Genomic DNA, 56,557 nt, shown 5'->3' on the forward strand with positions numbered 1-56,557 from the left:
GCGGCCACCGGGCCTCGGGCGCGTCGGCGCCGCAAGGCGGCCGGGGCGATACCGGCAATCCGGCCGACGCCGCCGAACGCGCGCCGACCGCCGGCGCCCGCAACGACGCCGCGCAGTCCGGCGGCGAGCGCCCGGCCTGGCTCGACCGCCTGCCGCCGGAGGTCCAGGACAAGGTCATGAAGATGAGCCCCGCCGAGCGCGAGGCCTGGATCGCCGAACGCCGCGCCGAGCGCGCCAAGCGCCAGGCCGCGTCCGCCGGCGGCAACTGAACCCGCGAAGGTCCAGGCCATGGCCATGAACCCGTCCCGTCCCTTCATCGAGCGGCCGGTCGCGACCTCGCTGCTGATGCTGGCCATCCTGCTGGCCGGCCTGCTGGCCTACCGGCTGCTGCCGCTGTCGGCGCTGCCCGAGGTCGACTACCCCACCATCCAGGTCACCACGCTCTACCCGGGCGCGAGCCCCGACGTCATCTCCACCACCGTCACCGCGCCGCTGGAGCGCCAGTTCGGCCAGATGCCCGGGCTGAACCAGATGACCTCGTCGAGCTCGGGCGGCGCGTCGGTGATCACGCTGCGCTTCTCGCTGGGGCTGTCGCTGGACGTGGCCGAGCAGGAGGTCCAGGCGGCGATCAACGCCGGCGGCAACCTGCTGCCCAGCGACCTGCCGATGCCGCCGGTCTACAGCAAGGTCAACCCGGCCGACGCGCCGGTGCTGACGATCGCGGTGACCTCGCCGTCGCTGCCGGTGATCAAGGTCCACGACCTGGTCGAGAACCGCCTGGCGCCCAAGCTGTCGCAGGTCGACGGCGTCGGCCTGGTGAGCATCGCCGGCGGCCGCCGCCCGGCCGTGCGCATCCAGGCCAATCCGCGCGCGCTGGCGGCGCTGGGCCTGTCGCTGGACGACGTGCGCAGCGCCATCGCCGCGGCCAACGTCAACCAGGCCAAGGGCAGCTTCGACGGCTCGCAGCGCGCCTCCACGATCGACGCCAACGACCAGCTGCGCTCCGCCGCCGAGTACCAGAACCTGATCGTCGCCTGGAAGAACGGCAACCCGCTGCGGCTCAGCGACGTGGCGCAGATCGTCGACGACGCCGAGAACCTGCGCCTGGCGGCCTGGGCCGACACGACGCCCGGCGTGATCCTGAACGTGCAGCGCCAGCCCGGCGCCAACGTGATCCAGACGGTCGACCGCGTGAAGGCGCTGCTGCCCAAGCTGCAGGGCACGCTGCCGGCCTCGGTCGACGTGCAGGTGCTGGCCGACCGCACCACCACCATCCGCGCCTCGGTCGACGACACCGAGATCGAGCTGCTGCTCGCGATCGCGCTGGTGGTCGCGGTGATCTTCCTGTTCCTGCGCAGCGGCAGCGCCACGCTGATCCCCAGCGTCGCGGTGCCGCTGTCGCTGGTGGGCACCTTCGGCGTGATGTACCTGGCCGGCTTCTCGATCAACAACCTGACGCTGATGGCGCTGACGATCTCGACCGGCTTCGTCGTCGACGACGCGATCGTGATGATCGAGAACATCGCGCGCTACGTCGAGGAAGGCGACTCGCCGATGGAGGCGGCCTTCAAGGGCTCGCGCCAGATCGGCTTCACCATCATCTCGCTGACGGTGTCGCTGATCGCGGTGCTGATCCCGCTGCTGTTCATGGGCGACGTCGTCGGCCGGCTGTTCCACGAGTTCGCGATCACGCTGGCGGTGGCGATCCTGATCTCGGCCTTCGTCTCGCTGACGCTGACGCCGATGATGAGCGCGCGGCTGCTCAAGCCGGAGACCGAGCAGAAGCACTCGCGCCTGGGCACGTGGTTCGGGGAGAAGTTCGAGGCCATGATCCAGGCCTACGGCCGCGGCCTGGACTGGGTGCTGGACCGGCCGGTGCTGACGCTGCTGGGCTTCGCCGCGACGCTGGCGCTGACGGCGCTGCTCTACCTGGTGGTACCCAAGGGCTTCTTCCCGGTGCAGGACACCGGGCTGCTGCAGGTCATCACCGAGGCGACGCAGAGCACCTCGTTCGACGCGATGAGCACGCGGCAGCAGAAGCTGGCCGAGGTCTTCCTGAAGGACCCGGACGTCGACCACATCGCGTCCTTCATCGGCGTGGACGGCGCGAACGCGTCGCTGAACACCGGCCGCATGCAGATCACGCTCAAGCCGTTCTCGACGCGTCACGCGTCGGCGACGGAGATCATCGCGCGGCTGGCCGACGCGAACCGCCAGGTCCCGGGCATCGTCGCCTACATGCAGCCGGTGCAGGACCTGACGATCGAGGACCGCGTGTCCAAGACGCAGTATCAGTTCCTGCTGAGCTCGCCGGACTCGGGCGACCTGCAGAAGGCCAACGACCAGTTGCTGGAGCGGCTCAAGCAGCTGCCGCAGCTGGCCGACGTCGCCAGCGACCTGCAGAACCAGGGCCTGCAGGCCTGGGTGCAGATCGACCGCGAGGCGGCCGGCCGGCTGGGCGTGACGATCGCGGCGATCGACACCGCGCTGTACAACGCCTTCGGCCAGCGGCTGATCTCGACGATCTACACGCAGTCCAGCCAGTACCGCGTCGTGCTGGAGGCCGCGCCCGAGTTCCGCAGCGGCCCGCGCGCGCTCGAGGGCCTCTACGTGCCCGGCACCACGACGGCGACCAACGCCGCCGGCACGCCGCAGACGAGCACGGCACAGGTGCCGCTGAGCTCGGTCGCGCAGATCGTGGAGCGGCCGGCGGCGCTCGCGATCAACCACGTGGCGCAGTTCCCGGCGGCGACGATCTCGTTCAACCTGCCGCCCGGCGTCGCGCTGGGCGACGCGGTGAAGGCGATCAAGGCCGAGCAGGCCAACCTGGACCTGCCCATCAGCGTCGAGACCAGCTTCCAGGGCGCGGCCGAGGCCTTCAGCAATTCGCTGTCGAGCACGCTGTTCCTGATCCTGGCCGCCGTCGTCACGATGTACATCGTGCTGGGCGTGCTCTACGAGAGCTACATCCACCCGGTGACCATCCTGTCGACGCTGCCGTCCGCGGGCGTCGGCGCGCTGCTGGCGCTGCTGCTGGGCGGGCTGGACCTGGGGATCATCGCGATCATCGGCATCGTGCTGCTGATCGGCATCGTCAAGAAGAACGCGATCATGATGATCGACTTCGCGCTCGAGGCCGAACGCGAGCAGGGGCTCGATCCGCGCGCGGCGATCCACCAGGCCTCGCTGCTGCGCTTCCGGCCGATCCTGATGACGACGATGGCGGCGCTGCTGGGCGCGCTGCCGCTGATGCTGGGCACCGGCGTCGGCCATGAACTGCGGCATCCGCTGGGCGTGACGATGGTCGGCGGCCTGATCGTGAGCCAGCTGCTGACGCTGTTCACGACGCCGGTGATCTACCTGGGCTTCGCGCGCATGGCGCAGCGCTGGCGCGAACGCCGCGGCGTCAAACGCGAGACGCGCGCCGCCGACGAGCGTCGCGGTCCCGACGCACCGCAGATCGCCGATCCGGCAGGCCCCATCGCGCCGGTCGGACCGGTCGGCCCCGCGGGTCCTGGCGGAGACCTGCGATGAATATTTCAGCGCCGTTCATCGCCAGGCCGGTCGCGACGACGCTGATCACGATCGGCATCGCGCTGGCGGGGATGCTGGGGTATCACTTCCTGCCGATCGCGCCGCTGCCGCAGGTGGACTTCCCGACGATCTCGGTGTCGGCGTCGCTGCCGGGCGCGAGCCCGGACACGATGGCCGCGACCGTGGCCACGCCGCTGGAGCGCGCGCTGGGCAGCATCGCCGGCGTGACGGAGATCACCTCGCGCTCGTCGCTGGGCTCGAGCAACGTGACGCTGCAGTTCGACCTGAGCCGCGACATCGACGGCGCCGCGCGCGACGTGCAGGCCGCGATCAACGCGGCGCGCACGCTGCTGCCCACCGGCATGCCGAGCAATCCGACCTACCGCAAGGTCAACCCGGCCGACGCGCCGATCATGATCCTGGCGCTGACCTCGCAGACGCTGACGCGCGGGCAGATGTACGACACGGCGTCGACGGTGCTGGCGCAGCGGCTGGCGCAGGTCGCCGGCGTCGGCCAGGTCAACGTCGGCGGCGGCGCGCTGCCGGCGGTGCGGGTCGAGCTCAATCCGGACAAGCTCGCGGCCAACGGCATCTCGCTGGACCAGGTCCGGCAGGCGATCTCCAACACCAACGCCAACCGGCCCAAGGGCGCGGTCGAGGAAGCCGGGCGCTACTGGCAGATCGGCGCGAACGACCAGGCCCGCACCGCGTCCGAGTACGCGCCGGTGGTGCTGTCCTACCGCGACGGCGCGGCGCTGCGGCTGCGCGACGTGGCCGACGTCGTCGACTCGGTGCAGGACGTGCGCAACTACGGCGCCTCCAACGGCCAGCCGGCGATCCTGCTGTTCATCCAGAAGGAGCCCGGCGCCAACATCATCGAGACGGTGGCGCGGGTGCGCGAGCTGCTGCCGCGGCTGCAGGCGTCGATCCCGCCGGCCATCGAGCTCAAGGTCATCAGCGACCGCACGCCGACGATCCGCGCCTCGCTGGACGAGGTGCAGCGCGCGATGGCGATCGCGGTGGGCCTGGTGATCCTGGTGGTGCTGCTGTTCCTGCGCAGCTGGCGCGCGACGCTGCTGCCGGCGGTGGCGGTGCCGGTGTCGCTGGCGGGCACCTTCGGCGTGATGTACCTGTGCGGCTACAGCCTGGACAACCTGTCGGCGATGGCGCTGACGGTGGCCACCGGCTTCGTCGTCGACGACGCGATCGTGGTGCTCGAGAACATCACCCGCTACATCGAGCAGGGCATGAAGCCGGTCGAGGCCGCGCTGCGCGGCGCGCGCGAGATCGGCTTCACGGTGATCTCGATCAGCCTGTCGCTGATCGCGGTGTTCATCCCGATCCTGCTGATGGGCGGCGTCGTCGGGCGGCTGTTCCGCGAGTTCGCGGTCGTGCTCTCGTCGGCGATCCTGGTGTCGATGATCGTGTCGCTGACGACGACGCCGATGATGGCCTCGCGCGTGCTGAAGCCGCGCAAGGAACACATGCCCGGGACGGCCGCGAAGCGCAAGGGCGCCTTCGCGCGGCTGGCGGGGCGTTTCAACCGGGCGCTGGCGCGCGGCTACCGGCGCTCGCTGATGTGGACGCTGCGGCACCAGCCGGTGGCGCTGCTGTCGCTGGTGGCGGTGATCGCGCTGAACGTGCACCTGTACGGCGCGATCCCCAAGACCTTCTTCCCGCAGCAGGACACCGGCGTGCTGATCGGCGGCGTGCAGGCGGACCAGGGCAGCTCCTTCGAGATGATGCGCAAGCGGGTCGACCGCTTCATGGAGATCCTGCTGTCGGACCCGGCGGTGCAGAACGTCAACGGCAACACCGGCGGGGGCTCGCGCAACTCGGCCAACTTCTACATCACGCTCAAGCCGCTGAAGGAGCGCGGCGTGTCGGCCGACCAGGTGGTGGCGCGGCTGCGCGACAAGATGTCGCACGAGCCCGGCGCCAACCTGTTCATGGTGCCGGTGCAGGACATCCGCATCGGCGGCCGGCAGGCCAACGCGCAGTACCAGTTCACGCTGCAGGCGGACGACCTGACGGTGCTGCGCGACTGGGAGCCGCGGGTGCGCAACGCGCTGTCCAACCTGCCGGAGCTGACCGACGTCAACACCGACCAGCAGGACAAGGGCGTGCAGACCTCGCTGGTGATCGACCGCGACGCGGCGGCGCGGCTGGGCGTGACGGTGAGCACGATCGACACGACGCTGAACAACGCCTTCGGCCAGCGCCAGGTGGGCGTGATCTACAACCCGCTGAACCAGTACCGCGTGGTCATGGAGCTGGCGCCGCAGTACCTGCAAGGGCCGGAGACGCTGCGCAAGCTGTATGTGATCAGCAGCTCGGGCGCGCAGGTGCCGCTGTCGGCGTTCAGCCGCTTCGAGACGACCAACACGCCGCTATCGGTGAGCCACCAGAGCGGCACGCCGGCCTCGACGATCAGCTTCAACCTGCCCGAGGGCGTGTCGCTGTCGCAGGCGACCGACGCGATCAACAACGCGATGGCGGAGCTGGGCGTGCCGGTGTCGCTGCGCGGCACCTTCGCCGGCACGGCCAACGCGTTCCAGGACGCGCTGAAGTCGCAGCCGATCCTGATCGGCGCGGCGATCGTGGCGATCTACCTGGTGCTGGGCATGCTCTACGAGAGCCTGGTGCACCCGGTGACGATCCTGTCGACGCTGCCGTCGGCGGGCGTGGGCGCGCTGCTGGCGCTGATGATGTTCAACACCGAGTTCTCGATCATCGCGTTGATCGGCGTGATCCTGCTGATCGGCATCGTGAAGAAGAACGCGATCATGATGATCGACTTCGCGATCGCGCGGCAGCGCACGACGGCGCACCTGACGGCGGGCGCGGCGATCTTCCGCGCCGCGAAGCTGCGGCTGCGGCCGATCCTGATGACGACCTTCGCGGCGATCTTCGGCGCGGTGCCGCTGGCGCTGGGCAGCGGCGACGGCGCCGAGCTGCGCAAGCCGCTGGGCATCGCGATCGTCGGCGGCCTGATCCTGAGCCAGCTGCTGACGCTGTACACGACGCCGGTCGTCTTCGTGACGATGGAGCGGCTGCGCCAGCGCGTGATGCGGCGCCGCGAGCGCCGGCGCGCCAGCCAGTCCGTCGGCCCCGATGACCGCCGCGGCACCGGACCCGGCGCCGGCACGCCTCCGATGACTCCCGAGCCGCCCGCGGCTCCGACCCTGCAGGGCTGAAACATGCCGACCCCGATGAGCACGACCTTCTCCCGTTCCTCCACGCGCGCGTCTGCGTCGCGCGGCCGCCCTTCGCCGCGCCCCTCGCCGCCGACGCGCACGGCCGCCGGCGCGATGCTGTTCGCGCTGACGATGCTGCTGGGCGGCTGCGCGGTGACGCGCGTGGATCCGCCGGCGCCGGTCCAGGCCCCGGCCCAGTTCAAGGAAGACGGCTTGTGGAAGCAGGCGCGGCCCGCCGCCGCCGAGCCGGTGCCCGAGCAGTGGTGGACGCTGTTCGGCGATCCGGTGCTGGACGACCTGCAGCACCGGCTGGTGATCGGCAACGAGAACCTGAAGGCGGCGGTGGCGCAGGTGACCGGGGCGCGCGCGGCGCTGGAGGCGAGCCGCTCGGCCTTCTTCCCGACGCTGTCGGCGGGGTTCTCCGGCACGCGCAGCGCGAGCCCGGACGGCAACGTCACCAACGGCTCGATCAACCGCGGTCCGACCAACAGCGTGCAGGCCTCGCTGAACGCGAGCTGGGAACTGGACCTGTGGGGTCGGCTGCGGCTGGCAAGCGAAGGCGCGAACGCGTCGCTGCAGGCGAGCGCGGACGACCTCGCCGCGGCGCGGCTGAGCGCGCAGGCGACCTTGGCGCAGACCTATTTCTCGCTGCGCACCGCGGAGGCGCAGGAGGCGCTGTACGACCGCAGCGTGAAGGCCTACGAGCGTTTCCTGTCGCTGACGCAGGCGCGTTACGACAGCGGCGTGGCGGCGCGCGGCGACGTGCTGCAGGCGCAGACGCAGCTGCGCACGGCGCAGGCGCAGTTGCTGGAGACGCGCTCGACGCGGGGCCAGCTGGAGCACGCGATCGCGGTGCTGCTGGGCCTGCCGCCGTCGGCGCTGGCGGTGTCGAAGAGCGCGGCGCTGCCCCAGGCGCCCGAGGTGCCGGCGATGTTGCCGTCGCAGCTGCTGGAGCGCCGGCCGGACATCGCCGCGGCGCAGCGGCGCGTGGCGGTGGCGTACGCGCAGATCGGCGTGGCGGACGCGGCGTACTTCCCGTCGCTGACCTTGTCGGCGAGCGGCGGTTATCGCAACAACACGCTGAGCAACCTGCTGTCGGCGCCCAACCTGTTCTGGTCGGTCGGCCCGTCGCTGGCGGCGGCGATCTTCGACGGCGGGCAGCGCAAGCTGGCGAGCGCGCAGGCCCGCACCAGCGCGGAGGTGGCGACGTCGACCTACCGGCAGACGGTGCTGACGGCGCTGCAGGAGGTCGAGGACAACCTGATCCTGGCCGATCACCTGCGCGAGGAAGCGCGGCTGCAGCAGGAGGCGCTGGAATCGGCGCAGCGCAACCTGCAGCTGGTGACCGACCAGTACAAGGCGGGGACGGTGTCCTTCCTGGACGTGACCACCGCGCAGAACAGCGCGTTCAACGCGGAGGCCTCGCTGCTGTCGGTGCGCAACCGGCAGCTGGCGGCGATCAACCTGTTGCTGAAGAACGTGGCGGGGCGGTGGACGCCGGCTTGACGGTGCGCCCGCGGGTTCGCGAGCGTCAACCTCCTGTCTTCGGAACGCCACAACGTGCCTGACCCTTGAGTTTGGTCGGAATTGGACGCTCCTAGCATGCCTCTCATTGGGCGCGGCACCGCGCCTCGGATGACGGTCGCGGCTGCGCCGCGAAAGGAGCAGGCATGGAAGTCAACGCGGATGTGGTGGACGAGCCTCGCGAAACCCCAGCGGATTGCGAGCGTCGTCTTTCCATCGCGGTCCAACTGCGCCGACGCGCAGAGCTTGCGAGACTGAAGATTGCGCTGACCTCCCAAGAGGCTGGCATGTCTCAGTTCGAGAGTCTCTTGGGTCGCATGTTCGCCGGAGGCGATCTCTGGGTCGTCGACGAGCGTCTGGCGTATCACACGCACCTGGCGTCGGACATGCCGATGAGCCGTCTCCGCGCGGTTGACGTGGTCGACAGGGACCAGCCGGACCTGGTGGTGTTCAACACGCCGCGCGCGTTCGCCGACACGAAGAGCCCCTATCAATCCGTCGTCATCGTGGAGTTCAAGCGGCCCGAGCGCAACGAGTACCCGCCGAAGGAGGAAAACCCCGTCGAGCAAGTGCTGCGCTACGTCCGCAAGATCAAGGAGGGCCAGGCCAAGGACCGGGACCGACGGACCATCAACGTCGGCGCGATCCCCTTCTATGCCTACATCCTGTGCAGTCTCACGCCGCGGATGCGCGCGATCGCCGAGGACCACGACTTCGTGAGGACGCCGGACAACGAGGGCTACTTCAAGTACCACCAGAGCCAGGGCTGCTACATCGAGATCGTCTCGTACGACAAGGTGCTCAACGACGCGAAGAAGCGCAATCGCGCCTTCTTCGAACGATTGCAGATCCCGGCCGCGTGAGGGCCTCGGTCTGGTCCGACGATTCGGCCCCGTCGCGCGGCCGCGGCGCTAGCGGTCGCGCGGCGCCAGCAGCGTAGACAGCGAATCCGGAGTGCCCTCGATCCGCTCGAGGACCGGATAACGCAGGCCTCGGGAGGCGTCGACCTCGACGGTCTCTTCGCGGCCGTCGACCACGATCTCCAATGTCAGGCCGCCGTGGCGCGCGCCGTCGGCGACGGCGCGACGCAGCAGGTCCGGGCCGAAGGCCGCGCCGTTCACCGACTTCAGCCGCGCGCCAGGCACGATGCCGGCGCGGAAGGCCGGGCCATCCCAGGTCATCGACTTCACGACGCCCTTCGGCGTGACCGACAGGCCGATCGACCAGCTCAGCTCGATGACGCCGTCGCTCTCCTCGTTCAAGCGGAAGTAGTCCGTCGGGGTGTCGCGGAAAGCGAGGCGCCAGCCGTGGCGGGTCAGGCCATCCAGCACGCCGGCATCCTCGTGCGAGTCCAGCTTTGCCTTCAGCGTCGACGCCCAGTCCGAGGGGCACGCGCGCTGCAGCGCCGCCACGACGTCCGCGTGCGCGTAGGGCCGCTGGCGCTCGCCGGGCTTGCGGTCGGCCGCGCTGAAGAACGCGACCGCGACATCGTCCAGGCCCTTCGCGCCCCGGCTGCAATCGCGCAACCGGCCGTCGATGTCGAGCCAGAAGAGCACGCCCTCGATGTAGTAGTCCTCGCGGCGCTGCCAGTCCCGCCAGGACACCGGGCCGTTCTGGATCAGCGGATCGTTGGCGCTGTCGGCCAGCGACTTCCAGCGGCGCCCCGGCCGCGATTGGACGATGGCGGCGTCCAGCGCGATCGCCTCGAGCGTCTGCGCCACGCTGCGCAGCCCCGAGCGCGCGCCAATCACGCGGGACCAGAACTCGGTCTGGCCCTCGTAGACCCACAGCAGCGTGCCCGCCGTCGGATCGTTGGGCGTCGGCGCGACCATGTCGGCCGGAACGCGCCACGCGCCATTCCAGGCATGGATCAGTTCATGCGGGATCACGTCGATGAAGGGCGCCGAGCCCGCCACGTTGGCGAACAGGTCGGGCGGCAGCACGACCTCGCTCGAATCCGCATGCTCGATCCCGCCCGGTCCCGGCAGGCGATCGTCCAGCGCCATCAGGAAGTCGTAGCGCGCGAACGGCGGCGCGCCGAAGACGGCCCGGGTCTCGCGCCACACGGCGCGCAACGGGGCGTCGAAGGCCTCCGCGCCCTCGACGGACTTGGCGTCCACGGCCAGCCAGTGCGCGCGCAGCGGCACGGCGCCATCGACGATCTCGCGCGTCGCCAGGTGGCGCGCCGCTTGCACCGGCGAGTCGATCAGCCGGTCCAGCGTCACCGGCGCGAAGCGCAGGGTCTCGCCGTCGCGCGTGCCCGCGAGCGCCGTGGCGGGTTTCAGTCCCGCGGGCAGCTTCAGCGAGGCTTGCACCGGCAGCTCGCTGGCCTTCCATCCCGAGGGATACATCACCACCCGGTTCCAGGCCAGGCCGACGAACCCGTCCATCACCGTGGCCGAGGGATCGCGGAACAGCGGCGCGAGGTATTGGAAGTCCACCACCAGTTCGCGCGCGCCGCGGGGCACGGTGACGTGGAAAGCGTGCACCCGCGCCGGATCGCGCCGCCAGGCCAACGGCTGGTCGTCGGCGCGGATCGTCAGGCCCGCGAGCCGGTGCGCGGAGATGGACGGCGCGTGGCTGGCCGCGTCCCATTGCGGATAGAGCAGCGTCATCTCGCCGGCGCGCTGCACCGGGATGCGCTGCCGGACCGTGGCGATCCGGCGCCGCGTGTCGGTGACGTCGACCTCCAGCGTCATGACGCCCTTGAACGCCGGGCGGGCCTCGACCTTGGAGGGCTGGGCAGGTTTCGCGCGTTTGGTCGGCATGGCGGCCTTCATGTCGCCCACCGCGCCCTCAGCGCTCGCCGCCTCGGCAACGGGCATCAGGACGGGAAGCGCCAGCGCGACGCCGGCCAGGACGCGCGCGAGGGCGTGGGAATGCGAAGGCATGGGGGCTGTTCCTGGGTGGGCCGTGTGGGTGGGCCGTGGGCGACGGCGCCGTTTGTAGGGTGCCGGCGCGGTGTCCTCGAAAGTCATGGCGGCGATGTGGGCGCGCCATGCAAAACGGCTCCCGAAGGAGCCGTCCGTGTCGTCGCGTGCCGGGGGATCAGGCCGCCGAGGCCTTCTCGGCTTCGGCCTTCTCCAGCGCGGCATGCGCCTGCTGGTCCGCGTGGTAGCTGGAGCGCACCATCGCGCCGACCGCCGCGTGGGTGAAGCCCATCTTGTAGGCCTCTTCCTCGAACATCTTGAAGGTGTCCGGGTGCACGTAGCGGCGCACCGGCAGGTGGTGGCCCGACGGCGCCAGGTACTGGCCGATCGTCAGCATGTCGATGTTGTGCTCGCGCATGTCGCGCATGACCTGGAGGATCTCCTCGTCGGTCTCGCCCAGGCCGACCATGATGCCGCTCTTGGTCGGCACGCCCGGCACCGCTTCCTTGAAGCGCTTGAGCAGGTTCAGGCTGAACTGGTAGTCCGAGCCCGGGCGCGCTTCCTTGTACAGGCGCGGCGCGGTCTCCAGGTTGTGGTTCATCACGTCCGGCGGCGCGGCCTTCAGGATGTCCAGCGCGCGGTCCATGCGGCCGCGGAAGTCGGGCACCAGCACCTCGATCTGCGTGCGCGGGCTCAGCTCGCGCACCTTGCGGATGCATTCGGCGAAGTGGCCGGCGCCGCCGTCGCGCAGGTCGTCGCGGTCGACGCTGGTGATCACCACGTAGTTCAGCTTCAGCGCCGCGATCGTCTTGGCCAGGTTCAGCGGCTCGTCGACGTCCAGCGGATCCGGCCGGCCGTGGCCGACGTCGCAGAACGGGCAGCGCCGCGTGCACTTGTCGCCCATGATCATGAAGGTCGCCGTGCCCTTGCCGAAGCACTCGCCGATGTTGGGGCAGGACGCTTCCTCGCAGACCGTGTGCAGCTTGTGCTCGCGCAGGATCTGCTTGATCTCGTAGAAGCGGGTCGACGGGCTGCCGGCCTTCACGCGGATCCAGTCCGGCTTCTTCAGCTGTTCCGCCGGGATGATCTTGATCGGGATCCGCGCCGTCTTGGCTTGCGCCTTCTGCTTGGCGGTCGCGTCGTAGTCGGACGCGCTCTTGGCTTCGTGGGTGACGTTCTCGGTTGCCATCAGGCGTTCTCTCGGTTGCCGTGTCCGGGCCTCAGGGTTGGAGCTGGGCGGCGAGCCGCTCTCCGAACCGCTGGGCCACCGTGGCCCAGTCCGTGAAAACCCCGAGTGTACCGAGGTCCACCGTCCGAAGCCCTGCGTAGCCACACGGATGGATGCCCAGGAAGGGCTTCAGGTCCATCGCGACATTGAGCGCCACGCCGTGGTACGTGCAGTGGCGGCTCACCTTGATGCCCAGCGCCGCGACCTTGCCCAGGCCGCGGAACGGGTCCGCCGGATCGGCCGGGCCGGTCAGCGCCGCGTGGGCGCCGGGGTCGTCCAGCCGCACGTAGATGCCGGGCGCGCCGGCGACCCGGTGGCCGGTGACGCCGAGGCCGTCCAGGGTCTGGATCACGGCGGTCTCGAGCCGGAAGACGTACTCCTTGACGAAGATCCCCAGCCGCTTGAGGTCGACCAGCGGATAGGCGACGACCTGTCCGGGCCCGTGGTAGGTCACCTGCCCACCGCGGTTGGTCTGCACGACGGGGATGCCTTGCGCGTCGAGCACGTGTTCGGCCTGGCCGGCCAGGCCTTGCGTGTAGACGGGGTCGAACTCGCAGAGCCAGAGTTCATCGGGGGTGTCGGGGCCGCGGCCGTCGGTGAACGCGCGCATCGCGTCCAGCGTGGCCGCGTAGTCGACGCGGCCGAGGGTCTTGATCAGCATGCCGGCATGCTAGCCGCGATGGGCCTAGCATCGCCGCCATCGGGACATTCAGGAGCCGCGCCATGCCGCGTCAGATCACGGTCCTCGCGGCGTTGTGCGCCGCGCTCCTCGGTGGCGGAGCCATCGCCGCCGGCGAGGCGCGCGCGCCGGCCCCGCCGTCGCCTTCCGCGTCGGGCGTCACGCTGCCGCAGGCGCTGGCGACCTACGAACGCGGCGACCTGCCCGCCGCCGAGCGCCAGTTCCGCGCGCTGTCGCAGCGGGGCGTCGCGCTGGGCGACTACAACCTGGCGATGATGCACTTGCGGTCCGAGGTGTCCAAGCCGGACGCGAAGCTCGCGCGCTCGCTGCTGGTGCGGGCCGCCGGTCGCGGCCTGGTGCGCGCGGAGCTGGCGCTGGGCCAGTTCCACGAACAGGGCGAGGACGGCAAGCCCGATCTGGTCGAGGCCCAGTCCTGGTACCTGAAGGCGGCGGAGCATGGGAGCGTCGACGCGCAGGTGGCCGTGGCCACCGCGTTCTACCTGGGCCGCGGCGCCGCGAAGGATTTTCCCCAGGCCGCGCAGTGGTACCGCGAGGCGGCCAAGGGCGGCGATGTTGGCGCGCAGTACCTGATCGCGTCGATGTACGAATCGGGCCTGGGCGTGGAGCGGGATCTGCGCCTGGCGCGCTACTGGTACGACATCGCCGCGCGCAACGGCGACGAGGCCGCGCCGTTCAAGCTCAAGGCCGTGGACGACGCGCTCGCCGCCGATGCCGGGAAGATGTGAAAGCCCCAACTTCTAAGCCGTGCGCGGCTCCGATTCGGGAGGGCCCGCTAGGCGCAAACCGGAGCCATAGCAGGGCTATGGCGAGGATTTGCAACAACGCGGGCTGCCCGAAGCGGTGCCGCGCGCGGCTTAGAAGACGACTTTGACCATGGGGTGCGTGGTCAGCGTGCGGTAGAGCTCGTCGAGCTGCTCGCGGCTGGTCGCGGTGATGGTGATCGTGATGCCGAGGTAGTTGCCGCCCTTGCTGGGGCGTTGCTCGACGGTCGAGGCGTCGAACGCCGGATCGAACTGCCGCGCGATGCTGACGATCGCGTCGACGAAGCCCTCCACCTGCGCGCCCATCACCTTGATGGGGAACTGCGACGGGTACTCGATGAGCGATTGCTCGGGCGGGATCGGGGCGTTGTTGAAGGAGGTGGTCATGATGGGAATCTCAAATGGAGCCGGTCACAGGCTTTGCAAGACCTTGGCCCGCTGGTACGCCTCGTAGAGCCGGGCGTACACCGGGCCCGGCTTGCCGCGCAGCGCGCCGTGGCCCACCGGCTCGTGGTCCAGCCGCGTGACCGGCGCGACCTCCTTGCTGGCGGAGGTCAACAGGATCTCGTCGGCGGTGCTCAATTCGGTCTCGGCGATCGGACGCAGGTTGCAGGCGATGCCGAGTTCCTCGCACAGCTCCTGCAGCAGCCGCACCCGCACGCCCTCGAGCAGCGCCTCGCCCGGCGGCGGCGTCAGCAAGGCCCCGTCGCGCACGATCCAGACGTTGCTGCTCGAGCCCTCGGTCAGGTAGCCCTCGCGGAACAGCAGCGTCTCGTCGGCGCCCTGGTCCGCGGCGAGCTGCCGCGCGAGCACGTTGCCCAGCAGCGAGATGCTCTTGATGTCGCCCCGCTGCCAGCGGAAGTCGCGCGCGGTGACGCAGCTCAGGCCCTGGTGCCGCTGCTCGGGCGACAGCGCGATCGACGGCTGCGTGTACGCGAGCACCGTCGGCTCCAGGTCCCGCGGCATCGCATGGCCGCGCGCGGCGACGCCGCGCGTGACCTGCAGGTAGATGGTCTGGTCCTCGACCTCGGGCAGGTGCGCGACCAGGCTGCGCAACAGGTCCAGCCAGGCCTCGCGTTCGTAGGGGTCCTCGATGCGCAGCGCCTTGAGGCTGCGGCCGAGGCGGTCCAGGTGGTCGTCGACGCGGAACAGCCGGCGCCCGTAGACCGGGATCGACTCGTAGACGCCGTCGCCGAACAGGAATCCGCGGTCCATCACCGGCACCCGGGCATCGCCGAGGCGGCCGAGGTGGCCGTTCAGGTAGCAGGGCAGATCGACCCAGGGCATCGTCATCGGAAGCTCCCGCAGAGTGGTCACGCCGAAGCCACCGACTGTACGCCGCCGGCCCGGCCCGCCAACCCCGGCAAGCGGGGGTCCCTGGCCCGGGCGATCGTCGAATGCGACCGCCACAAGCGACGACGGCCGGCCCGATCGGACCGGCCGTCGCGCTCAGGCGCGGCGGTGGCGGCTCGCCCGCCCTGCGCGCCTTACTTGATCCAGAGACGGATCGCGTCCCAGGCGCGGCCGAAGATGCCGGCCAGCGGCACCTCTTCCTGCACGACCAGCGGCACCTCGGCCACCGGCGCGCCGCCCGAGGTCGTCACCTTCAGCGTGCCCACGCGCTGGTTCAGCGCCAGCGGCGCGACCAGCGGATCGGTGCGCTGGATGTCGGTCTTGAGCTTGCCGCCCTCGCCGCGCGGGACCGCGACGAACACCGCGTCCGCCGCGCCCAGCTTGGCCTGCGGCACGGCGCCCTTCCAGACCTGCACCGTCGTGATGGGCTGGTTCTTCTCGAACAGGCGCACCGCGTCGAAGGCCGCGTAGCCCCAGTTCAGCAGTTTCTGGCTCTCGGTGGCGCGCGCCTCCTTCGAGGCCGTGCCCATCACCACGCTCAGCAGCCGGCGACGGCCGTTGGGCACGTCGCGCTGCGCGCTGACCGCCAGGCAGTAGCCCGCGGCGTCGGTGAAGCCGGTCTTGCCGCCGTCCACCGACGGGTCGCGGCCCAGCAGCATGTTGCGGTTGAACTGGCGGATCTTGTTGAAGGTGTACTCGCGCTTGGAGTAGTACTCGGCGTAGTACTGCGGATAGTCCTGGATCACGTGCGAGAAGATGACCGCGATGTCGCGCGCGGTCGTCTTGTGGCCCGGCGCGGTGATGCCGGTGACGTTGGTGAACGAGGTGTTCTTCAGGCCCCAGGCCTGGGCCTGCTTGTTCATCATCGCGACGAACTGCTCGACCGTGCCGCCCACGCCCTCGGCCAGCGCGACCGAGGCGTCGTTGCCCGACTGGATGATCATCCCGCGGATCAGCTCGTCGACCTTGGGCGTCATCGTCGTGTCGATGAACATCAGCGACGGGTCGCCCTTGCGCTCGTCCCAGGCACGCTTGGAGATGGTCAGCGTCTGGTCCAGCGTCAGGCGCTTGGCCTTGAGCGCGTCGAAGACGATGTAGGCCGTCATCAGCTTGGTCAGCGACGCGGGATCCTGCGGCGTGTCGGCGTCGCGCTCGGCGAGCGTCTGGCGCGTCGTCAGGTCCAGCAGGACGAAGTTGCGGGCCGCGATCTCGGGCGGCGTCGGCGCCTGCGCGGACGCGCCGCTCATCAGGACGCTGGACAGGCCCACGCCGAGGGCCAGGGAAGCTAGGAATCGTTTCATGCGGGAGAAATCCTCAGGGACGCCTCAGCCGCGCATGTCGCCGGCGGCATGCCAGCTGCGCGTCACGAGGCTCTTGAGCAGCGGCAACTGCCCATGGAAGAAATGCCCGACACCGGGCACCACGATGACCGGCAACGCCTGCGGGCGCGCCCAGTCCAGCACCGCGCTCAGCGGCACCACATCGTCCTGTTCGCCGTGGATCACGACGGTATCGGCCGGCACCGTCGCGACGCCGAAGCGGCTCGCGGCCGGGCCGACCAGCGCCAGGCGCTCGGCCGGCGGCTGGACCTGCAGCGCCGCCTGCGACGCGACGAAGCCGCCGAACGAGAAGCCCGCGAGCGCCAGCGGCAGCGCGGCGTCGCGGAACGCGGCGATCACGGCCAGCGCGTCGTCGACCTCGCCGCGGCCCTCGTCCCAGGCGCCCTCGGACTTGCCGATGCCGCGGAAGTTGAAGCGCACCGCGCGGTAGCCCAGGTGCACGAACGCGCGCGCGATCGTCTGCACCACCTTGTTGTCCATCGTGCCGCCCTGCGTCGGATTGGGGTGGCAGATCACCACCACGCCGCGCAGCGGGCCGGCATCGACCGCGGGTTCGTCGACGGCGCATTCGATCTCGCCGGCCGGACCGGCGATCTGTTGGCGCTGGGTCTGTGCATTCATCTGGCGGCGCTCCCGGTCAGCGGCCGATCGAGTCGTCCAGCACCAGCCGGTCGACGACCTCGCCGTGCTTGAGGTGGCGCTCGACGATCTCGTCGATGTCGCTCGCGTCGACGAACGAGTACCAGACCGCGTCCGGATACACGACCGCCACCGGCCCGCCGGCGCAGCGGTCCAGGCAGCCCGCCTTGTTCACCCGCACGCCGCCCTTGCCCGCCAGGCCTTCGGCCTTGACGCGCTTCTTGCAGTGGTCGAAAGCCTCCTGCGCGCCGTGCTGGAGACAGGCGTTCTCGTTCTCGCGCTGGTTCAGGCAGAAGAAGATGTGGCGCTGGTAGTAGCTGGGGGAGCTCATCGTCGGATTGTAGTTTCAGGGTTTTCACCGATCGGCCGTTCGTGCGATCCGTCACGGCCCGCTTGTGCTTCAGAGCGCCCGGATGCCGGCGGCGGATCGGCCGGACGATCGCTCTGCGTCACGCCGTAGAGCAGCCAGGCCAGCGCCGCGAACGGCCACAACCAGCCCACCCATTGCGCCAGCCCGTACATGTTGACGAAGCGGCCCTGCTCCCAGAACTGCAGGCTCTCGAGCAGGTAGGGATCGGCCGGCGCCTCGGCCATCAGCGCGATCAGCGCCGTCAGCACGACCAGGCCCCAGGCGGCGTTCGCGCGCCGCGACAGGAAGGCCGCCAGCAAGGCCAGCACGCCGCCCAGCACCAGGCCGGGGGCGGTCGTCGAGGTCAGCCAGGCCCAGGCATGGTCCGGGCCGAAGTTCAGCAGCGTCGACCAGGCCGTGGTCATCACGCCCAGCGACGCCGCGCCCAGCACCAGCGGCACGCGCCGCCAGCCCGGCCGCGCGACGGACAGCGCCAGCAGGCAGGGCGCGAGCAGGCCCATCGCGATGGCGATCGCCTCCAGGCCGGGCGGCAGCGGCAGGTCGTCGCGGAGTTCGCGGGGGACGAGCTCCCAGGGGGTGTTCTCCAGCAGTTCCTCGGCCCACTCGCGCAGGCGCGGGAAGAGCTGTCCCAGGCCCAGCGGCAACGGCGCCGGGTACAGCAGCCCGACCGGCCACAGCGCCAGCAGCGCCAGCGCGCCGGCGCTGTGCGGCACGAACCAGCGCTCGCGCCAGCCGTTCCAGCGCGCGACGCCGCCCAGCCGCATCAGCACCCAGGCGCAGAGCGCGCCGAGCCAGGCGCCGGCGCTGTTCAACAGGAAATCCGCCAGCGACGGCACCCGGCCGGGGAGGAAGTACTGCAGCGTCTCCATCGCGAACGACAGCAGCGGCACGCCGACCAGCGGCAGCAGCAGCGCGCGCGCCAGGCCACCGCCGCTGCGGATCACCGCCGAGAAACACAGCAGCCCGAGCGGCCAGTAGCCGACGACGTTCACCCAGATGTCGAACTTGCCCCAGTAGCGCGGCCACGGCAGGCCGACCACGCCGGGCCAGGGCAGGCTGGGCGGCAGGCGCCAGGGCCAGAACGGGTACAGGCTGGCGTAGAGCACCAGCATGGCGTAGCACAGGGCCAGCCAGGTGGCGGAACTGCGCCGTTGCATCGCCGGATCAGAACGGCTTGACGACGACCAGGATCACGATGGCCGCGAACAGCAGCACCGAGATCTCGTTGAACACGCGGAACCACTTGTGGCTGCGGCGGTTGGCGATCAACTCGAACTTGCGCAGGAACGCCCGGCACATGTGGTGGTAGCCGATGACCACGACCACCAGCCCCAGCTTGGCGTGCATCCAGCCGTTGCCCGGCCCGCGCCCGATGCCGTAGTAGCCCCACAGCACGAGACCGAAGGCCAGCGCCAGCAGCATCAGCATCGTGCTGAAGCGGTAGAGCTTGTGGGCCATCAGCAGCAGCCGTTCGCGCTCGGCGTGGCTGTCGGCGGGGACCATGGCCAGGTTCACGAAGATCCGCGGCAGGTAGAACAGGCCGGCGAACCACGCGGCGACGAAGATGAGGTGTAGCGCTTTGATCCAGAGCATCGCGGCATTATGGAGGGCGCGAAAAAAAACCCCGGCTTCACAGCCGGGGTCGGAAAGCCTTATCGCTGTCATCACGTTAAGGCTCCTGCTCAGGGAGGAAAAGCAGGGAATGACAACCGAGCGGCTATCATTCAGGAGCGACTTTAACAGATCTGCCGAATTTCGGAATCTACGTCCTTGTACGTAGTTGCCCCCTGAACCGGTGGTATTTCTCGGAAACCATGCAACTTCCCGCACCTTATCCCGCCAGCCGCCCCCGTCGCCTGCGCCGCGATGCCTACACCCGGGCGCTGGTCCGCGAACACCGCCTGCACGCCAGCGACCTGATCTTTCCAGTCTTCGTCCACGAGGGCGAGAACCGCGTCGAACCGATCGCGTCGATGCCGGGCGTGTCCCGGCTGAGCCTGGACAAGCTGCTGCCGGTGGCCGAGGAATGCGTCGAGCTGGGCATCCCGGTGATGGCGCTGTTCCCCGCGATCGACCCGGCGCTGAAGACGCCCGACGGCATCGAGGCGACCAACCCCGACGGCCTGATCCCGCGCGTCGTGCGCGCGCTCAAGGAGAAGGTGCCCGGCCTGGGCGTGCTGACCGACGTCGCGCTGGACCCGTACACCAGCCACGGGCAGGACGGCGTGCTCGACGAGCAGGGCTACATCCTGAACGACCGCACCGTCGAGCTGCTGAAGGCGCAGGCGCTGGTCCAGGCCCAGGCGGGCGTGGACATCGTCGCCCCCAGCGACATGATGGACGGCCGCATCGGCGCGATCCGCGCCGCGCTGGAGGCCGACAGCCACATCCACACGCGGATCATGGCCTACAGCGCCAAGTACGCCAGCGCCTTCTACGGCCCGTTCCGCGACGCGGTAGGCTCGCGCACCAACCTCGGCAAGGCCGACAAGAAGACCTACCAGATGGATCCCGGCAACGGGGACGAGGCGCTGCGCGAAGTCGGCCTGGACCTGGCCGAGGGCGCCGACATGGTGATGGTCAAGCCCGGCCTGCCCTACCTGGACATCGTGCGCCGCGTGAAGGAGGAGTTCCGCGTCCCGACCTTCGCCTACCAGGTCAGCGGCGAGTACGCCATGATCAAGGCCGCCGCCGCCAACGGCTGGCTGGACCACGACGCGGTGATGCTCGAGGCGCTGCTGGCCTTCAAGCGCGCCGGCGCCGACGGCATCCTGACCTACTTCGCGATGGACGCCGCGCGGCTGATCCGGGCCGGCGCCTGAGCCGCCGGCACGCCGGCTGCCCGCCCCGCGCATGCGCCTCTTCCATCTCAGCGACTCGATCTACGAGGAACTCGCCGCGCTGCCGGAGGACCTGCCTGCCGAAGGTTTCCTCTGGATCGGCCTGCCCCGGCGCGAGTTCGAGCTCCAGCTCGGCACGGTGCAGCAGCGGCTGATGCGCTGGACCGGCGCGCAGCTGCTCGACCTGCATGTCTCCGACCTGCTGAACCCGCAGCTGCCCTCGCACTTCGACTACACCAGCTCGTACGACCTGATGGTGTTCCGCCGGCTGGCGACGATGCCGGGCAGCCAGCAGTACCTGTCGGACGACGAACCGCGCAACGCCGCGGGCGTGGACGAGGCGCTCAAGGCGATCGACACCAGCCCGGTCGGCTTCGCCGTCTTCGACCGCGTGCTGATCACGGTGCATCCCGGCGAATGCTCGCTGCGGGACTACTTCGCCGGCAAGCTCGGCGCGCAGCAGGAAGGCCGCGACCTGCGCGGCAGCAGCCGGCTGCCGGCCAGCCCCGCCGAGCTGATGCTGCGCATGGTCAACCACATGGTCGACAGCTACCTGGACCTGCGCCGGCTGCTGACCCGCCAGCTGACCACGCTGCAGAACCTGCTGCTGCGCGGCCACTTCCGCGACTGGCCGGTCGTGCTGCATGCGCGCGACACGCTGTCGCGGCTGGAGGACCTCTGCGAGGACCAGCGCAGCGCGGTGCAGGAGTGGATCGACGCGCTGGGCGAATGGCCGGTCGGCGACGCCCGCGAGGAACGCGAGCGCGAGCTGCTGCGGGTCCGCTCGCGCGACGTGCTGGAGCACATCGAGCGCGTGCTCACCCATGTGCGGCGGCTGGAGACCTCGGCGGAGACGTCGGTGCAGATGCACTTCTCGCTCACCGGCGAGCGCACCAACAACATCATGCGCACGCTGACGGTGCTCACGGCGATCTTCCTGCCGCTGAACCTGATCACCGGCATCTTCGGCATGAACTTCGACAACCTGCCGCTGATCCATGCCGCCACCGGGTTCTGGATCGCCGTCGGCGTGATGGTCGCCATCGCGATCGCGCTGGGCGCCTTCTTCTGGCGCAAGCGCTACCTCGGCACGCAGCAATAGCGCCTCGCCTGGCGCCAGGCCTTCGCCTAGCGCTTCGCCTTCGCCTTGGGCTTGGCCTTCTTGCTTTCCTTCGCGGGCTTCGCCTTCGACGCCGCGTAGGGATCGGCGAAACCGAGGCCGACCATGATCTCGGTCTCGCGCGCTTCCATGCACTCGGCCTCGTCGTCTTCCTCGTGGTCGTAACCCTGCGCGTGCAGCGTGCCGTGGACCAGCATGTGCGCGTAGTGCGCCGCCAGGTCCAGGCCCATCTCCCGGGCCTCGCGCTCGACGACCTCGGCGCAGATCACCAGGTCCGCGGCGACGACCGGTTCGTGCGTGTAGTCGAAGGTCAGCACGTTGGTCGCGTAGTCCTTCGAGCGGTACTCGCGATTGAGCGCCTGGCCCTCCTCGGCATCGACGATGCGGACGGTGATCTCGCCGGGCAGCTCCAGCGCCGCGCGCATCCAGCGGATCACCTTGTGCCTCGGCAGAGCCGCCTTGTGGCGCGGATCGGCGAATTGCAGCGACAGGCTCAGTTCCGGACGGCTCATCGGGCGGCTCCCTTGCGGACGGCCTTGGCCGCGGGCTTCTTCGCGGCGGGCGCCTTCGCGACGGCCTTCCTGGTGGCGGGCTTCGTCGCGACCACGGCCTTCGCAGCCACCTTCTTGGCGACGGCCTTCTTCGCAGAGGGCTTCTTCGCAGCGGGCTGCTTGGCGGCGGGCTTCCTGGCGGCGGGCTTCGGCGCGGGCGCTGGCTCGTCGTCGAAGCGCATCGTCTCCTCGCGCAGCCGCAACGCGCGCATCCGGCGCTCCTCGCGTTCCTCGGCGAAGCGGGCCTCGCGTTCCTGCTGCTCGCGCGCTTCCTCGCGCGCCAGCACGTCCGCGCGTTCCTCGTAGGCCTGGACGATCCGCGCCACCAGCGGATGGCGCACCACGTCGGCCCGGGTGAACCGGGTGATGGCGATGCCCTCGACGCCGTCGAGCACCTGCTCCGCGTCGACCAGCCCGCTGTGCATGCCGCGCGGCAGGTCGATCTGGCTGGTGTCGCCGGTGACCACGCACTTGCTGCCGAAGCCGATGCGGGTCAGGAACATCTTCATCTGCTCGGGCGTGGTGTTCTGCGCCTCGTCGAGGATCACGAACGCGTGGTTCAGCGTGCGTCCCCGCATGAAGGCCAGCGGCGCGATCTCGAGCTGGCCCTTCTCGAAGGCCTTGGTCACGCGGTCGAAGCCCATCAGGTCGTACAGCGCGTCATACAGCGGGCGCAGGTAGGGATCGACCTTCTGCGTCAGGTCGCCGGGCAGGAAGCCCAGGCGCTCGCCGGCCTCGACCGCAGGGCGCGTCAGGATGATGCGCTGCACCGACGACCGCTCCAGCGCGTCCACCGCGCAGGCCACCGCCAGGAAGGTCTTGCCGGTGCCGGCCGGACCGATGCCGAAGCTGATGTCGTGCGACAGGATGTGGCGCAGGTAGCCGTGCTGGTTGGCGGTGCGGCCGGCGAGGTCGGCGCGGCGGGTGCGCAGCACGACCTGGCCATCCTCCTCGCCCTCGGTGCCGGACCTGGCCGGCGCGGCCACGTCGTTGGCCGCCTCGACGATGGACAGCCGCAGGCTCTCGGCCGGGATGGCGCGGTCGGCGCGCGCGTACAGCGCTTCCAGCAGCACCAGCGTGCGTTGCGCGGCGACGCGCTCGCCTTCGATGTTGAAGTGCTCGGCGCGATGGGTGATGCGCACCGTCATGGCCGCCTCGATCTGGCGAAGATGCTCGTCCAGCGGGCCGCACAGGTGCGACAGGCGCCGGTTGTCGGCGGGGGTGAAGGCGTGGCGCAGGTTCAAGGCGGCGCGGGCTCCGTATTCAGGGGGGTTGAGGGTGGTATTGTCGCGCGCCGCCGCGCCGCGCGCCTGTCGCGCCTGCACAATCGCCCCCCATGCAGCGGACCATAGAACAACAGGGACACCCCATCGGCCGCGACATGGCCGTGCCGGCGCAGGGAAGCGGCTCGAGGCGCATGGCCGCGGGCGTCGCCGCGGCGCTGTCCCTGGCCGTGCCGGTCTGCCTGGCGCAGGTGGTGGCCGGCGCGACCGGCGCCGGCAACGCCGGCGACAGCGGTCCGTTCGCGGTGGCGTGGGGCAAGCTCGCGCCGCTGCTCGCCTACGGCCTGCAGTCCGCGCTGGTGCTGATGGCCTTCGTGCTGGGGCTGCTGATCTGGCAACGCCGCGCGCAGCGCCACATCGGCTGGCTGCTGGCGCTGATGCCGGGCTGGATCGTCATGGTCGGCCTGGCGCCGCTGACGCCCTGGCCGGCGGCGATCGCCGTGGTCCTCGCGCCCTGGCTGCTCTGGTGCGCGGTGCATTACCTGATGCGACGCCTGCGCCGCCGCGACCGCCGGCTGCATCGGCTGCTGATGGCGCAGGCGCTGCTGTTCCCCGCCGCGCTGCTGCTGCCGGTGCCGTCGGCGCGGGTGGCGGCGTTCGCGCTCTGGTGGCTGGGCGCGCAACTGCTCGTCGCGATGGCCTGGCACCTGTGGAACCTCTGGCAGGACATGTTCCTGCCGACGCTCGAGGAGCGTTACCCGAGCGCCGATTTCGTCGTCAGCTGCGCGCTGGTCGGCTTCGGCGCGCTGGCGATCCTGTGCGCGTGGGCGCTGCCCGGCAGCGGGCTGGCCGGCATCCTGGCGCCGCTGTCGCTGATCGGCCTGGGCCTGCACCGGGTGCGCGAGTTCGCCCGCGCGCTGACGCAGTCGGAGCTGGCCGTGCTGCAGGGCGAGCTGCGCCTGCAGGAACGCATCGCCGAACTGGAGCGCCACTTCGACCAGGTCGCCGAGGCCAAGCTCGAGCAGGTCACCGAGCGCGAGCGCAAGCGCATCGCCGCCGACCTGCACGACGACCTCGGCGCCAAGCTGCTGACCATCGTGCATACCAGCGAATCGGACCGGATCTCGACGCTCGCGCGCGAGGCGCTGGAGGAGATGCGGCTGTCGGTGCGCGGCCTGACCGGCAAGCCGGTGCAGCTGCTGGACGCGCTCGGCGACTGGCGCGCGGAGGTGGTGTCGCGGCTGGCGCAGGCCAACATCCTGGCCGAGTGGAAGTCGCCGGCCGAGGACATCGAGCACACTTTCCCCGCCCGCGCCTACGTGCAGACGACGCGCATCCTGCGCGAGTCGGTCAGCAACATCATCAAGCACAGCGGCGCCACGCATTGCGTGATCGGCTGCTCGGCGCAGGACGGCTACTTCTCGGTCGTGATCCAGGACAACGGCCAGGGCATCCCGCTCGAGCTCGAGGGTCGCCTGGACAAGGGACATGGCATGGCCAGCATGAAGGCGCGCGCCAAGCAGATGCATGGCCAGTGCCTGGTCGAGTCCGGACCCGGCTGGGGCACCGTGATCCGGCTGACGATCCCGCTCTGATCGCGTCGACAGGGCCCGCGGCGTGATCCATTGCCGCGCGCGCCACACTCGGGCGTTGTCCAGGATGGTCAGCCCGGCGAGAAAGCCGTACCGTTGCATCCACCCGCCAGGTTCCCCGGCGGTGTCGCATTCCTGAGCAAGAATCCCGCGCCATGAACCACATCCTGCTCCTCGAAGACATTCCCGAGATCCGCGCCTGGCTCAAGGTCCTGGTCAAACAGGTCTTCGCCAACGCGGTCGTCACCGAATGCTCGCGCGTGCAGGACGCCCTGCAGCAGGTCAACACCCAGCGCTTCACGCTGGCGCTGCTGGACCTGGGCCTGCCCGACGGTTCCGGCGTCGACGTGATCTCGGCGCTGCGCGAGAAGCAGCCCGAGGTGCAGTCCGTGATCGTCACCATCCACGACGACGACGAGCACCTGTTCCCCGCTCTGCAGGCCGGCGCCTTCGGCTACCTGCTCAAGGAGCAGTCGCGGGAACTGCTGGTCGAGCAGCTGCAGCGCATCAGCCAGGGCGAGCCCCCGCTGTCGCCGTCGATCGCGCGCAAGGTCATCGCCTACTTCACCTCGCAGCGCCGGCCGCAGGCGGCGCAGGTGCTGCACGAGGTCTCGCTGACCGACCGCGAGACCGAGGTGCTGCTGCGCGTGGCCAAGGGCTTCACGCTGCCGGAGATCGGCGTGCAGCTGGGCCTGTCGCGCCACACGATCGCCGACTACGTCAAGCAGATCTACCGCAAGCTCAACGTGAGCTCGCGCGCCGAGGCCGCGCTGGAAGCGCAGCGCCTGGGCCTGTTCGGCCGCAACTGAGCGCCCGGACCACCGCTCGGGCGATCGCCGCGGGCACGGCCCCGGGAAAATACTGGACGGATATCCAGCAAAACGCCGTCGAACGACCGGCGAACGCGGATAATCCCCGCCCATGATCGGCAAGCTCACCGGCGTCATCGCGGAAAAATCGCCTCCGCAGGTCCTCATCGACGTGCAAGGCGTCGGCTACGAAGTCGACGTGCCGATGAGCACCTTCTTCAACCTGCCGGGCCTGGGCGAACGCGCGTCGCTGCTGACGCACCTGAGCATCCGCGAGGACGCGCATGTCCTGTTCGGCTTCCTGACCCCGGAGGAGCGCAGCACCTTCCGGCTGCTGATCAAGATCAGCGGCGTCGGGCCGAAGATGGCGCTGTCGCTGTTGTCCGGCATGTCGGTGGGCGACCTGGCGCAGGCGGTGTCCAAGCAGGAGGCCGGCCGGCTGGTGAAGGTGCCGGGCATCGGCAAGAAGACCGCCGAGCGGCTGCTGCTGGAGCTCAAGGGCAAGCTCAGTCCCGACCTGTCGCTGCCGGTCTCGGTGGCCAACGACGCGCAGGCGGACATCCTGCAGGCGCTGGTCGCGCTGGGCTACAGCGAGAAGGAAGCCGGCGCCGCGCTGAAGACGCTGCCGGCAGATGTCGGCGTCAGCGAAGGCATCAAGCTGGCGATGAAGCACCTGTCGTGACCCGCGCCACCGCCTCCCACCCGCCTTTGCCATGAGCATCCAGACCGACGATTTCACGCCCGCGCCGCAGCAGGCCCGCCTGATCAGCGCGCATCCGGCCTCGCCGAACGAGGACGCGATCGAGCGCGCGCTGCGGCCCAAGCTGCTCGACGAGTACGTGGGCCAGGCCAAGGCGCGCGAGCAGCTGGAGATCTTCATCGGCGCGGCCAAGAAGCGGCGCGAGGCGCTCGATCACGTGCTGCTGTTCGGGCCGCCCGGCCTGGGCAAGACCACGCTGAGCCACATCGTCGCCGCGGAACTGGGCGTCAACCTGCGCCAGACGAGCGGGCCGGTGCTGGAGAAGCCCAAGGACCTCGCCGCGATCCTGACCAACCTCGAGCGCAACGACGTGCTATTCATCGACGAGATCCACCGGCTGTCGCCGGTCGTCGAGGAAATCCTGTATCCGGCGCTGGAGGACTACCAGATCGACATCATGATCGGCGAGGGCCCGGCCGCCCGGTCGATCAAGCTGGACCTGCAGCCGTTCACGCTGGTCGGTGCCACGACCCGCGCCGGCATGCTGACCAACCCGCTGCGCGACCGCTTCGGCATCGTGGCGCGGCTGGAGTTCTACACGGCCGAGGAGCTGCAGCGCATCGTGACGCGCTCGGCGTCGCTGCTGGGCGCGGCGATCGAGCCGGCCGGCGCGCTGGAGGTGGCGCGGCGTTCACGCGGCACGCCGCGGATCGCCAACCGGCTGCTGCGCCGCGTGCGCGACTACGCCGAGGTCAAGGCCGACGGCACCATCACCCGCACGATCGCCGAGAAGGCGCTGGCGATGCTGGATGTCGACCCGCTGGGCTTCGACCTGATGGACCGCAAGCTGCTGGAGGCGGTCGTGCATCGCTTCGACGGCGGACCGGTGGGGCTGGACAACGTCGCCGCGGCGATCGGCGAAGAGCCCGGCACGATCGAGGACGTCATCGAGCCCTACCTGATCCAGCAAGGTTTCCTGCAGCGCACGCCGCGCGGCCGGATCGCGACGCTGGCGGCCTACCGGCACCTGGGCGTCGCGCCGCCGAAGCAGGCCGGGCAGCTGTTCGATTGAGACCGCCTGCTTCGGCGGCCCAATGAAAAAAGGCGCTCCGAAGAGCGCCTTTTTCATGTCCGATCCGAGGATCAGAAGTTGTGGCGAACGCCCAGGGCGAACGAGCTCAGGTCGTCGACCTTGTTCGGGGTGTTGGCGTCCACGGCGGTGTAGAACGCGTACACCTTGGTGCGCTTGCTCAGGTTGTAGTTGTAGGCCAGCGTGTACTGCTTGCCACCGTTGCGACCGTTGTTGAACGAGTAGGCACCGGCCTTGGTACCACCGACGTTCAGGTGGAATTCGGACTGGCCCATCGTGTACATCACGGCGGCGCGGCCGATCCAACGGTTGTCCTTCGCGCCCGGCGACTGAGCCGTGCCCGACTCTTCGCGTTGCAGGTAGCCGCCGAAGGTGAAGGCGCCCAGTTCGTACAGGCCGCGGAACGCGTACTGCTTGGCCGAGCCTTGCTTGCTGTAGCCAGCGCCCAGGTGCAGGGGGCCCTGGTCGTAGTTCAGCGCCACGTCGTAGCCGCGCGGATCGACGCCTTCGCCGGCATGGATGGCGAACTCACCGTTGAAGCCGTTGATGTTCGGGGTGAAGTAGCCGACCTTGTTGGTCTGCGTGAAGCCAGCGCCCGAGTACAGCTTGTCTTCCGACGTGCCGGTGTCGTGGTTGTGCATCGACACGTAGTCGGCGGTGGCGTAGTAGGAGCCCGGGGTCCAGCGGCCCAGGCGCACGGCGCCGAAATCGCCGGCCAGCTGCACGCTGGCTTCACGGTTCCAGAAGGCGGTCGCGTTGGTCTGCTTGCCGTCGTCCGAGTTCAGGCCGTGTTCCAGCGCGAAGCTGGCCTTCAGGCCGCTACCCAGGTCTTCGGTGCCCTTGAAGCCCAGACGCGAGTTGTTGTTGATCATCGAGGCAACACGGTCGTTGTTGCCACGCTTGATGCTTTCCACCGAGGTGTTGATGCGGCCCCAGAGCGTGACGGAGCTCTGCGCGAATGCCGGAACGGAGAGAGCCGCGATGGCCGCAGCGAATGCAATCTTTTTCATACCCACCTTCATCAGTTGGAGGTTTCAGCCGGTCTGGCTCAATGGCTTTACTGCAAGGTGTGCGGAGTATAGAAGTGCGTTGCACGCACCCATAACAGCCGACGCGAAATTGCAACAGTTCCCCGTTAGGGGTGGTCCGGAGTGACGGAAGGCGTCATCAGCCGCGCCGTCAGGACCTGCCCCGCCAGGAGCGCGGCCAGCACGGCGAGCTGCTCGAGCGTGCTCAGCCGGTGGGCCTGCCAGAGGAACAGCGCGATCCCGCCGAGCAGCGCCACGAACATCGCCGCCGCCGCGACAGCGTGCGAGGACGCGACCTTCGGGTCGAACAGCGGCCGCGCCTGGGGGTCGTAGCCGGGCGCTATGCGCGCGCCGATCCCGGGTTCCCAATGGGCGGGCTCCCACCACAGGCGGAGCTTGTCGCGCCAGCGCGGCGCGCGCCGGGTCTTGGCCAGCAGCTTGGCGTAGACCTGCACGTTGGCGGTCCACGGGTTCCAACTGCGCAGCGCGTCGCGGGTGCCGTAGACGCAGGGCTCGCGGTCCAGTTCTTCCTGGAAGCTGCCGAACATCCGGTCCCAGATGACGAGGATTCCGCCGTAGTTGCGATCAAGATAGGGGTCGTTGACGGCGTGATGCACGCGATGGTTCGACGGCGAGCAGAACCAGCGGTCGAACCAGCCAAGCTTGCCGATCTGCTGCGTGTGCACCCAGAACTGGTACAGCAGGTCCACCAGCGCGACCACCGCGTAGACCAGCGGCGGGAAGCCCAGGATCGCCATCGGCATGTAGAAGATCCAGCCCACCAGCCAGCCGCTGCCGGTCTGGCGCAGCGCGGTGGACAGGTTGTAGTCCTCGCTCTGGTGATGGACGGCGTGGGCGGCCCAGAGCAGCGCGGTGGTGTGCCCGAGCCGGTGGTGCCAGTAATAGAGGAAGTCGTAGAGCAGCAGCCCGGTCAGCCAGACCCACCAGGCGCCGGCGTCGAGCCGGGCCAGCGCCGCATGCTCGAAGACCCAGGTGTAGATCCCCAGCGTGAACAGCTTGGTCAGCACGCCCACCACCTGGCTGAGCATGCCCAGCGCGATGCTGCTGATGGCGTCGTTGAGCCGGTAGGTGTTGCGGCCGCGGCGCACGCCGATCCAGTATTCGAGCCCGATCAGGGCGAAGAACACCGGCGTGGCCAGCACGATGATCTGTGCGTCGGTCATGTGTCTCCTCAACGGGGCGCTCGATGCGGCGCCTCTCTTCGAGCCCCTCTTCCGCCGGCGGGATCTTCCGCTGGCGGCGGGGAATGGGAACGAGCGTCGGCCGCCGGCCGCTCAGGCCTTGGCCGTCTGCGCGGCGGCGGGCAGGAAACCCGGCACGCCGGGGTCGTCCAGCGTCAGGCCCTGCAGGTGCTGGTCGTCGTTCCAGCCGACCAGCGTGAAGCCCTGTGGCGAATGCAGCAGCCGGTTGACGCTGGCATTGCCCAGCACCCAGCTGCGCGGCGCCTGCAGGTCGATCCGGGTGGCCGCCCGGTACAGGCAGTCCAGCACGCCGCCGTGCGCGACGACCGCGATCGTCTGCCCCGCGTGCGCGGCCGCCAGCTCGGAGACCACCGCGATGCAGCGCGCATACAGCGCGGTCAGGCTTTCACCGCCCGGGGGCTCGAACGCCGGGTCGCGCTGGCGCCAGCGCAGCGCGTCCTCGGGAAATCCGGCCTCGATCTCGGTCCAGAGCTTGCCCTCGTGCACGCCGAAGGCGCGTTCCCGCAGGCGAGTGTCGAGCCGGACCTCGAGGCCGTGCGGCGCCGCCACGTGCCGCGCGGTGACCGCGGCGCGATCCAGGTCGCTGGCGTAGACCGCGTCGATCGGATGGTCGGCCAGCGCGGCGCCGAGCCGCTCGGCCTGGCGCTCGCCGAGCGCGTTCAGCGGCAGGTTCAGGTGGCCTTGCAGCCGGCCTTCGCGGTTCCAGGCGGTCTCGCCATGCCGGATCGCCAGGATCAGGGTCGATTCCACTCAGACGCCCCAGACCACGTCGGCATCGGCGGCCTGCGAGGCCCGCATCAGCTCCAGCAGCGGCCACAGGCGCTGGCGCAGCATCACCTCCGGACGCGGCGGCGGCTTGCGGCCGTCGGCCCGGGCCTCCTCGGCGGCGCGGTCCAGCACCTCCTGCTCCTGGGCGATCGCGGCCTCGCCGCGCGCGATCAGCGCCGGGAGCTCCGCCTTCTGGAAGATGCCTTGCGGCGATGCGCTCCGGCCCAGCGCTTCCAGCGCCTGGTCGCCATGGGCGGCCAGCATGATCACGTCCGCACCGGCCTTCGACTTGAACTTGTACAGCACGCTTGTCTCCCGGCCGTCGACGGCGGCCCTCGGCGCATTGTGCCGCCCTCGTGCGTCGCGCTGTGGAGAGGTCTCCCGACCCCGCTCAGGGTCGACCCCGATTCACGCCGGCCGAGCCCGGCCGGCCGGCGGTCAACCGCCGCGCAGCAGGTGCACCGACGCGCGGGCCGGGCGGGGCGTCTGCGCCGCCTGCGCGCGCGCGGCCTTCTCGGCCTCGGCCTGCGCGGCGATCTGGGCGTGGCGTTCCTCGAAGGCCCGCGTCTCCAGCGCCGGCGCGCACAGGAAACCCTGGTACTCGTGGCAGCCGCAACGGGCCAGGAAGTCGCGTTGCGCCTCGGTCTCGACGCCCTCGGCGATCACCTGCAGGTTCAGCGCGCGGCCCATCTGGACGATCGCGTTGACGATGCCCGCGTCGCTCGCGTCGCCGGGCAGCCCCTTGACGAAGCTGCGGTCGATCTTGAGGCGCTGGATGGGGAAACGCTTCAGGTAGCCGAGGCTCGAGTAGCCGGTGCCGAAGTCGTCGATCGCCATCAGCACGCCCAGTTCCGACAGCGCCTGCATGCGATGCAGCGCTTCCTCGGCGTCGCGCAGCAGCACGGACTCGGTGAGTTCCAGTTCCAGCAGCGACGGCGGCAGGTCGTAGGCCCGCAGCGCCTGCGCCACCTGCTCCACGAACTGCGTCTGCTGGAACTGCAGCGCCGACACGTTCACCGCCACCGGCACCCGCATGCCCTTCTGCAGCCAGGCCGCGGCCTGCGCCACCGCCTGCTGCAGCACCCACTGGCCGATCGCGACGATGAAGCCGCTCTCCTCCGCCACCGGGATGAACTCGGACGGCGGCACGTCGCCGCGCAGCGGATCGCGCCAGCGGATCAGCGCCTCGGCGCCGATCAGCTCGCCGGTCTCCAGCGAGACCTGCGGCTGGAAATGCAACCGGAACTCATGTTCCTGGAGCGCCTGGCGCATCGCGTGGTCGAGCCGCATCCGCGACAGCAGGTCCACGTCCTTGCGCGGCTGGTGGAAGCGGAACGCGCTGCGGCCGCTTTCCTTGACCCAGTGCATCGCGCGCTCGGCGCTGGCCAGCAGCTCCTCGGCGCTGGCGCCGTCGCCGGGGAACAGCGCGATGCCGATGCTGCAGGTCACCGTGAAGCTGAGCGTGTCGAAGCAGAACGGCCGCGACATCGCCTCCTGGACGCGCCGCGCCGCGTGCTCGGCACCGCGGGCGTCGGCCTGGTGGATCAGCAGCGCGAACTCGTCGCCGTCCAGCCGCGCGACGGTGTCCACCTCGCGCAGCGATTCCTTCAGGCGCAGCGCGACTTCCTTGAGCACGCGGTCGCCATAGGAATGGCCCAGCGTGTCGTTGATCTGCTTGAAGCGGTCCAGGTCGACGTTGAGCAGCGCGAACGGCGTCGTCTCGCGCCGGGCCATGGCCTGCGCGTAGTCGACGCGCTCCATCAGCGCGCGGCGGTTCGGCAGCCCGGTGAGCATGTCGTTGTGGGACAGCTCCTCGATGCGCTGGTGCGCGGCGAGTTTCTCGCTGAGGTCGCGGAACGAGTACACGCGGCCGATCGGCCGGCCCCGGCTCCACTGCGGCAGCGACACGCGCTCCAGCACGCGGCCGTCGATCAGCTTGAGGTTGTCGCTGGTGTGCAGCAGCGGCGATTCCTGGATCGCGCCCAGCCGCATCGCGTAGGCGGCGCCGTCGACGACGCTGCGCCGCATCCAGGCCTGCACGGCCTCGTCGTTGCGGTCGTTGAGCAGGTCCTCGGGGATGCCCCACAGCGACGCCAGCCGCTGGTTGAAGCTGCGGATGCGGCCGGCCAGGTCGGTGACCAGGATGCCGTCGGCGGTCGATTCGAGCGTGGCGCGCAATTCGGCGAGCAGCGTCTCGCGCTCCTCGTCATGCTGGCGCTGCTGGGTCTGGTCGCGCATCGCGATCAGCCACAGGCCGTCACCCTGCGGCTGCGCCACGTGGCTGATGCGGCGCGACACCCACAGCATGCGGCCGTCGCCGTGGCGCATCATCGTGTCGGTGTGCAGGCTCTCGCGGCGGCCGATCGCGGCGTCCATCCAGAACAGCGCGTCCTCCGGGGTCGAGGCCAGCGACTCCACGCTGCTGCCCACCAGGTCCTTGGCCGGCAGGCCGAACAGCTGCTGCGACGCCGCGTTCACCGCGACGACGCAATGCGTGCGGGCGTCCACGAGCCACACCGCTTCCTGCAGGCCGTCGATCAGCGGCAGGACGGCGGTGTTGAACGCCGGGGGCGTTCCCGTGGCTCGGGCGCTGAGGTTCACGCGGCCATCTCCCCGGGTGGCGAGGGCGGCGTGCAGGTCGGGCCGGCGGACTCGAAGAAATAGGCGATGCGGCTGCGCGGGCTGAGGTAGTCCAGCGAGGCGCGCGGCAGCTGCTGCGGCTTGACGCTGCGGCGGATGCCCAGGTCGGGCAGCTCTTCCAGGTTGAGCACCAGCGCCTCGTCGCGCGGCACCTTCGGATCGTGGACCATCACGCGCGGCTTGAGCGGACGCGACGAGTTCACCGCCACGACCAGCGCGTAGCGGTCGTCGGTCATCTGCACCGCGGAGCCCGGCGGATACACGCCCATCATCCGGATGAAGGCGTTGAGCATCGTCGCGTCGAAGCGGCTGCGCCCCTGCGCGAACATCAGCGACAGCGCCTCGTGCGGCGTCATCGCCTTGGAGCTCAGCAGCGGGTTGCACAGGCCGTCGAAGCGGTTGACCAGCGCGACGATGCGCGCGCCGATGCTCATGCGGTCGGCGTTGAGCCGCTGCGGGAAGCCGCTGCCGTCGGCATGTTCGTGGTGCTGCGCGATGATCAGCAGCGGTCCGGCGCCGACGCCCATCTTCTGGCCCAGCATCACGCCCTTGGCGACGTGCTGCTGGTAGGCGGCAACCTCGGCGGCGGTGAAGCTGTCGTCGCGGTGGCGGAAACGGGGCGTCAGCTCCAGCTTGCCGATGTCGTGCAGCAGCGCGCCCTGGCCCAGGTCGAGCATCTCGTCGCGGCCCAGGCCGAAGGCGCGGCCCAGCAGCATCGCGATCACCGCGACGTTGAGCGCGTGGGCGGTGGCGCGGTCGCCGGCGCCCTCGTTGAGCAGCCGGATGTTGATGTCGCCCTCGACCAGCATCTTGTCCAGCAGCGCGCGGGACAGCGCGGCGGAGCGGTCGCGGGCGTCGGTCGGCTCGCGCGGCACCAGGTCGATCAGGTCGCGCAGCGCGGTGGCGGCCTCGGCGTACTGGCGCTCGCACAGCAGCAGCGCCTCGCGCTGCTCGGCCAGCTGCCGGCGGTGACGCTCGCGAGCCTCGTCCTCGGCGGTGCGGTTCTCGGCGACGACCGCCGGCGCGGCGGCGGGGGCCGGCATCGGCGTGGCCTCCAGCGGCAGGTCGCTCTTGCCGGGGCTCCAGCGCACCTGCTTCAGGCCCAGACGGCGCAGGATCAGCAGCTGCTCTTCCGAACTCAGCTTGAAGCTGCTGAGCGGAAAGGGATGCGACATCCAGCCGAGGTCGAGATGGATGAACATCCCGACTTTCAGCTGGTTCACATCGATGAGCGGATCGGCCGATCTGTCCTTCATTCTTGTCGTTCCACGTCCGGGGTTCAGACGCCCTCGTCTGCAGCATCGGCTGCGGAGGGGCGCAACTTAAATGAAAAGCGCGTCAACCGTACGGCGTCGCGCATGTTCCCGGGGCGAGCGTGCAACTTGTCACAGGTTTTTCCAGGGGACCCCTATGATCCTCCGAACCACCCATTCTTATAGAGATTCAGGAGACTTTGCATGCATGCCTTCGTTTGCGACGCACAACGCACCCCGTTCGGCCGGTATGGCGGGGCGTTGTCGTCGGTCCGGGCGGACGACCTGGGCGCGGTGCCGATCCAGGCCCTGATGGCCCGCCACCCGTCGCTGGACTGGGAGGCGCTGGACGACGTCTTCTACGGATGCGCCAACCAGGCGGGCGAGGACAACCGCAACGTCGCGCGCATGTCGGCGCTGCTGGCCGGGCTGCCGATCGGCGTGCCGGGCGTGACGCTGAACCGCCTGTGCGGCTCCGGCATGGACGCCGTCGGCAGCGCCGCCCGGGCGATCCGCGCCGGCGAGGCCCAGCTGCTGATCGCCGGCGGCGTCGAGAGCATGAGCCGCGCGCCGTTCGTGATGCCGAAGGCGGAATCGGCCTTCTCGCGCGCCAATGCCATCTACGACACGACGATCGGCTGGCGCTTCGTCAACGCGGCGATGAAGGCGCGCTACGGCGTCGACTCGATGCCGGAGACGGCCGAGAACGTCGCCACCGATTTCGGCATCGAGCGCGAGGCGCAGGACCGCATGGCCCTGGCCAGCCAGACGAAGGCGCTGGCGGCGCAGCGCAGCGGCTTCTTCGACGCGGAGATCTGCCCCGTCACGATCCCCCAGAAGAAGGGCGACCCGGTCGTCGTGCGCCAGGACGAGCATCCGCGCGAGACCAGCCTGGAGGCGCTGGCCCGGCTCAAGGGCGTCGTGCGGCCCGACGGCAGCGTGACCGCCGGTAACGCGTCCGGCGTCAACGACGGCGCCTGCGCGCTGCTGATCGCCAGCGAGGAGGCGGTCGCCCGCCACGGCCTGACGCCGCGCGCCCGGGTGCTGGGCATGGCCAGCGCCGGCGTCGCGCCGCGCATCATGGGCATCGGCCCGGCGCCGGCCAGCCGCAAGGTGCTGGCGCAGGTCGGCCTGACGCTGGAGCAGATGGATGTCATCGAGCTCAACGAGGCCTTCGCCGCCCAGGGGCTGGCGGTGCTGCGCGACCTGGGCCTGCGCGACGACGATCCGCGCGTGAATCCCAACGGCGGCGCGATCGCGCTGGGTCACCCGCTCGGCGCCAGCGGCGCCCGCCTGGTGACGACGGCGATCAACCAGCTCCACCGGACCAACGGCCGCTACGCGCTGTGCACGATGTGCATCGGCGTCGGCCAGGGCATCGCGATCGTCGTCGAACGCGTCTGAACTCGACCCCGTTCGGTTCGAAACCGTCCTGACTTCAATAGTCAGACGATTTCGAACCGATCCTTACGACGGGCCGGTTGTACGACCTCATCTTGGTGCAGCGCGGGAGCGTTTGATCCGGCCCTCACCCATATCCTGAGGTTGGGGGCGATTAAAAAATAGTCATGGGCGCACGTAGGACCACGTAGGCGCCAATCGCACAGCCCATGGGATACTGACTCGGTTTGATGGCGCATACCGCTTCTATAGGTGGGGGTATGCGGTGACAAGCATGATGTCTGACTATTGACGGCCTGCTTAGCGACCACCCGATCGCGGTTTCGCACCCTTTTTCCCGCTGAACGCCCGATGACATGACCTGATCCAGGCCGTGGGGCGCACTGCGCGAAAAATGCACCAAAATGATGCACGACGGTGCGATTTGCGGACCAAAACATTTGCCCTGGCAAACATTCTTCACAGGGTTGTCCCTATAGTCGTGGACATCACCTGCTTACGCCCAGCAGATTTGGGCGTCAAACGCACGTCCTCCCCCTGTCCGCCATGTCCGCTGCTCGAGCCCACGATGAAGACCTGACCGCCCTGCCGGTCGTCGCCCCCTCCCCCGACGCTGAAGTCCGTACCGGTCCGCTCAAGCGCGACCTGGTCGCCGGCCTGGAAAAGGGCCTGGCCGTGATCGAAGCCTTCGATCAGGAACGTCCCCGCCTGACCATCAGCGAAGTCGCCGGCCGCACCGGCCTGACCCGCGCCGCCGCGCGCCGCTACCTGCTGACGCTGACCCACCTGGGCTTCGTCTCGCAGGACCGCAAGATGTTCGCGCTGACCCCGAAGGTGCTGCGCCTGGGCCAGAGCTACATGCATTCCGCCCGCCTGCCGCGCATCATCGAGCCCGAGCTGCACAAGCTGGCCTACGCGATGAAGGAAGCCTCGTCGGCCGGCGTGCTGGACGGCAACGACGTGATCTGCATCTCCGCGACGAGCGCGGGCCGCGTGGTCTCGCCGACGCTGCAGCCCGGCACCCGCGTGCCGGCCTACTGCACCGGCAACGGCCGCGTGCTGCTGGCCGCGCAATCGCAGGCCGATGTCGACGCCTTCATCGCCCGCCAGGAACTGAGCGCGCTGACCCCGCACACGATCACGCATCCCGAGCGCCTGCGCATCGAGATCGCCCGCGCCCGCGCGCAGGGTTACGCGCTGATCGACCAGGAGCTGGAGCAAGGCCTGCGCTCGGTGGCCGTGCCGCTGAAGAACTACAAGGGCGACACCGTCGCCGCGATGGCCATCAGCGTCCACGCGACCCGCATGAGCATGGAGCAGATGGTCGAGCACTGCCTGCCCCCGCTGCTGCAGGCGCAAGCCCACCTGCGCATGCTGCTCTGAGGCCGCGACGTCGTTCCGACGCCTCGATCTCCCAATGAAGAAGCGCCCCGCGGGGCGCTTTTTTCATGGACCTCGGTGTGTCGCGCCGGCGGGAGCCGGGGGCCCCGGGCCGATTTGGGGACTTATGAGGCCCGGGGCCCCCGGCTTCCGCTGGTGGTGCTCGATCAGGCCCAGTGGCGCTGCTTCAGCAAGGGGCTGATGCGATAGCGCTCGCTGCGGTAGCCGTCGAACAGCCCGTCGAGCGCATCCACGACGACCGGCGCGCCCAGCTGCGCGAGCCATTCGAACGGCCCGGCCGGGTAGTTCACGCCGAGCTTCATCGCAGTGTCCGCGCCGGCCTCGTCGCAGACGCCCTGCCAGACGGCATCGGCGCCCTCGTTGACCAGCATCGCGATCGTCCGGGCCACGGCCAGTCCGGGCACGTCGCGCAGCACCAGCGGCTCCCAGCCGAGGCGGCGCAGCAGCGTTTCGGCGTGGGTCTGCTGGACGTTGTCGACGCGCGGGCCGAAGGCGATCGCCAGGCCGTCGAGGCGATCCGGCGCCAGCGGCCAGTCGATCACCGCGAGGCCGGGTTGGCTGCGCTCATGCGCGAGCTGCGCCGCGGGGCGTCCACGCGTCAGGTGCAGCTGCATGCCTTCGACGGCGATGCCGTTCCAGTCCGCCGCCGAATCCCGCTCGAACGCGAGGCCGCGCGTCGTCATCCAGCCGCCGAGCAGCTCGACCAGCGCGCCCTGCCCCGCCAGCGTCACCGCGCCGATGTCGCCGTCGATGACCGCCACCGGCGCGGCCGCGGCCGGCGTGCCTTCATAGAAGCCCTTGCCGACCTTGCGGCCGAAACGCCCGCCGTCGACGAGCGACTTCTGCACCAGCGACGGCTGGTAGCGCTTGTCGCCGTAGTTGGCCTCGAAGACGGACTGGGTCACCAGAGAGTTGGTGTCGTGGCCGATCAGGTCCATCAGCTCGCAGGGGCCCATGCGGAAGCCCGCGCCGCGCAGCGCGCGGTCCAGCTGCGCGGGACTGCCGGCCTGTTCCTGCAGCAGCTGCAGCGTCTCGGCGTAGTACGGACGCGCGATGCGGTTGACGATGAAGCCCGGCGTCGACTTCGCATGCACCGGCGTCTTGCCCCAGCGCCGCGACAGCGCCTCGATCGCCTGCGCGGCGGAGGCGTCGGTCTCCGCGCCCCAGACCACCTCGACCAGCTTCATCAGCGGCACCGGGTTGAAGAAGTGCATGCCGACCAGGCGGCGCGGGTTCGCCATCCCGTTGGCCAGCGCGGTGATGCTGATCGACGAGGTGTTGGACGCGATCAACGCGTCCGGCGGCAGCAACGCGTCGAGCTCGCGCAGCAGCGCCTGCTTGGGCTCGAGCTTCTCGACGATCACTTCCACCACCAGCGCGGCGTCCTTCAGTTCCGCGGTCGAGCCCGCGGGCGCGAGCCGGTCCATCACCGCCTCGCGCTCGACGGCCTCCAGGCGGCCCTTGGCCACCAGGCCGTCGAGCGCCTTGCCGATCTGCGCGATCGCCGCGGCGGCGGCGCCTTCGCGCAGGTCCATCAGCTGCACCGGATGGCCGGCCTGCGCCGCCACCTGCGCGATGCCCGCGCCCATCACGCCCGCGCCGATCACCGCCACCGGCGCCTGCGCCGCGGCGGCGCTGGCGATGCGCCAGCTTCCCGTCGATTCCGTCATGTCCGTCATGTCCGTCTCCAAGGTCGTTCTCGTTGATCTCGATGCATGCGAGGCCTGCGATGCATGCGATGCGTGGGTCGCCTGCGAGGCCTGCGATGGAGGCCGCGGATGCGAGGCCTCCGGCACGTCGCGCCTCAGTCGGCGCCGTCTCTCGGCACCCAGGCCGCGGGCCGCTTGCCGAGGAAGGCGGCGAAGCCCTCCTTCGCCTCGGCGCCCATGCGCACCCGGGCGATCGTCTGCGCGGTCAGCTCGCGGACCTCGCCGTCGATCGGGCCGACCTCGAGCTGCCCGAACAGCGCCTTGATCTCGGCCTGCGCCGTCGGGCCGTTCATCAGCAGCTCGGCGATCCAGCGCTCGACCGCCGCGGCCAGGCCGCCGGCCGCGTCGCTCTCGACGACCTCGTGCAGCAGGCCGATGCGCAGCGCCTCGGCGGCGGGGATGCGGCTGGCGGTCAGCGCGAGCCGGCGGGCCTCGCGCGGTCCGACCGCGTTGATCACGTAGGGCCCGATCACCGACGGCAGGATGCCGAAGCGGGCCTCGCTGACGGCGAACTGCGCGCCGGCCGCGGCGACCGCGATGTCGCAGGCCAGCGTCAGCCCGACGCCGCCGCCCAGCGCGACGCCGTGCACCTGCGCGATCGTCGGTTTCGGGCAGCGGGCGATGCGGTCCAGCATGCCGGCGAAGCGGCGCGCGTCCGCGAGGTTCCAGTCCTGCGTCGCCTCCGACGCGCGCTTCATCCACTGCAGGTCGGCGCCGGCGCTGAAGGCCTTGCCGGCGCCGTCCAGCACGACGATCCGCACGGCGGGGTCCTGGCCCAGGCGCTCGAACGCGGCGTCGAGGTCCGCGATCATGGCCTCGTCGAAGGCGTTGAACACCTCCGGCCGGTTCATCGTCACGCGCGCCACGCCGCGCGCATCGGTCGCAATCTGCAGGGTGTCCACGAGGCCAGTCTCCGTTGTGCGTTGTCGTCGCCGGAGTATCGCAGCCCGACCGGTCGGTCGAAGAATCCCCCCGTGCGTCGTGGGCGACCGCCCGGCGCGCCCCGTCCGCCGGGTCAGCCCGGTCCGCCGTGTCCGCCGGGTGCGTCTTCCCAGACTTCCCGGACCAGCTCCCGCAGCGCGGCCAGCGCGAGGTCCTCGGGCCCTTCCTTCTGGAGCCAGCACAGCCAGGTCTCGTCCTGCCAATGCGGCCAGATCCGCAGTTCGCCGGCCTCGACCGCCGCCTGCGCCTGGTCCAGCCGCAAGACCGCGGCGCCCAGCCCGCTGGCGACCATGCCGCGCACGGCGGCCTCGGTCTCGGCCATCAGGCTGTGCGGCGGCTCGCGGCCGGCGCTCTGGAACAGCCGTTCGGCGGCGGGCCGCAGGCCGCAATCGGGTGGCGTGCCGATCCACGGCAGCGCCAGCAGCGCGTCCCGCGAGACCGGCCAGTCCCGGTCGGCGAAGCGGCGCGGCACCGCCACGGCCAGTTCCATGCGGCGCAGCCGTTCGACGACCAGGCCCTCGGCGGTCTCGCCGTCGTGCAGCACGTAGGCGCAATCGACCTCGCCGCGCCGCAGCGCCTGCACGCTGTGCAGCGACAGCCGCTGCATCAGCTGCAGGCCGATGCCGGGATGGCGTTCGGCCAGCTTGACCATCACGTCGCCCAGGCGCAGCGCGATCGGATCGGTGACCGTGCCCATGCGCAGCACCCCGCGCACCTCGCCGCGGATCTGCGCCGCGGCCTGGCGCAGCCGCTGGGCGGCGTCCAGCGTGCGGCGCGCCTCCTCGGCCAGCCGCTCGCCGGCGCCGGTCAGCGCCATGCCGCGCGAGCTGCGCTCGAACAGCTGCACGCCCAGTTCCTCCTCCAGCGCCTTGATCTGCGCGCTGACGGCGGGCACGCTGGTGAAGACCTTCTCCGCGGCGCGGGTCAGGTTCCGTTCGGCCACGACGGCCAGAAAGCTCTTCAGCTGGTACAGCTCCATGGGCCGCGATTGTGACGAGCCGGCCCGGCGGCCGCGTTCGGATTCTTCAAACGCCCCTTCCAAAGATGCACATGGACCGCGCGCGGGGCGGTGCCCAGACTGCCGTCTCATCGAAGTCTTGCGAAAGCGACCGACGCCATGTCTCCCTCCAACCCCTATGCCGCCACCGCGGCGATGCTGTTCGCCGCGGTCTCGTGGGGCAGCCTGTTCCTGGTCGGCAAGCCGGTGCTCGGCCGGCTCGACCCCATCTGGTTCACCGCCGTGCGCTACCTGCTGGCCGGCATCGGCATGACCGCGCTGGTGGTCGCCTTCGGCCAGCGGCCCTGGGCCAAGCTGCGCGCGCACTGGGGCACGCTGACCGGCTTCGGCGTGCTGGGCTACGGCTTCTTCGGCATCCTGGTGCTGGAGGGGCTCAAGCTCTCGCTGCCGTCGCACGGCGCGGTGCTGATGGCGACGATGCCGTTGACGACGATCCTGCTGCGCTGGCTGCTCGACGGCCATCGGCCGGGGCTGGGCGTGGCCGGCGCGGCGGGGCTGGCGCTGGGCGGCGTGGTGATGGTGTCGGGCGTGCTCGGGCGCGCCGACGGCCCGCCGCACATGCTGCTGGGCGACGCGCTGACGCTGCTGGGCACGCTGGGCTGGGTGCTCTACACCCGCGGCGCGGCCAAGCTGCCGGACCTCAGCCCGCTGGAGTTCACCGGACTGACCGCGCTGGCGGCGCTGCCGTGGCAACTGGGATTCGCGCTGGCCGCCACGGCGATCGGCTGGATCGAGGCGCCCGCCTGGAGCGACCTGACGCCGGTGGCGCCGCACCTGCTCTACATCGCGGCGGTGCCGACGGTGGCGGCGGTCGTCGCCTTCAACTTCGGCGTCCGGCGGCTGGGCGCGTCGCGCGGGACGCTGTTCCTGAACGGGGTACCGGTGTCGGCGCTGCTGATGAGCGTGGCGCTGGGCCAGCACCCGGCGATGCAGGAGTGGATCGGCGCGGCGCTCGTGATCGCCGCGCTGACGCTGAGCACCCGCGCGCCGACGGCCTCCCGGCCGCCGGTGGGCGCGTGCGCCGCGGTCAGCCCTGGGCGCGCTTAGCCAGGATCTCGAAGGCCGGCAGGGTCTTGCCTTCCAGCACTTCCAGGAAGGCGCCGCCGCCGGTGGAGATGTAGCCGACGTCCTGCTCGATGCCGTACTTGGCGATCGCGGCCAGCGTGTCGCCGCCGCCGGCGATCGAGAACGCGTCCGACGCCGCGATCGCGCGGGCGATGGTCTCGGTGCCGTGGGCGAAGGCGTCGAACTCGAACACGCCGACCGGGCCGTTCCAGACGATGGTGCCGGCGGCCTTGAGCTGCTCGGCCAGCAACGCGGCCGTCTTCGGGCCGATGTCCAGGATCAGGTCGTCGTCGGCGACGTCGGTCGCGGCCTTGACGGTGGCCGGCGCGTCGGCGGCGAAGGTCTTGGCGGTCACGACATCCACCGGGATCGGCACCGCGGCGCCGCGCGCCTTCATCGCCTCGATGACGGCCTTGGCCTCGCCGACCAGGTCAGGCTCGGCCAGCGACTTGCCGATCTTCAGCCCGGCGGCCAGCAGGAAGGTGTTGGCGATGCCGCCGCCGACGATCAGGCCGTCGACGTTCCTGGCCAGCGACTGCAGGATGGTCAGCTTGGTCGAGACCTTGGAGCCCGCGACGATCGCCACCAGCGGGCGCTTCGGATTGGCCAGCGCCTTGGAGATCGCGTCGATCTCGGCGGCCAGCAGCGGGCCGGCGCAGGCGATCTTGGCGAACTGCGCGATGCCGTAGGTCGAGGCCTCGGCGCGGTGCGCGGTGCCGAAGGCGTCGTGCACGAAGATGTCGCACAGCGCGGCCATCTTCCGGGCCAGTTCCTCGCTGTTCTTCTTCTCGCCCTTGTTGACGCGGCAGTTCTCGAGCAGCACGACGCTGCCCGGCTTCACGTCGACGCCGTCGACCCAGTTCGCCACCAGCGGCACGTCGCGGCCCATCAGCTCGGACAGGCGCTTGGCGACCGGCGCCAGCGAGTCCTCGGGCTTGAACTCGCCCTCGGTCGGGCGGCCCAGGTGCGAGGTGACCATCACGGCGGCGCCGGCCTTCAGGGCCATCTCGATCGCGGGGATCGAGGCGCGGACGCGGGTGTCCTCGGTGATCTGGCCGGCATCGTTGAGCGGCACGTTCAGGTCGGCGCGGATGAACACGCGCTGGTCGGCCACCTTGCCGGCGGCGATCAGATCGGCGAAACGCAGGACATTCATGGGAATGGGCTCGGAGTGGTTGGAAAGCGGCGGCGGGCCCACGGGGCCCGCCAAATCGGGGCGCAGCTTAACAGCCGGGTGGCCGGGCGCGGGTCCGGGCCGGTTACGAAACGCCGCCGGAACCGGGGGCTCAGTCCGCGCTCACCAGCCCAGGCCGAGGCGCAGCGCCAGCATCACCGCGGTGCCGCTGACGATGGTGCCCAGGATGCCGCGCTTCCAGAAGAAGTAGGCGGTGCCGACGGCCGCCGCGTACAGGCGGGCGTCCTTCCAGGTGTGGATCAGCTCGCCCTGCGTCATGACGATCTCCGGCACGATGACCGCGGCCAGCGCCGCCAGCGGCGCGTAGCGCAGGCCGTCGCGGACCCAGCCGGGCAGCGGGATCTCGCGGTCCGGGATCATGAAGAAGGCGCGCGTGATCAGGGTGATCGCGCCCATGCCGAGGATGCCCAGCACCGCTTCCCACGCGCTCATGCGGACCTCCCGGTCGAGGCGTCGCCCGGCGACGGCGGCAGCCATTTCTCCATCAGCAGCCCGACCGCGACGGCCGCCGCGATCGCCACCAGGATGTTCAACCGCAGCGGCAGCGCGTAGGCCGCGACCGCCGCGCAGCCGGCCACCGCGCCGGCGACCCAGGTGTTGCGGTCCTTGAGCAGCGAGTAGCTCAGCCCCAGCAGCGCCAGCACGCCGGCGAAGCCCAGGCCCCAGGTCGTCGGGGTGTGGTCGGCCAGCAGGATGCCGGCGATCGCCGGCACCTGCCACGCGAACCAGTTGGTCGCGACGCCGCCCCAGTAATAGGGCAGCTGGTTGGCCGGATCGGGCTTGAGCTCGGGGAAGCGCTTGAGGAAGGCGACGTAGTTGAGGTCGGCCGCGAAGTAGCCGATGAACAGCCGCTGCGCGCGGGGCAGCGGCTCGAAGTACAGGCGCCACTGGGCGCTGAAGATCACGAAGCGCAGGTTGACGCAGAAGGCGGTGGCCCACAGCACCCACAGCGGCGCGCCGCTGGCCAGCAGCGGCAGCGAGGCCAGCTGCGAGCTGCCGGCGAACACCACCAGGCTCATCAGCAGCGACAGCCCGACGCCCAGGCCGCTCTTGACCATGGCCACGCCGGTGACCAGGCCCCAGGCCGAGATGCCCAGCGTGATGCCGAGCATGTCGCGCGCGCCGCGCTTGAATTCGGGGTGGCGCGCCAGCGCCGAGAGTCCTTCCGCCATGGACGCGATTGTCGGCGGGCCGGTCCGGAAACGAAGCGCCCCTCGCACGCCGGGGCGTCGAGGGGCGTCCACAGTGCGCCCACCCCGCGGGGTGGCGGGCGCGTCGGCCGGTCAGCGTTCCTTGAGCTTGCGCACCGAGCCGGACCCGGCGTTGGACAGGCTGATCTCCGGGCTGCCGAGGTAGGCGACGTCCCCGGAACCGGCGATGCGCACGTCGAGCCGGCGCAGCGCCTGCACCGTCACGTCGCCGCTGCCGGCGATGCTGACCTTGGCCTCGTCGACGACCAGGTCGCGGGTCTTGACGTCGCCGCTGCCGCGCACCGACACGGTCAGGCCGGCGGCCTTGCCGTGGACCAGCATGTCGCCGCTGCCGGCGACGCTCAGCGAGACGTGGTCCGCCTCCAGGCCCTGCATGCGCAGGTCGCCGCTGCCGGCGATGCTGGCGTCCAGGTTGCCGGTCTTCATCGGCTCGACGCGGATGTCGCCCGAGCCGGCGATCGACAGGCCGCGCAACTGGCGCATGTCCAGCGTGATCGTCGGCGAGCCCTTGGCGTTGAGGCTGTAGCCGCGCTTGGCGGTGATCTCCAGCGTGCGGCCCTTGCTGCCGTCGACGACCTTGGTCTCGATGTAGCTCAGCAGGTTGCGGTCGGTCTTGACCTCGACCTTGTCGGCCCCGGCCTGGCGGACCAGCACCTTGAAGTCGCCCGACAGCGCCACGGCGTCGAAGGCGCCGACATCGCGGGCATCGGCGGCGACGTCGCCATTGCCCTCGACGCGCTGCGAGCTGCCGAAGGTCAACGACCAGGCGTTGGCGGTGCCGGCGACGGCCAGGCCCAGCGCGGCGGCGGTGAACAGGCGGCGGGCGGCACGGAAGGACGTTGTGGTCATGAGCGATCTCCTGATCTTTCGGATGATCGCATCTTCGTCGTGGCGCCCGTGCCCGGCGACCCCGGGATGACGAACTGCGCCATCCCCGGCATCAACTGCGCGGCCATCCGATGGTCCGATCGAACCAGGAAGGCGCTCGCGATCACGCGGCGGCGCGGCGCGCGGCACCGCGCCGGGCGCTCAATGGCCCTTGGCCGGCGCCTTCTCGCCGACCTGCCCCTTGGCGGTGCGCGGCGATTCCTCTTCCTCGTCGGAGGCCGCAGCGCCAGGCCGGCTGGCCTGCGGACCGGCCACCAGCGGGCGGGTGCCCTCGAGCTTGTTCTCGCGCATGTACTCGTCCATCTCGCGCCAGCCGTCGTAGACCGCCGCCTTCTGCGCCTTCGGATTGAGGGCGTAGCAGTCCTCGATGGCGCGCAGCGCGTTGCGGCAGGCGCCGCCGATGGCCTTGCCCTCGGCCACCTTGGCGGCGGCCACCTTGGCCGGATCCTCGATGCCGAGCTGGTCGCAACCGGCCAGCAGCGCGCCGGCGCCCAGCAGCGCCGCGATCAGCGCGGGGCGGACGGTCACGGTCAGGGAGCGGGGGAAGGCCTTCATGGGATCCTTATCGGCCGGCGGCGCCGGGGGCTTGAACGGGGCTCGGGACATTGTCCGCGTCCGGCCGACGCGCCGATCGAAACAAAAACACCGCCCGAAGGCGGTGTTTCCCGGTTCCGGCGCGGCCCCGCGCTCAGCGGCGGGCCATCGCCATCAGGCGCTCGATGCGTTCCTCGGTCGACGGGTGGGTGCTGAACAGCCCCCGCAGCCCGCCGCCCGACAGCGGATTCATGATCATCATCTGCGCCGTCTCCGGATGGCGCTCGGCGGTCTCCAGCGGGATGCCCTGCGCGTAGCGGTGGATCTTGTCCAGCGCCGAGGCCAGCGCCTGCGGATCGCCGGAGATCTCGGCGCCGCCGCGGTCGGCCTCGAACTCGCGGGCGCGGCTGATCGCCATCTGGATCAGCGAGGCCGCGATCGGCGCCAGGATCGCCACCAGCAGGCCGACGATCGGGTTGGCCGGGCGGCCTTCGCTGTCGCGCGGGCTGAAGAACATCGCGAAGTTGGCCAGCATCGAGATCGCGCCGGCCATCGTCGCGCTGACCGTCGAGATCAGGATGTCGCGGTGCTTCACGTGCGCCAGCTCATGGGCCATCACGCCGCGCAGCTCGCGCTCGGACAGCACGCGCACGATGCCGGTCGTCGCGGCGACGGCGGCGTGCTGCGGATTGCGGCCGGTGGCGAACGCGTTGGGCGCGTCTTCCTGGATCAGGTAGACCTTGGGCATCGGCAGCTGGGCGCGCTCGGCCAGCTCCTTGACCATGTTGTAGAACTGCGGCGCGCTGCGCTCGTCGACCTCCTGGGCGTTGTACATCTTCAGCACCAGCTTGTCGGAGAACCAGTAGCTGAAGAAGTTCATGCCCACCGCGACCACCAGCGCGATCAGCATGCCCGTCTGGCCGCCCAGCACGGAGCCGATCGCCATGAACAGCGCGGTGATGGCGGCCATCAGGATGGCGGTCTTCATCAGGTTGAACATGCAATCACTCCTCGAAAAATAGCGGTCGGAACCGCGAACCCCTGCATTGCCGGACGGTACACCGTCCAGGTTGTCCCACGTGACGGCGAGGCCGGCCCGTTCAAGCCGGTTTCGCCGACGCTTCAGTGAGGGTTAAGCGAAACGGGCGCCGGCCGCCAGCGGCCGCGCCTGCAGGAAGGCCGCGGCCGGCAGCCGCTTGCCGCCGGCGCGCTGCAGCTCGGTCAGCCGGACGCTGCCGGAGCCGCAGGCGACGACCGGCCCCGCCGGCGTCACCGCCAGGACCTGGCCCGGTTCGCCCAGCGAGCCCGTCGCCTCGACGACCTCGGCGCGCCAGACCTTCAGCGATTCGCCCTCGAGCTGCGCGACGCCGCCCGGGAAGGGGTCGAAGGCGCGCAACCGGCGCGCGATCTGCGCGGCGTCGTCGCTCCAGCGGATCTGGCTTTCGGCCTTCTCGATCTTGTGGGCGTAGGTGACGCCCTCTTCAGGCTGCTGCACCGGATGGAAGCCGCCACGGGCGGCGAGTTCGAGCGCCTCGACGATCAGCCGGCCGCCGAGCGCCGCCAGCCGGTCGTGCAGCGACGCCGTGGTGTCCGACGCCGCGATGGCCAGCCGCTCCACCAGCAGCATGTCGCCGGTGTCCAGGCCTGCGTCCATCTGCATGATGGTGATGCCGGTCTCGGCGTCGCCGGCCTCGATCGCGCGGTGGATCGGCGCCGCGCCGCGCCAGCGCGGCAGGATCGAGCCGTGGATGTTCAGGCAGCCCAGGCGCGGCAGGTCCAGCACCCATTGCGGCAGGATCAGCCCGTAGGCGGCGACGACCAGCACGTCGGGACGCGCGTCGACGAGCGCCTGCCGGCCGGCCTCGGCCTCGTCGGGGAACTTGCCGTCCAGGCGCAGGCTGCGCGGCTGCGCGACGGCGATGCCGCGCGCGGCCGCCAGCTGCTTCACCGGCGAGGCCTGCAGCTTCATGCCGCGGCCCGCGGGGCGGTCGGGCTGGCTCAGCACCAGCGGCACCTCGAAGCCGGCGTCCAGCAGCGCCTGCAGCGCGACCGCGGCGAACTCCGGCGTGCCGGCGAAGGCGACGCGCAATCCGGACGAGGCCATCAGCGGACCTTGGCGTCCTCGCGCGCCTTCTTCACCAGCTTGGTCTTGATGCGCTCGCGCTTGAGCGGGCTGAGGTACTCGACGAACACCTTGCCGGCGAGGTGGTCCATCTCGTGCTGCACGCACACGGCGAGCAGGCCTTCGGCATCGAACTGGAAGGTGTGGCCGTCGCGGTCCAGCGCCTGCACGGTGACCTTCTTGTGGCGCATGACCTTGTCGTAGATGGTCGGCACGGAGAGGCAGCCCTCCTCGCCTTCCATCATCTCGTCGCTGGTGGCCACGAGTTCCGGATTGATCAGCACCAGCGGCTGGTTGCGCTCCTCGGAGACGTCCATCACGAGCAGCCGCTCGTGCACGTCCACCTGCGTGGCGGCCAGGCCGACGCCGTCGGCGTCGTACATCGTTTCCAGCATGTCGTCGGCCAGCGCGCGGATGCGGTCGTCGACCGCGGCCACGGGCTGGGCCACCGTGTGCAGGCGGGGATCGGGGTATCGAAGAATGGAGAGTTTCGCCATGGTGGGGACGCGAGGCGCCGTGGTTGCTGTGGACAGCGCACAACGCCTGTTTGTAAGGGCTTGCAAGGGAGGGCGGGCACCTTCATTGTGGGTGCCCCTGAACCGGGGCAGAATCGCCGCCAGCGAGTTGGTCGATTTTCGCCGATTTGGCGGTCAGTCCGGCCCTCGTCACAAAAGCGCCATTGGCCACGAGAGGCCTTCGATCTCGGCGCGGGAGAACAAGGAATGACGCAAATGCGGCCGTTGGGCTTGACGATGATTTCTGCTGCCCTGCTGGCCGGCCTGGCCGCCGCGCCGTCATTCGCCGCGGGGAACTATCCGATCACCCCGGAGCAGCGCCAGACGGCGCAGCAGGTGTCCCAGGCGGGCGTCCCGTTGTCGGAGCTGGCGGCCAACGCCCCCGACACCTACACCGTCAAGGCCGGCGACACGCTCTGGGCGATCTCGGGCCTGTTCCTGAAGAGTCCGTGGCGCTGGCCCGAGCTCTGGGGCATGAACACCGACCAGATCCGCAACCCCCACCTGATCTACCCGGGCCAGGTGCTGATGCTGGTCAAGGCCGACGGCCGCGCCCGGCTGCAGGTCGGCCGCGACGTCGGCAACGGCGGCGTGCCGGGCGGCACGGTGAAGCTGTCGCCGCGCGTGCGCTCGGAGTCGCTCTACGACGGCTCCATCGCCGCCATCCCGCAGCACCTGATCGAGCCCTTCCTCAACGAGGCGGTGGTCCTGAGCGGCAATGAACTCGAGGCCGCGCCGCGGGTCATCTCGGCGCAGGAGAACCGCGTCTGGATGTCCAAGGGCGACCTGGCCTACGTCCGCGGCACGCTGCCGCCGAACGAGGACGCGTTCCGCGTGTTCCGCGAGCCGCGCCCGCTGCGCGATCCGGTGACCAAGGAAGTCCTGGGCTACGAGGCCGCCTATGTCGGCACCGCCGACCTCACCCGCGCCGGCAGCGGCGCCGGCACGGCCAAGGAAGTCCCGGCCACGCTGACGATCACGCTGGTCCGCCAGGAAGTGCAGCCGGGCGACCGCCTCGCCCCGGTGCCGCCGCGCGGCTACACGAACTACGTGCCGCATGCGCCGTCCGGCGCGATCGACGGCCACATCATCTCGATCTACGGCGACGCGATCACCGCGGGCCAGAACCAGATCGTGGCGCTGAACAAGGGCAAGCGCGACGGCCTCGAGCGCGGCCACGTGCTCGCGCTGTGGCACACCGGCCGCGTCGTCCGCGACCCGACCACCCCGCGCCGCGAGGAAGTGAAGCTGCCGGACGAGCGTCATGGCCAGCTGTTCGTCTTCCAGGTCTTCGACCGGGTCTCGTATGCGCTGATCCTGTCGGTGCAGGAACCGGTGGTCCCAGGCGACCGCTTCACCCAGCCGTAAACAAGGCGGCTCTCCGGATCGGGTCGCAGTCAGGACCGCACGGATGAGCCCCGACGACCTGCGCGACTGGCTCCACCTGCTGTCCTGCGTCTCGCGCGGCGCCGCCCGGCGGCTGCTCGCGCGTCACGGCAGCCCCGGCGCCGTGCTCAAGGCCGGACGCGCGGGCTGGAGCGGCGCGGTCCCGCGCGAGGAAGCGGACCTGCTGGCCCTAGGGCCACCCGAGCTCGACCGCCTCACCCGCCGCACCGAAGCCTGGCTGAACGGCGGCGAGCGCCGGTCCATCCTGCTGATCGGCGACGACGACTATCCCAATCCCCTGCTCCAGACGGCCGATCCACCGCTGATGCTCTACCTGGATGGCCGGCGCGAGTTGCTCAACACGCGCTGCGTCGCCGTCGTCGGCAGCCGCCGTCCGAGCCCGCAAGGCGACGAGAACGCCCGCTACTTCGCCGCCGGCCTGGGCGAAGCCGGCTTGTGCGTCGTCTCCGGTCTGGCGCAAGGCATCGACGGCGCGGCCCACGAGGCGGCGCTGAACACCGCCGGCGGCACGATCGCGGTGCTGGGCACCGGGCCGGACAAGGTCTACCCGCTCGAGCATGAGGAACTCTCCCGCCATGTCGCCCGCCGCGGCCTGCTGGTGAGCGAGTACTTCGTCGGTACGCCGCCGATGGCGCCCAACTTCCCGCAGCGCAACCGGATCATCGCGGGCCTGTCCGAGGGCTGCCTGGTCGTCGAGGCGGCGATGAAGTCGGGCTCGCTGATCACGGCCCGCCAGGCGTCCGAGGCCGGCCGCGAGGTCTTCGCGGTGCCCGGTCCGATCCATGCGCCGCAATCCAAGGGCTGCCACCACCTGCTCAAGCAGGGCGCCTGCCTCGTCCAGGAGCTGGACGACCTGCTCGCGGAGCTGCCGGCCGGCGGGCTCCCGCGCAGCGAGGCGCTGCCGCTCGCCGCGGAACCGGCGGTCCCGGCGTCGCCGTCCGGATCCGTCGTCGACGATCAGGATCACCCCCTGCTCCGGGCGATCGGCGCGGACACCGTGTCGCTCGAACAGCTCGCCCAACGCAGCGGCTGGGCGCAGGACGAGCTCAACGCCACGCTGTTCGATCTCGAGCTGGAAGGTCGTGTCGCCCGGCTGCCGGGCGCCCTGTTCCAGCGTCGGCGCCGGACGTGAACCATCCGGGAATTTCCGCGCCGCGGACCGTTCATTTCGGCGGGAAGGGCTTTGGACCCCTGCGGTATAGTGCCCGCCATGTTTGACGTGCTCGTCTATCTGTACGAAACCTACTGGCGCCCCGACGCCTGTCCGGATCACGCGCAACTGACCCGGAAATTGTCGGCAGTCGGCTTCGAGGATGACGAAATCCGCGACGCGCTGTCCTGGTTGGACGGCCTGGCCGCCTCGGCCGCCTCGCACCACGGCGAACCCGGCGACCGCAGCCTGCGCGTCTACACCCGCGAAGAGCAGGACCACCTCGGCGAGAGCTCGATCGGCTTCATCAGCTTCCTGGCGTCGGCCGGCGTGCTGCCGACCGCGATGCGCGAGATGGTCATCGACCGCGCGATGGCGATCCCCGGCGGCCCGCTGGACCTCGAGGACCTGAAGATCATCGTGCTGATGGTGTTCTGGAGCCTGGGCGAGGAGCCCGACGCGCTGATCCTCGACGAGCTGTTCGTCGCGCCGGAAGAGCGCCTGATCCACTGACCGTCCCGACGGCCCCGCGCCAAAAGGAAAGCCGGCCCCGCATCGCGGCGCCGGCTTTTTTTGTCGCTGCGATCAGGCCAGCAGGCGGCTCGGATCGACCTCGAGTTTCGCGAGCGCGTTGCGCGTCGCCTTGACGGTCAGCGACTCGTCCTGCGCCGGCAGCATCAGCCCCGCCTGCAGGAACGCGGCCAACCGGCTCAGCTGGAACAGCACGCCCCGCCCGTGCGGCGAGACGAACAGGATCAGGTGATGGCGCAGCCCGCGCCAGACCAGTTGGACCGGCTCGACCCGGCCGCGGTAATCGAGCATGTACCAGCTGCCCACCTGCAGCTCGCGCGCCCAGGCCACCATCGCCGGCGACGGCGTGGTCCCGCCCTCGGCGACGACCTCCAGTCCTTCGCACTCGTGGGTGGACAGGTCGCGCACCAGCGTCTCGTTGATCTCGCCCTCTTCCGGCGACGGCAGCATCGCCTCGAGCGTCTCGAGCTGGCTCATCAGGTCGTCCAGCCGCTCGCGCGGGATCGCCGCGGTCTTGGCGGTGAAGGCCGCGGCCAGCGCGTTGTTCAGCGACCGGATGTGTTCGTCCTGCCGCTCATGGCTCATGCCCGCGTGGCCCATGCCGTCGCGCAAGGTCTTGAGCAGCGGCGGCAGGCGGCGGATCACCTCGGCGCGGTCCTCGCGGGACACCTTGGCGCTCGCCGACCAGATCAGGTCGGCGGCCGCGCGCTTCATCGCCTTGGTCTGCTCGGCCTGCGGTCCGTAGCGCACGCCGGTCACCGCCAGCACGTCCGCCCAGACCTGGAACAGGAAGTCGCGCACGCCGTCCTGCACCGGCACCTCGGACAGCATCTTGCGCAGCTCGATCGTGTACTGGATCGCCAACGTCTCGCGCTGCTCGACCTGCTGGGCCAGCGAGACGCCCTTCTTCGAGACCTCGTTCTCCTGCTCGAAGTAGTGGTCGAGGAATTTCTCGAACTCGGTCAGCACCGTCTGGAAGACGCGCCGGCCGGTGTCCGGATAGGCCTCGACGACCTGCACCACGCGCTTGATCTCGCGTTCGAGCGCGTCGCCGATCTCAGCGGTCGAGGTGCTGAAGCCCATCACGCAGGAGCCCATCCGGTCGATCAGGCGGCGCGCGGGGTGGTCGTCGGTGGCGAAGAAATCGGGCTCGCCGACGGCGACCCGCAGCACCGGCATCTGCAGCCGCGCGAACCAGACCCGGATCGCCGGCGGGATGCGCTCTTCCTGCAGGATCGCCTGGAACAGCAGCGCGACCAGCTCGATCGTGGCGCGCTCGGCCGGCGTGTCGGCGGCGGACTTCAGGACCTGCTTCAACGCCTGGTTGCGATGGCGGATCTCGTCGAGCGCCTGGGGCGCGGTCAACTGCTGATCGGCCGTGGCGACCTGGTCGGCGCGCCGCTGCACCGCTTCCTGCGCGTGGTTGATCGCGGCGCTCAGGCGCGGCGATCCGGCGCGGGTCACCGGACCGCCGGACGGCGCGGCGGGCAGGCCGCTGCGCGTGGCCGGGCCGGGCGACGGCATGCCGGCGGGACGCGCGGGCGCCTGCGCCAGTTCGGGCACGTGCCGCGCGAGCACGCGCTGCAACTGCGCCATCACCTGTTGCGCGGACTGGCTCGACGGCGTGCCCACGGGCCCGGCAGGCTGGGCCGCGTGGGCGCCCGTCGCGGCCGGCGCGATGCCGCCATGCGCCGGTCCCGCGGGACCTTGCGCCGGACCCAGCGGGGCCGCCTGCGTCATGCCGCCGGCCGGCGCGTTGCGCCGGATGAAGGGCCGCAGGTCGACCTCGGGCATCACGCCCTGCTGGATCAGCCAGTGATTGGCCTCGTGGTAGGCCTCGTTCAGCAGTTGGGAGAACTCATGGTGCAGCCAGCGCTGCAGCATCTGCCAGACCGAGCTGCTCAGTCCGGCCTCGAACCAGGCGTCGAGCACCAGTCGCGCCAGCACCTGCGCGCGCAGCAGGTCCTGCTGCGCCAGGTCCTCGATGCGCTCCAGCGACTGCATGCGGTTGCGCAGGTCGCTGAACTCCCAGCTGGCCTTGTCCATCATCGCCAGCGCCAGGCGCGACGCGATGATCTCGCGCTCGATCGTGTCGTCGCTGACGAGCGACAGGTTTTGCGGCCGCGAGGACAGCGAGGCCGAACGCGAATCGCCGGCCCCGTGGTGATACGCATGCCGCAGCGACTTGCCGAGCCGCGCGTGCCAGGGCGTCGCGGCGCGTTGCCAGGCCTCGTACGCGTCGCGCCGGGCCATCTGCAGCGAGTGCTCGGCGGGCTGCGCGAGCAGGTCCTGCACCGCCGTGGTCAGCACCGCCACCATGGCGGGCAGCCCTCGCAGCAGCACCTCCGTGTGGACGCGCCGCGCTTGCGAAGCCAGGGCCTGGGATCTTGCGTCGGCGGCGGTCATCGAGCGTGAGATTGAGGAGTGCGGACGACTCTACTACACCACCGCGCCAGCGTTGGGGTCGTCCGGGTCGCCCTGCTTGGCGGGGCCGGCCTTGACCAGGTCCTCGCGCTTGACGCCCAGCCACATCGCGATCGCCGCGGCCACGAAGACCGACGAATAGATGCCGAACAGGATGCCGATGGTCAGCGCCACCGCGAAGTAGTGCAGCGTCGGGCCGCCGAACAGCAGCATCGACAGCACCATCATCTGCGTCGAGCCGTGCGTGATGATCGTGCGGCTGATCGTGGACGTGATCGCGTGGTCGATGATCTCGTGGGTGTTGAGCTTGCGGTACTTGCGGAAGGCCTCGCGGATCCGGTCGAAGATGACCACCGACTCGTTCACCGAGTAGCCCAGCACCGCCAGGATCGCCGCCAGCACCGCCAGCGAGAACTCCCACTGGAAGTAGGCGAAGAAGCCCAGGATGATCACCACGTCGTGCAGGTTGGCGATGATGCCGGCCACGGCGAACTTCCACTCGAAGCGGAAGGCCAGGTACAGCATGATGCCGACCACCACGCAGATCAGCGCCCACGCGGCGTCGTGCGCCAGCTCGGCGCCGACCGACGGGCCGACCACCTCGCTGCGGGTGAGCTTGATCGGCTCGGCGGTGCCCACCGAGCAGGCCTGGCGCGTCACGGCCTCGCCCTGGGGCGTGACCTCCTGGTGCTCGACGACCTTGCCGGTCTCGGCCTTGCACAGCTCGGTGAAGACGCGGGCGACCAGCACGTCCTGCTTGACGTCGGGCTTGACCGGCAGCCGGATCATGACGTCGCGCGAGGTGCCGAAGTTGGTCACCTGGACTTCGCCGAAGCCCATCTGCTCGACGATGTGCCGGGTCTTGTTGATGTCCGCGGCCTGGGCGTACTGGGCCTCGATGACCGTCCCGCCGGTGAACTCGATCGAGAAGTGCAGTCCCTTGGTGACCAGGAAGAACACCGCGGCGATGAAGGTGATGAAGGAGATCGCGTTGAGGATCAACGCGTGCTTCATGAACGGGATGTCCCGCTTGATTCGGAAGAATTCCATGGCTTGTGCGCTCTCTGCTAGCTTCTGACGGCCGGAGCCTTCAATTCGCCTCGGCCGTGTCGGCGGCGGCATCCGCCGCGCCGGTCGTGCCGGGCTTCCACACGGTGCCGATGGACACCGACTTCAGACGCTTGCGGCGGCCGTACCAGAGGTTGACCAGCGCGCGCGAGAACATCACCGACGAGATCATCGAGGTCACGATGCCCAGGCAGTGCACGACGGCGAAGCCCTTGATCGGGCCCGAGCCGAAGGCCAGCAGCGCCAGGCCGGCGATCAGCGTGGTCACGTTGGAGTCCAGGATGGTGGCCCAGGCGCGCTCGTAGCCGGCGTGGATCGCCTGCTGCGGCGCGAGGCCCGCGCGCAGTTCCTCGCGCACCCGCTCGTTGATCAGCACGTTGGCGTCGATGGCCATGCCCAGCACCAGCGCGATGGCGGCGATGCCGGGCAGGCTCAGCGTGGCCTGCAGCATCGACAGCACGGCCAGCAGCAGCAGCAGGTTGAAGCCCAGCGCCACCGCCGAGAACACGCCGAACATCATGTAGTACAGGCACATGAAGATCGCCACGGCGACGAAGCCCCAGGTGACCGACGCGATGCCCTTGTCGATGTTGTCCTTGCCCAGCGACGGGCCGATGGTGCGTTCCTCGATGATCTCCATCGGGGCGGCCAGCGAGCCCGCGCGCAGCAGCAGCGCGGTGTCGCTGGCTTCCTGCGCGTTCATGGCGCCGCCGGTGATCGAGAAGCTGTTGCCCAGTTCGCCGCGGATGACCGGGGCGGTCACGACCTGGCCCTTGCCCTTCTCGAACAGGATGATGGCCATGCGCTTGCCGATGCTCTCGCGCGACACGTCCTTCATGATGCGGGCGCCCTTGGCGTCCACCTTCAGGTTGACCGACGGGTTGTGGTTCTCGTCGAAGCCGGGCTGGGCGTCGTTGAGGTTGTCGCCGGTGAGCACGACCTGGCGCTTGACGATGATGGGCGCGCCGCCCTTCTCGGTGAAGCGCTCGGTGCCGAAGGGCACCGGGCCGGTGCCGGCCAGCGCGGACTGCGCCTCGGCGCCGTCGTCGACCATGCGCAGTTCCAGCGTCGCGGTGCGGCCGATGATGTCCTTGGCCTTGGCGGTGTCCTGCACGCCGGGCAGCTGCACGACGACGCGGTCGCGGCCCTGCTGCAGGATCACGGGCTCGGCCACGCCGAGCTCGTTGACGCGGTTGTGCAGCGTGGTGATGTTCTGCTTGATGGCGGCGTCCTGCACGCCGATCACCGCCTTGGCCGTCAGCGAGCCGGTCAGGCGCAGTTCGGTGCCGGCGCCGGAGGGGACCCAGGCGAAGTCGGGCACCTGGTCGCGCAGCAGGTTCAGCGCCTGCGTGCGGGTGGCTTCGTCGCGGAAGTTGATCGCGACGTCGTTGCCTTCGCGGCTGATGCCGGCGTGGCGGATGTTCTTGTCGCGCAGCATGGTGCGGACGTCGGCGGCCATCGATTCGGCCTTCTTCGTCAGCGCGGCCTTCATGTCGACCTGCATCAGGAAGTGCACGCCGCCGCGCAGGTCCAGGCCCAGGTACATCGGGAACGCGTGCAGCGCAGTCAGCCATTGCGGGCTGCGCGAGACCAGGTTCAGCGCGACGATGTAGGTGGGATCGG

Annotated in this window: 48 protein-coding genes and 2 pseudogenes (1 of these 50 cut by a window edge); 18 read left to right on the forward strand and 32 right to left on the reverse strand. The window is 70.3% G+C overall.

The features are described from left to right. From N5D62_RS09390 to N5D62_RS09410, 5 genes and pseudogenes are all read left to right on the forward strand, one after another. A pseudogene (locus N5D62_RS09390) lies at positions 1-269 on the forward strand (hypothetical protein); the annotation flags it as partial. A 25-nt stretch (positions 270-294) separates the two neighbouring features. After that, a complete protein-coding gene (locus tag N5D62_RS09395) occupies positions 295-3,534 on the forward strand; it encodes an MdtB/MuxB family multidrug efflux RND transporter permease subunit (protein ID WP_279757456.1) in 3,240 nt (1,079 codons plus the stop codon). Then, the gene (locus N5D62_RS09400) at positions 3,531-6,731 is read left to right on the forward strand and encodes a multidrug efflux RND transporter permease subunit (protein WP_279757457.1); all 3,201 of its coding nucleotides are present in this window, start codon (positions 3,531-3,533) and stop codon (positions 6,729-6,731) included. Before N5D62_RS09395 ends, N5D62_RS09400 begins: the two co-directional genes overlap by 4 nt. Before the next feature lie 3 nt (positions 6,732-6,734). Continuing rightward, positions 6,735-8,237 carry an efflux transporter outer membrane subunit gene (locus N5D62_RS09405; protein WP_279757458.1) on the forward strand — a complete coding sequence of 501 codons (1,503 nt, stop codon included), beginning with the start codon at positions 6,735-6,737 and terminating at the stop codon, positions 8,235-8,237. Positions 8,238-8,542: 305 nt separating this feature from the next. Further along, entirely contained in the window at positions 8,543-9,118 is a 576-nt protein-coding gene (locus tag N5D62_RS09410; protein WP_279757459.1) for a hypothetical protein, read from the forward strand. A gap of 48 nt (positions 9,119-9,166) precedes the next feature. Here the strand turns inward: N5D62_RS09410 and N5D62_RS09415 are convergent, their stop codons facing one another. The 3 genes from N5D62_RS09415 to lipB all read right to left on the reverse strand — a co-directional run bounded on the left by N5D62_RS09415 (position 9,167) and on the right by lipB (position 13,014). Further along, a complete protein-coding gene (locus tag N5D62_RS09415) occupies positions 9,167-11,146 on the reverse strand; it encodes a peptidase M61 (RefSeq protein ID WP_279757460.1) in 1,980 nt (659 codons plus the stop codon). 157 nt (positions 11,147-11,303) lie between these two features. Then, positions 11,304-12,314: a lipoyl synthase gene (gene lipA / locus N5D62_RS09420; RefSeq protein WP_279757461.1), complete on the reverse strand. Its 1,011-nt coding sequence runs from the start codon at positions 12,312-12,314 to the stop codon at positions 11,304-11,306. Between the two features lie 31 nt (positions 12,315-12,345). Further along, positions 12,346-13,014, reverse strand: a complete 669-nt coding sequence (lipB, locus tag N5D62_RS09425; RefSeq protein WP_279757462.1) for a lipoyl(octanoyl) transferase LipB — start codon at positions 13,012-13,014, stop codon at positions 12,346-12,348. 62 nt (positions 13,015-13,076) lie between these two features. Between lipB and N5D62_RS09430 the strand changes: the two genes are divergently transcribed. After that, positions 13,077-13,778: a tetratricopeptide repeat protein gene (locus tag N5D62_RS09430; RefSeq protein WP_279757463.1), complete on the forward strand. Its 702-nt coding sequence runs from the start codon at positions 13,077-13,079 to the stop codon at positions 13,776-13,778. Between the two features lie 129 nt (positions 13,779-13,907). Here N5D62_RS09430 and N5D62_RS09435 read toward each other — a convergent pair whose 3' ends face one another. From N5D62_RS09435 to N5D62_RS09465, 7 genes are all read right to left on the reverse strand, one after another. Next, on the reverse strand, positions 13,908-14,201 hold the full coding sequence (locus N5D62_RS09435; protein WP_279757464.1) for a DUF493 family protein: 294 nt from the start codon (positions 14,199-14,201) through the stop codon (positions 13,908-13,910). 24 nt (positions 14,202-14,225) lie between these two features. After that, on the reverse strand, positions 14,226-15,107 hold the full coding sequence (locus N5D62_RS09440; RefSeq protein ID WP_279757465.1) for a D-amino acid aminotransferase: 882 nt from the start codon (positions 15,105-15,107) through the stop codon (positions 14,226-14,228). A gap of 194 nt (positions 15,108-15,301) precedes the next feature. Then, positions 15,302-16,468 (reverse strand): D-alanyl-D-alanine carboxypeptidase, encoded by a 1,167-nt coding sequence (locus N5D62_RS09445; RefSeq protein ID WP_279757466.1) that lies wholly within the window; start codon positions 16,466-16,468, stop codon positions 15,302-15,304. Positions 16,469-16,492: 24 nt separating this feature from the next. Beyond that, on the reverse strand, positions 16,493-17,128 hold the full coding sequence (locus N5D62_RS09450; protein WP_279757467.1) for an alpha/beta fold hydrolase: 636 nt from the start codon (positions 17,126-17,128) through the stop codon (positions 16,493-16,495). A gap of 16 nt (positions 17,129-17,144) precedes the next feature. Next, positions 17,145-17,477 (reverse strand): (2Fe-2S) ferredoxin domain-containing protein, encoded by a 333-nt coding sequence (locus N5D62_RS09455; protein ID WP_279757468.1) that lies wholly within the window; start codon positions 17,475-17,477, stop codon positions 17,145-17,147. Next, entirely contained in the window at positions 17,474-18,673 is a 1,200-nt protein-coding gene (locus N5D62_RS09460; protein WP_279757469.1) for a VanZ family protein, read from the reverse strand. Before N5D62_RS09460 ends, N5D62_RS09455 begins: the two co-directional genes overlap by 4 nt. Positions 18,674-18,680: 7 nt before the next feature. Beyond that, positions 18,681-19,109, reverse strand: a complete 429-nt coding sequence (locus tag N5D62_RS09465; RefSeq protein ID WP_279757470.1) for a CopD family protein — start codon at positions 19,107-19,109, stop codon at positions 18,681-18,683. A gap of 221 nt (positions 19,110-19,330) precedes the next feature. Between N5D62_RS09465 and hemB the strand changes: the two genes are divergently transcribed. After that, positions 19,331-20,338 (forward strand): porphobilinogen synthase, encoded by a 1,008-nt coding sequence (gene hemB / locus N5D62_RS09470; RefSeq protein WP_279757471.1) that lies wholly within the window; start codon positions 19,331-19,333, stop codon positions 20,336-20,338. A 31-nt stretch (positions 20,339-20,369) separates the two neighbouring features. Beyond that, positions 20,370-21,458, forward strand: coding sequence for a magnesium transporter CorA family protein (locus N5D62_RS09475; RefSeq protein ID WP_279757472.1), 1,089 nt, complete (start codon positions 20,370-20,372; stop codon positions 21,456-21,458). A 26-nt stretch (positions 21,459-21,484) separates the two neighbouring features. Here the strand turns inward: N5D62_RS09475 and ybeY are convergent, their stop codons facing one another. Both ybeY and N5D62_RS09485 read right to left on the reverse strand, forming a co-directional pair. Beyond that, positions 21,485-21,988, reverse strand: a complete 504-nt coding sequence (gene ybeY, locus N5D62_RS09480; protein WP_279757474.1) for an rRNA maturation RNase YbeY — start codon at positions 21,986-21,988, stop codon at positions 21,485-21,487. Positions 21,989-22,326: 338 nt separating this feature from the next. Further along, positions 22,327-23,271, reverse strand: a pseudogene (locus N5D62_RS09485) (PhoH family protein); the annotation flags it as partial. A gap of 92 nt (positions 23,272-23,363) precedes the next feature. On the opposite strand from N5D62_RS09485, the gene N5D62_RS09490 reads away from it, so the two are divergent. The 4 genes from N5D62_RS09490 to ruvB all read left to right on the forward strand — a co-directional run bounded on the left by N5D62_RS09490 (position 23,364) and on the right by ruvB (position 27,423). After that, positions 23,364-24,845: an ATP-binding protein gene (locus N5D62_RS09490; RefSeq protein ID WP_279757475.1), complete on the forward strand. Its 1,482-nt coding sequence runs from the start codon at positions 23,364-23,366 to the stop codon at positions 24,843-24,845. A 152-nt stretch (positions 24,846-24,997) separates the two neighbouring features. Next, entirely contained in the window at positions 24,998-25,651 is a 654-nt protein-coding gene (locus tag N5D62_RS09495) for a response regulator transcription factor (RefSeq protein WP_099862712.1), read from the forward strand. A 112-nt stretch (positions 25,652-25,763) separates the two neighbouring features. Next, complete coding sequence (ruvA, locus tag N5D62_RS09500) at positions 25,764-26,333, forward strand: Holliday junction branch migration protein RuvA (RefSeq protein ID WP_279757477.1); 570 nt, start codon at positions 25,764-25,766, stop codon at positions 26,331-26,333. Positions 26,334-26,364: 31 nt separating this feature from the next. Continuing rightward, positions 26,365-27,423: a Holliday junction branch migration DNA helicase RuvB gene (gene ruvB / locus N5D62_RS09505; RefSeq protein WP_279757478.1), complete on the forward strand. Its 1,059-nt coding sequence runs from the start codon at positions 26,365-26,367 to the stop codon at positions 27,421-27,423. Between the two features lie 71 nt (positions 27,424-27,494). On the opposite strand, the gene N5D62_RS09510 is transcribed toward ruvB, so the two are convergent. The 6 genes from N5D62_RS09510 to N5D62_RS09535 all read right to left on the reverse strand — a co-directional run bounded on the left by N5D62_RS09510 (position 27,495) and on the right by N5D62_RS09535 (position 34,356). Continuing rightward, entirely contained in the window at positions 27,495-28,451 is a 957-nt protein-coding gene (locus N5D62_RS09510) for a porin (RefSeq protein ID WP_279757479.1), read from the reverse strand. A 125-nt stretch (positions 28,452-28,576) separates the two neighbouring features. Next, positions 28,577-29,653 (reverse strand): sterol desaturase family protein, encoded by a 1,077-nt coding sequence (locus N5D62_RS09515; RefSeq protein WP_279757480.1) that lies wholly within the window; start codon positions 29,651-29,653, stop codon positions 28,577-28,579. A gap of 111 nt (positions 29,654-29,764) precedes the next feature. Beyond that, positions 29,765-30,442: a histidine phosphatase family protein gene (locus N5D62_RS09520; protein ID WP_279757481.1), complete on the reverse strand. Its 678-nt coding sequence runs from the start codon at positions 30,440-30,442 to the stop codon at positions 29,765-29,767. Further along, positions 30,443-30,766 carry a DUF1840 domain-containing protein gene (locus tag N5D62_RS09525; protein WP_279757482.1) on the reverse strand — a complete coding sequence of 108 codons (324 nt, stop codon included), beginning with the start codon at positions 30,764-30,766 and terminating at the stop codon, positions 30,443-30,445. Between the two features lie 132 nt (positions 30,767-30,898). Beyond that, positions 30,899-33,061: a bifunctional diguanylate cyclase/phosphodiesterase gene (locus tag N5D62_RS09530; protein ID WP_279757483.1), complete on the reverse strand. Its 2,163-nt coding sequence runs from the start codon at positions 33,059-33,061 to the stop codon at positions 30,899-30,901. Further along, the gene (locus tag N5D62_RS09535) at positions 33,058-34,356 is read right to left on the reverse strand and encodes an HD-GYP domain-containing protein (RefSeq protein WP_279757484.1); all 1,299 of its coding nucleotides are present in this window, start codon (positions 34,354-34,356) and stop codon (positions 33,058-33,060) included. Before N5D62_RS09535 ends, N5D62_RS09530 begins: the two co-directional genes overlap by 4 nt. 201 nt (positions 34,357-34,557) lie before the next feature. On the opposite strand from N5D62_RS09535, the gene pcaF reads away from it, so the two are divergent. Then, positions 34,558-35,757 (forward strand): 3-oxoadipyl-CoA thiolase, encoded by a 1,200-nt coding sequence (gene pcaF / locus N5D62_RS09540; protein ID WP_279757485.1) that lies wholly within the window; start codon positions 34,558-34,560, stop codon positions 35,755-35,757. Positions 35,758-36,300: 543 nt separating this feature from the next. Continuing rightward, positions 36,301-37,137 (forward strand): IclR family transcriptional regulator C-terminal domain-containing protein, encoded by an 837-nt coding sequence (locus N5D62_RS09545; protein WP_279757486.1) that lies wholly within the window; start codon positions 36,301-36,303, stop codon positions 37,135-37,137. Positions 37,138-37,301: 164 nt separating this feature from the next. On the opposite strand, the gene N5D62_RS09550 is transcribed toward N5D62_RS09545, so the two are convergent. The 3 genes from N5D62_RS09550 to N5D62_RS09560 all read right to left on the reverse strand — a co-directional run bounded on the left by N5D62_RS09550 (position 37,302) and on the right by N5D62_RS09560 (position 40,785). After that, entirely contained in the window at positions 37,302-38,834 is a 1,533-nt protein-coding gene (locus N5D62_RS09550) for a 3-hydroxyacyl-CoA dehydrogenase (RefSeq protein WP_347881810.1), read from the reverse strand. Between the two features lie 125 nt (positions 38,835-38,959). Then, positions 38,960-39,766 carry an enoyl-CoA hydratase-related protein gene (locus N5D62_RS09555; protein WP_279757487.1) on the reverse strand — a complete coding sequence of 269 codons (807 nt, stop codon included), beginning with the start codon at positions 39,764-39,766 and terminating at the stop codon, positions 38,960-38,962. Between the two features lie 113 nt (positions 39,767-39,879). After that, entirely contained in the window at positions 39,880-40,785 is a 906-nt protein-coding gene (locus N5D62_RS09560; protein ID WP_279757488.1) for a LysR family transcriptional regulator, read from the reverse strand. Positions 40,786-40,923: 138 nt separating this feature from the next. Here N5D62_RS09560 and N5D62_RS09565 point away from each other — a divergent pair, with 138 nt between their 5' ends. After that, complete coding sequence (locus tag N5D62_RS09565) at positions 40,924-41,871, forward strand: DMT family transporter (protein ID WP_279757489.1); 948 nt, start codon at positions 40,924-40,926, stop codon at positions 41,869-41,871. Here N5D62_RS09565 and N5D62_RS09570 read toward each other — a convergent pair. The 8 genes from N5D62_RS09570 to def form a co-directional block, all read right to left on the reverse strand. Further along, a complete protein-coding gene (locus N5D62_RS09570) occupies positions 41,852-43,045 on the reverse strand; it encodes a phosphoglycerate kinase (RefSeq protein ID WP_279757490.1) in 1,194 nt (397 codons plus the stop codon). The two genes, N5D62_RS09565 and N5D62_RS09570, sit on opposite strands and share 20 nt — an antisense overlap. A gap of 141 nt (positions 43,046-43,186) precedes the next feature. Next, positions 43,187-43,516 (reverse strand): AzlD domain-containing protein, encoded by a 330-nt coding sequence (locus tag N5D62_RS09575; RefSeq protein WP_279757492.1) that lies wholly within the window; start codon positions 43,514-43,516, stop codon positions 43,187-43,189. Beyond that, entirely contained in the window at positions 43,513-44,256 is a 744-nt protein-coding gene (locus tag N5D62_RS09580; protein ID WP_279757493.1) for an AzlC family ABC transporter permease, read from the reverse strand. Before N5D62_RS09580 ends, N5D62_RS09575 begins: the two co-directional genes overlap by 4 nt. 111 nt (positions 44,257-44,367) lie before the next feature. Next, positions 44,368-45,144: a DUF2807 domain-containing protein gene (locus tag N5D62_RS09585; protein WP_279757494.1), complete on the reverse strand. Its 777-nt coding sequence runs from the start codon at positions 45,142-45,144 to the stop codon at positions 44,368-44,370. A 180-nt stretch (positions 45,145-45,324) separates the two neighbouring features. Further along, complete coding sequence (locus N5D62_RS09590; RefSeq protein WP_279757495.1) at positions 45,325-45,738, reverse strand: hypothetical protein; 414 nt, start codon at positions 45,736-45,738, stop codon at positions 45,325-45,327. Between the two features lie 133 nt (positions 45,739-45,871). After that, positions 45,872-46,717 (reverse strand): zinc metalloprotease HtpX, encoded by an 846-nt coding sequence (gene htpX, locus N5D62_RS09595; RefSeq protein ID WP_279757496.1) that lies wholly within the window; start codon positions 46,715-46,717, stop codon positions 45,872-45,874. A gap of 132 nt (positions 46,718-46,849) precedes the next feature. Further along, the gene (gene fmt, locus N5D62_RS09600) at positions 46,850-47,806 is read right to left on the reverse strand and encodes a methionyl-tRNA formyltransferase (protein WP_279757583.1); all 957 of its coding nucleotides are present in this window, start codon (positions 47,804-47,806) and stop codon (positions 46,850-46,852) included. 14 nt (positions 47,807-47,820) lie between these two features. Continuing rightward, a complete protein-coding gene (gene def, locus N5D62_RS09605) occupies positions 47,821-48,336 on the reverse strand; it encodes a peptide deformylase (protein WP_279757497.1) in 516 nt (171 codons plus the stop codon). Positions 48,337-48,591: 255 nt separating this feature from the next. Here def and N5D62_RS09610 point away from each other — a divergent pair, with 255 nt between their 5' ends. The 3 genes from N5D62_RS09610 to N5D62_RS09620 all read left to right on the forward strand — a co-directional run bounded on the left by N5D62_RS09610 (position 48,592) and on the right by N5D62_RS09620 (position 51,424). Continuing rightward, positions 48,592-49,722 carry a LysM domain-containing protein gene (locus N5D62_RS09610; RefSeq protein WP_279757498.1) on the forward strand — a complete coding sequence of 377 codons (1,131 nt, stop codon included), beginning with the start codon at positions 48,592-48,594 and terminating at the stop codon, positions 49,720-49,722. 43 nt (positions 49,723-49,765) lie between these two features. Continuing rightward, positions 49,766-50,893 carry a DNA-processing protein DprA gene (gene dprA / locus N5D62_RS09615; protein ID WP_279757499.1) on the forward strand — a complete coding sequence of 376 codons (1,128 nt, stop codon included), beginning with the start codon at positions 49,766-49,768 and terminating at the stop codon, positions 50,891-50,893. Between the two features lie 78 nt (positions 50,894-50,971). Further along, positions 50,972-51,424: a DUF494 domain-containing protein gene (locus N5D62_RS09620; protein ID WP_279757500.1), complete on the forward strand. Its 453-nt coding sequence runs from the start codon at positions 50,972-50,974 to the stop codon at positions 51,422-51,424. A 72-nt stretch (positions 51,425-51,496) separates the two neighbouring features. On the opposite strand, the gene N5D62_RS09625 is transcribed toward N5D62_RS09620, so the two are convergent. The 3 genes in view from N5D62_RS09625 to secD are tightly spaced (at most 40 nt apart) and all read right to left on the reverse strand, a layout consistent with a single transcriptional unit that may run on beyond the window. Further along, positions 51,497-53,848 (reverse strand): DUF1631 family protein, encoded by a 2,352-nt coding sequence (locus N5D62_RS09625; RefSeq protein ID WP_279757501.1) that lies wholly within the window; start codon positions 53,846-53,848, stop codon positions 51,497-51,499. Positions 53,849-53,881: 33 nt separating this feature from the next. Then, on the reverse strand, positions 53,882-54,916 hold the full coding sequence (gene secF, locus N5D62_RS09630; protein WP_279757502.1) for a protein translocase subunit SecF: 1,035 nt from the start codon (positions 54,914-54,916) through the stop codon (positions 53,882-53,884). 40 nt (positions 54,917-54,956) lie between these two features. Continuing rightward, on the reverse strand, positions 54,957-56,557 hold the 3' portion of the coding sequence (gene secD / locus N5D62_RS09635; RefSeq protein ID WP_279757503.1) for a protein translocase subunit SecD. It continues 301 nt past the right edge of the window; 1,601 of the gene's 1,902 nt are visible here — the last part of the coding sequence; the start codon falls outside the window, past its right edge — the gene reads right to left on this strand; its stop codon occupies positions 54,957-54,959.

Origin of the sequence: Mitsuaria sp. GD03876 (assembly GCF_029840635.1) — a bacterium.
Lineage (GTDB): Bacteria > Pseudomonadota > Gammaproteobacteria > Burkholderiales > Burkholderiaceae_C > Roseateles.

Coding starts and splice junctions, on each gene's coding strand:
- N5D62_RS09445 (WP_279757466.1), bottom strand. CDS start 16,468: ATGAAACGATTCCTAGCTTCCCTGGCCCTCGGCGTGGGCCTGTCCAGC.
- N5D62_RS09510 (WP_279757479.1), bottom strand. CDS start 28,451: ATGAAAAAGATTGCATTCGCTGCGGCCATCGCGGCTCTCTCCGTTCCG.
- N5D62_RS09625 (WP_279757501.1), bottom strand. CDS start 53,848: ATGACCGCCGCCGACGCAAGATCCCAGGCCCTGGCTTCGCAAGCGCGG.
- N5D62_RS09455 (WP_279757468.1), bottom strand. CDS start 17,477: ATGAGCTCCCCCAGCTACTACCAGCGCCACATCTTCTTCTGCCTGAAC.
- N5D62_RS09465 (WP_279757470.1), bottom strand. CDS start 19,109: ATGCTCTGGATCAAAGCGCTACACCTCATCTTCGTCGCCGCGTGGTTC.
- lipB (WP_279757462.1), bottom strand. CDS start 13,014: ATGCTGATCAAGACCCTCGGCCGCGTCGACTACGCGGCCACGCTGGAC.
- N5D62_RS09475 (WP_279757472.1), top strand. CDS start 20,370: ATGCGCCTCTTCCATCTCAGCGACTCGATCTACGAGGAACTCGCCGCG.
- N5D62_RS09495 (WP_099862712.1), top strand. CDS start 24,998: ATGAACCACATCCTGCTCCTCGAAGACATTCCCGAGATCCGCGCCTGG.
- lipA (WP_279757461.1), bottom strand. CDS start 12,314: ATGGCAACCGAGAACGTCACCCACGAAGCCAAGAGCGCGTCCGACTAC.
- N5D62_RS09430 (WP_279757463.1), top strand. CDS start 13,077: ATGCCGCGTCAGATCACGGTCCTCGCGGCGTTGTGCGCCGCGCTCCTC.
- N5D62_RS09405 (WP_279757458.1), top strand. CDS start 6,735: ATGCCGACCCCGATGAGCACGACCTTCTCCCGTTCCTCCACGCGCGCG.
- N5D62_RS09435 (WP_279757464.1), bottom strand. CDS start 14,201: ATGACCACCTCCTTCAACAACGCCCCGATCCCGCCCGAGCAATCGCTC.
- N5D62_RS09570 (WP_279757490.1), bottom strand. CDS start 43,045: ATGAATGTCCTGCGTTTCGCCGATCTGATCGCCGCCGGCAAGGTGGCC.
- N5D62_RS09575 (WP_279757492.1), bottom strand. CDS start 43,516: ATGAGCGCGTGGGAAGCGGTGCTGGGCATCCTCGGCATGGGCGCGATC.
- N5D62_RS09585 (WP_279757494.1), bottom strand. CDS start 45,144: ATGACCACAACGTCCTTCCGTGCCGCCCGCCGCCTGTTCACCGCCGCC.
- N5D62_RS09565 (WP_279757489.1), top strand. CDS start 40,924: ATGTCTCCCTCCAACCCCTATGCCGCCACCGCGGCGATGCTGTTCGCC.
- pcaF (WP_279757485.1), top strand. CDS start 34,558: ATGCATGCCTTCGTTTGCGACGCACAACGCACCCCGTTCGGCCGGTAT.
- N5D62_RS09550 (WP_347881810.1), bottom strand. CDS start 38,834: ATGACGGACATGACGGAATCGACGGGAAGCTGGCGCATCGCCAGCGCC.
- N5D62_RS09440 (WP_279757465.1), bottom strand. CDS start 15,107: ATGACGATGCCCTGGGTCGATCTGCCCTGCTACCTGAACGGCCACCTC.
- N5D62_RS09460 (WP_279757469.1), bottom strand. CDS start 18,673: ATGCAACGGCGCAGTTCCGCCACCTGGCTGGCCCTGTGCTACGCCATG.
- N5D62_RS09490 (WP_279757475.1), top strand. CDS start 23,364: ATGCAGCGGACCATAGAACAACAGGGACACCCCATCGGCCGCGACATG.
- N5D62_RS09610 (WP_279757498.1), top strand. CDS start 48,592: ATGATTTCTGCTGCCCTGCTGGCCGGCCTGGCCGCCGCGCCGTCATTC.
- dprA (WP_279757499.1), top strand. CDS start 49,766: ATGAGCCCCGACGACCTGCGCGACTGGCTCCACCTGCTGTCCTGCGTC.
- ruvA (WP_279757477.1), top strand. CDS start 25,764: ATGATCGGCAAGCTCACCGGCGTCATCGCGGAAAAATCGCCTCCGCAG.
- N5D62_RS09395 (WP_279757456.1), top strand. CDS start 295: ATGAACCCGTCCCGTCCCTTCATCGAGCGGCCGGTCGCGACCTCGCTG.
- N5D62_RS09560 (WP_279757488.1), bottom strand. CDS start 40,785: ATGGAGCTGTACCAGCTGAAGAGCTTTCTGGCCGTCGTGGCCGAACGG.
- N5D62_RS09590 (WP_279757495.1), bottom strand. CDS start 45,738: ATGAAGGCCTTCCCCCGCTCCCTGACCGTGACCGTCCGCCCCGCGCTG.
- N5D62_RS09450 (WP_279757467.1), bottom strand. CDS start 17,128: ATGAATGCACAGACCCAGCGCCAACAGATCGCCGGTCCGGCCGGCGAG.
- ybeY (WP_279757474.1), bottom strand. CDS start 21,988: ATGAGCCGTCCGGAACTGAGCCTGTCGCTGCAATTCGCCGATCCGCGC.
- def (WP_279757497.1), bottom strand. CDS start 48,336: ATGGCGAAACTCTCCATTCTTCGATACCCCGATCCCCGCCTGCACACG.
- ruvB (WP_279757478.1), top strand. CDS start 26,365: ATGAGCATCCAGACCGACGATTTCACGCCCGCGCCGCAGCAGGCCCGC.
- N5D62_RS09515 (WP_279757480.1), bottom strand. CDS start 29,653: ATGACCGACGCACAGATCATCGTGCTGGCCACGCCGGTGTTCTTCGCC.
- N5D62_RS09545 (WP_279757486.1), top strand. CDS start 36,301: ATGTCCGCTGCTCGAGCCCACGATGAAGACCTGACCGCCCTGCCGGTC.
- N5D62_RS09410 (WP_279757459.1), top strand. CDS start 8,543: ATGTCTCAGTTCGAGAGTCTCTTGGGTCGCATGTTCGCCGGAGGCGAT.
- N5D62_RS09415 (WP_279757460.1), bottom strand. CDS start 11,146: ATGCCTTCGCATTCCCACGCCCTCGCGCGCGTCCTGGCCGGCGTCGCG.
- secF (WP_279757502.1), bottom strand. CDS start 54,916: ATGGAATTCTTCCGAATCAAGCGGGACATCCCGTTCATGAAGCACGCG.
- N5D62_RS09400 (WP_279757457.1), top strand. CDS start 3,531: ATGAATATTTCAGCGCCGTTCATCGCCAGGCCGGTCGCGACGACGCTG.
- hemB (WP_279757471.1), top strand. CDS start 19,331: ATGCAACTTCCCGCACCTTATCCCGCCAGCCGCCCCCGTCGCCTGCGC.
- htpX (WP_279757496.1), bottom strand. CDS start 46,717: ATGTTCAACCTGATGAAGACCGCCATCCTGATGGCCGCCATCACCGCG.
- N5D62_RS09620 (WP_279757500.1), top strand. CDS start 50,972: ATGTTTGACGTGCTCGTCTATCTGTACGAAACCTACTGGCGCCCCGAC.
- N5D62_RS09535 (WP_279757484.1), bottom strand. CDS start 34,356: ATGAAGGACAGATCGGCCGATCCGCTCATCGATGTGAACCAGCTGAAA.
- N5D62_RS09580 (WP_279757493.1), bottom strand. CDS start 44,256: ATGGCGGAAGGACTCTCGGCGCTGGCGCGCCACCCCGAATTCAAGCGC.